This window comes from Paenibacillus sambharensis (assembly GCF_003233845.1).
Taxonomy (GTDB): domain Bacteria; phylum Bacillota; class Bacilli; order Paenibacillales; family Paenibacillaceae; genus Paenibacillus_I; species Paenibacillus_I sambharensis.
Genome location: NZ_QKRB01000048.1, coordinates 1 through 57,671 on the forward strand (window position 1 = coordinate 1; position 57,671 = coordinate 57,671).

59 protein-coding genes, 1 rRNA gene and 1 riboswitch (1 of these 61 running past the window's edge) are annotated in these 57,671 nt (G+C 53.6%); of the genes, 4 read left to right on the forward strand and 56 right to left on the reverse strand.

Annotation, left to right across the window (positions count from 1 at the left end; all coding sequences use genetic code 11):
- From DNH61_RS15710 to nadA, 17 genes are all read right to left on the reverse strand, one after another.
- Positions 1–123: ribosomal RNA gene (locus DNH61_RS15710) — 16S ribosomal RNA — on the reverse strand; the annotation flags it as partial.
- Positions 124–400: 277 nt separating this feature from the next.
- Entirely contained in the window at positions 401–1,924 is a 1,524-nt protein-coding gene (gene lysS, locus DNH61_RS15715) for a lysine--tRNA ligase (RefSeq protein WP_111147640.1), read from the reverse strand.
- Between the two features lie 134 nt (positions 1,925–2,058).
- On the reverse strand, positions 2,059–2,535 hold the full coding sequence (greA, locus tag DNH61_RS15720; protein ID WP_111147641.1) for a transcription elongation factor GreA: 477 nt from the start codon (positions 2,533–2,535) through the stop codon (positions 2,059–2,061).
- A 409-nt stretch (positions 2,536–2,944) separates the two neighbouring features.
- Positions 2,945–3,940 (reverse strand): tRNA dihydrouridine synthase DusB, encoded by a 996-nt coding sequence (gene dusB, locus DNH61_RS15725; RefSeq protein WP_111147642.1) that lies wholly within the window; start codon positions 3,938–3,940, stop codon positions 2,945–2,947.
- Positions 3,941–3,994: 54 nt separating this feature from the next.
- The gene (locus DNH61_RS15730; protein WP_111147643.1) at positions 3,995–4,201 is read right to left on the reverse strand and encodes a helix-turn-helix domain-containing protein; all 207 of its coding nucleotides are present in this window, start codon (positions 4,199–4,201) and stop codon (positions 3,995–3,997) included.
- Positions 4,153–4,740 (reverse strand): 2-amino-4-hydroxy-6-hydroxymethyldihydropteridine diphosphokinase, encoded by a 588-nt coding sequence (folK, locus tag DNH61_RS15735; RefSeq protein ID WP_111147644.1) that lies wholly within the window; start codon positions 4,738–4,740, stop codon positions 4,153–4,155. The genes DNH61_RS15730 and folK overlap by 49 nt, the downstream gene beginning before the upstream one ends.
- Positions 4,718–5,104, reverse strand: a complete 387-nt coding sequence (gene folB, locus DNH61_RS15740; RefSeq protein ID WP_111147645.1) for a dihydroneopterin aldolase — start codon at positions 5,102–5,104, stop codon at positions 4,718–4,720. Before folB ends, folK begins: the two co-directional genes overlap by 23 nt.
- A 31-nt stretch (positions 5,105–5,135) precedes the next feature.
- Positions 5,136–6,008 (reverse strand): dihydropteroate synthase, encoded by an 873-nt coding sequence (folP, locus tag DNH61_RS15745; protein WP_111147646.1) that lies wholly within the window; start codon positions 6,006–6,008, stop codon positions 5,136–5,138.
- A 76-nt stretch (positions 6,009–6,084) separates the two neighbouring features.
- Positions 6,085–6,957: an aminodeoxychorismate lyase gene (pabC, locus tag DNH61_RS15750; RefSeq protein ID WP_111147701.1), complete on the reverse strand. Its 873-nt coding sequence runs from the start codon at positions 6,955–6,957 to the stop codon at positions 6,085–6,087.
- Between the two features lie 2 nt (positions 6,958–6,959).
- Positions 6,960–7,541 carry an aminodeoxychorismate/anthranilate synthase component II gene (gene pabA, locus DNH61_RS15755; RefSeq protein WP_111147647.1) on the reverse strand — a complete coding sequence of 194 codons (582 nt, stop codon included), beginning with the start codon at positions 7,539–7,541 and terminating at the stop codon, positions 6,960–6,962.
- Between the two features lie 117 nt (positions 7,542–7,658).
- Positions 7,659–8,597 carry a cysteine synthase A gene (gene cysK / locus DNH61_RS15760; RefSeq protein WP_111147648.1) on the reverse strand — a complete coding sequence of 313 codons (939 nt, stop codon included), beginning with the start codon at positions 8,595–8,597 and terminating at the stop codon, positions 7,659–7,661.
- Positions 8,598–8,739: 142 nt separating this feature from the next.
- A complete protein-coding gene (locus DNH61_RS15765; RefSeq protein ID WP_111147649.1) occupies positions 8,740–9,663 on the reverse strand; it encodes a peptidylprolyl isomerase in 924 nt (307 codons plus the stop codon).
- Positions 9,664–9,681: 18 nt separating this feature from the next.
- Positions 9,682–10,572, reverse strand: coding sequence for an Hsp33 family molecular chaperone HslO (gene hslO, locus DNH61_RS15770; protein WP_111147650.1), 891 nt, complete (start codon positions 10,570–10,572; stop codon positions 9,682–9,684).
- Between the two features lie 33 nt (positions 10,573–10,605).
- Positions 10,606–11,373, reverse strand: coding sequence for a type III pantothenate kinase (locus tag DNH61_RS15775; protein ID WP_111147651.1), 768 nt, complete (start codon positions 11,371–11,373; stop codon positions 10,606–10,608).
- Positions 11,373–12,251 carry a carboxylating nicotinate-nucleotide diphosphorylase gene (nadC, locus tag DNH61_RS15780; RefSeq protein WP_111147652.1) on the reverse strand — a complete coding sequence of 293 codons (879 nt, stop codon included), beginning with the start codon at positions 12,249–12,251 and terminating at the stop codon, positions 11,373–11,375. Before nadC ends, DNH61_RS15775 begins: the two co-directional genes overlap by 1 nt.
- Positions 12,244–13,860 (reverse strand): L-aspartate oxidase, encoded by a 1,617-nt coding sequence (nadB, locus tag DNH61_RS15785; RefSeq protein WP_111147653.1) that lies wholly within the window; start codon positions 13,858–13,860, stop codon positions 12,244–12,246. Before nadB ends, nadC begins: the two co-directional genes overlap by 8 nt.
- Before the next feature lie 99 nt (positions 13,861–13,959).
- Positions 13,960–14,898 carry a quinolinate synthase NadA gene (nadA, locus tag DNH61_RS15790; RefSeq protein ID WP_111147654.1) on the reverse strand — a complete coding sequence of 313 codons (939 nt, stop codon included), beginning with the start codon at positions 14,896–14,898 and terminating at the stop codon, positions 13,960–13,962.
- A 365-nt stretch (positions 14,899–15,263) separates the two neighbouring features.
- Between nadA and DNH61_RS15795 the strand changes: the two genes are divergently transcribed.
- Entirely contained in the window at positions 15,264–15,728 is a 465-nt protein-coding gene (locus tag DNH61_RS15795; protein ID WP_111147655.1) for a DUF2269 family protein, read from the forward strand.
- An 82-nt stretch (positions 15,729–15,810) separates the two neighbouring features.
- Here DNH61_RS15795 and ftsH read toward each other — a convergent pair whose 3' ends face one another.
- The 13 genes from ftsH to yabN form a co-directional block, all read right to left on the reverse strand.
- Positions 15,811–17,814 (reverse strand): ATP-dependent zinc metalloprotease FtsH, encoded by a 2,004-nt coding sequence (ftsH, locus tag DNH61_RS15800; protein WP_111147656.1) that lies wholly within the window; start codon positions 17,812–17,814, stop codon positions 15,811–15,813.
- A gap of 110 nt (positions 17,815–17,924) precedes the next feature.
- Positions 17,925–18,464 (reverse strand): hypoxanthine phosphoribosyltransferase, encoded by a 540-nt coding sequence (gene hpt / locus DNH61_RS15805; protein WP_111147657.1) that lies wholly within the window; start codon positions 18,462–18,464, stop codon positions 17,925–17,927.
- Between the two features lie 33 nt (positions 18,465–18,497).
- Positions 18,498–19,961 carry a tRNA lysidine(34) synthetase TilS gene (gene tilS / locus DNH61_RS15810; protein ID WP_245948204.1) on the reverse strand — a complete coding sequence of 488 codons (1,464 nt, stop codon included), beginning with the start codon at positions 19,959–19,961 and terminating at the stop codon, positions 18,498–18,500.
- A gap of 117 nt (positions 19,962–20,078) precedes the next feature.
- Positions 20,079–21,020, reverse strand: a complete 942-nt coding sequence (locus DNH61_RS15815; protein WP_111147659.1) for a serine/threonine protein kinase — start codon at positions 21,018–21,020, stop codon at positions 20,079–20,081.
- Positions 21,004–21,732, reverse strand: coding sequence for a vWA domain-containing protein (locus DNH61_RS15820; protein WP_111147660.1), 729 nt, complete (start codon positions 21,730–21,732; stop codon positions 21,004–21,006). The genes DNH61_RS15815 and DNH61_RS15820 overlap by 17 nt, the downstream gene beginning before the upstream one ends.
- A 236-nt stretch (positions 21,733–21,968) precedes the next feature.
- On the reverse strand, positions 21,969–24,464 hold the full coding sequence (spoIIE, locus tag DNH61_RS15825; protein WP_181438738.1) for a stage II sporulation protein E: 2,496 nt from the start codon (positions 24,462–24,464) through the stop codon (positions 21,969–21,971).
- A 503-nt stretch (positions 24,465–24,967) separates the two neighbouring features.
- Positions 24,968–25,486, reverse strand: coding sequence for a S1 domain-containing RNA-binding protein (locus tag DNH61_RS15835; protein ID WP_111147662.1), 519 nt, complete (start codon positions 25,484–25,486; stop codon positions 24,968–24,970).
- A gap of 136 nt (positions 25,487–25,622) precedes the next feature.
- A complete protein-coding gene (locus tag DNH61_RS15840; RefSeq protein ID WP_245948205.1) occupies positions 25,623–25,943 on the reverse strand; it encodes a septum formation initiator family protein in 321 nt (106 codons plus the stop codon).
- Positions 25,944–25,955: 12 nt separating this feature from the next.
- Positions 25,956–26,558 carry a spore cortex biosynthesis protein YabQ gene (gene yabQ / locus DNH61_RS15845; protein WP_245948206.1) on the reverse strand — a complete coding sequence of 201 codons (603 nt, stop codon included), beginning with the start codon at positions 26,556–26,558 and terminating at the stop codon, positions 25,956–25,958.
- Positions 26,555–26,839, reverse strand: coding sequence for a sporulation protein YabP (yabP, locus tag DNH61_RS15850; RefSeq protein ID WP_111147663.1), 285 nt, complete (start codon positions 26,837–26,839; stop codon positions 26,555–26,557). The genes yabQ and yabP overlap by 4 nt, the downstream gene beginning before the upstream one ends.
- A 170-nt stretch (positions 26,840–27,009) precedes the next feature.
- Complete coding sequence (locus DNH61_RS15855) at positions 27,010–27,300, reverse strand: RNA-binding S4 domain-containing protein (RefSeq protein ID WP_111147664.1); 291 nt, start codon at positions 27,298–27,300, stop codon at positions 27,010–27,012.
- A gap of 3 nt (positions 27,301–27,303) precedes the next feature.
- Entirely contained in the window at positions 27,304–27,576 is a 273-nt protein-coding gene (locus DNH61_RS15860; RefSeq protein WP_111147665.1) for an HU family DNA-binding protein, read from the reverse strand.
- Positions 27,577–27,761: 185 nt separating this feature from the next.
- On the reverse strand, positions 27,762–29,264 hold the full coding sequence (yabN, locus tag DNH61_RS15865) for a bifunctional methyltransferase/pyrophosphohydrolase YabN (RefSeq protein ID WP_111147666.1): 1,503 nt from the start codon (positions 29,262–29,264) through the stop codon (positions 27,762–27,764).
- A gap of 191 nt (positions 29,265–29,455) precedes the next feature.
- Between yabN and DNH61_RS26110 the strand changes: the two genes are divergently transcribed.
- Positions 29,456–29,752, forward strand: a complete 297-nt coding sequence (locus tag DNH61_RS26110) for a hypothetical protein (protein WP_146241051.1) — start codon at positions 29,456–29,458, stop codon at positions 29,750–29,752.
- 252 nt (positions 29,753–30,004) lie between these two features.
- Here DNH61_RS26110 and DNH61_RS15870 read toward each other — a convergent pair whose 3' ends face one another.
- The 11 genes from DNH61_RS15870 to pth all read right to left on the reverse strand — a co-directional run bounded on the left by DNH61_RS15870 (position 30,005) and on the right by pth (position 43,890).
- Positions 30,005–31,768 (reverse strand): polysaccharide biosynthesis protein, encoded by a 1,764-nt coding sequence (locus DNH61_RS15870; protein WP_181438739.1) that lies wholly within the window; start codon positions 31,766–31,768, stop codon positions 30,005–30,007.
- Positions 31,769–31,970: 202 nt separating this feature from the next.
- Complete coding sequence (spoVT, locus tag DNH61_RS15875; RefSeq protein ID WP_111147668.1) at positions 31,971–32,513, reverse strand: stage V sporulation protein T; 543 nt, start codon at positions 32,511–32,513, stop codon at positions 31,971–31,973.
- Positions 32,514–32,908: 395 nt separating this feature from the next.
- The gene (gene urtE / locus DNH61_RS15880; RefSeq protein ID WP_111147669.1) at positions 32,909–33,604 is read right to left on the reverse strand and encodes an urea ABC transporter ATP-binding subunit UrtE; all 696 of its coding nucleotides are present in this window, start codon (positions 33,602–33,604) and stop codon (positions 32,909–32,911) included.
- Positions 33,582–34,367, reverse strand: a complete 786-nt coding sequence (urtD, locus tag DNH61_RS15885; protein WP_111147670.1) for an urea ABC transporter ATP-binding protein UrtD — start codon at positions 34,365–34,367, stop codon at positions 33,582–33,584. Before urtD ends, urtE begins: the two co-directional genes overlap by 23 nt.
- Entirely contained in the window at positions 34,315–35,421 is a 1,107-nt protein-coding gene (gene urtC, locus DNH61_RS15890) for an urea ABC transporter permease subunit UrtC (RefSeq protein WP_111147671.1), read from the reverse strand. The genes urtD and urtC overlap by 53 nt, the downstream gene beginning before the upstream one ends.
- A gap of 60 nt (positions 35,422–35,481) precedes the next feature.
- On the reverse strand, positions 35,482–36,390 hold the full coding sequence (urtB, locus tag DNH61_RS15895; protein ID WP_111147672.1) for an urea ABC transporter permease subunit UrtB: 909 nt from the start codon (positions 36,388–36,390) through the stop codon (positions 35,482–35,484).
- A gap of 118 nt (positions 36,391–36,508) precedes the next feature.
- Positions 36,509–37,786, reverse strand: a complete 1,278-nt coding sequence (gene urtA / locus DNH61_RS15900; RefSeq protein WP_111147673.1) for an urea ABC transporter substrate-binding protein — start codon at positions 37,784–37,786, stop codon at positions 36,509–36,511.
- Positions 37,787–38,197: 411 nt separating this feature from the next.
- Positions 38,198–39,367 carry a peptidylprolyl isomerase gene (locus DNH61_RS15905; protein ID WP_111147674.1) on the reverse strand — a complete coding sequence of 390 codons (1,170 nt, stop codon included), beginning with the start codon at positions 39,365–39,367 and terminating at the stop codon, positions 38,198–38,200.
- Positions 39,354–42,884, reverse strand: a complete 3,531-nt coding sequence (mfd, locus tag DNH61_RS15910) for a transcription-repair coupling factor (RefSeq protein WP_111147675.1) — start codon at positions 42,882–42,884, stop codon at positions 39,354–39,356. Before mfd ends, DNH61_RS15905 begins: the two co-directional genes overlap by 14 nt.
- Positions 42,885–43,044: 160 nt before the next feature.
- Positions 43,045–43,275: an anti-sigma-F factor Fin gene (fin, locus tag DNH61_RS15915; RefSeq protein WP_111147676.1), complete on the reverse strand. Its 231-nt coding sequence runs from the start codon at positions 43,273–43,275 to the stop codon at positions 43,045–43,047.
- Positions 43,276–43,329: 54 nt separating this feature from the next.
- The gene (pth, locus tag DNH61_RS15920) at positions 43,330–43,890 is read right to left on the reverse strand and encodes an aminoacyl-tRNA hydrolase (RefSeq protein WP_111147677.1); all 561 of its coding nucleotides are present in this window, start codon (positions 43,888–43,890) and stop codon (positions 43,330–43,332) included.
- 92 nt (positions 43,891–43,982) lie between these two features.
- Between pth and DNH61_RS15925 the strand changes: the two genes are divergently transcribed.
- Positions 43,983–44,225, forward strand: coding sequence for a hypothetical protein (locus tag DNH61_RS15925; protein WP_235289528.1), 243 nt, complete (start codon positions 43,983–43,985; stop codon positions 44,223–44,225).
- Positions 44,226–44,378: 153 nt separating this feature from the next.
- On the opposite strand, the gene DNH61_RS15930 is transcribed toward DNH61_RS15925, so the two are convergent.
- The 15 genes from DNH61_RS15930 to DNH61_RS16000 all read right to left on the reverse strand — a co-directional run bounded on the left by DNH61_RS15930 (position 44,379) and on the right by DNH61_RS16000 (position 57,211).
- A complete protein-coding gene (locus tag DNH61_RS15930) occupies positions 44,379–45,044 on the reverse strand; it encodes a 50S ribosomal protein L25 (RefSeq protein ID WP_111147678.1) in 666 nt (221 codons plus the stop codon).
- A gap of 167 nt (positions 45,045–45,211) precedes the next feature.
- Entirely contained in the window at positions 45,212–46,612 is a 1,401-nt protein-coding gene (gene glmU / locus DNH61_RS15935; protein ID WP_111147679.1) for a bifunctional UDP-N-acetylglucosamine diphosphorylase/glucosamine-1-phosphate N-acetyltransferase GlmU, read from the reverse strand.
- Positions 46,613–46,735: 123 nt separating this feature from the next.
- Positions 46,736–47,023, reverse strand: coding sequence for a septation regulator SpoVG (gene spoVG, locus DNH61_RS15940; protein ID WP_111147706.1), 288 nt, complete (start codon positions 47,021–47,023; stop codon positions 46,736–46,738).
- Positions 47,024–47,150: 127 nt separating this feature from the next.
- Entirely contained in the window at positions 47,151–47,549 is a 399-nt protein-coding gene (locus DNH61_RS15945; protein ID WP_111147680.1) for a RidA family protein, read from the reverse strand.
- A 13-nt stretch (positions 47,550–47,562) separates the two neighbouring features.
- Complete coding sequence (gene purR, locus DNH61_RS15950; RefSeq protein WP_111147681.1) at positions 47,563–48,390, reverse strand: pur operon repressor; 828 nt, start codon at positions 48,388–48,390, stop codon at positions 47,563–47,565.
- Positions 48,391–48,473: 83 nt separating this feature from the next.
- Positions 48,474–49,328: a 4-(cytidine 5'-diphospho)-2-C-methyl-D-erythritol kinase gene (ispE, locus tag DNH61_RS15955; RefSeq protein WP_111147707.1), complete on the reverse strand. Its 855-nt coding sequence runs from the start codon at positions 49,326–49,328 to the stop codon at positions 48,474–48,476.
- Between the two features lie 142 nt (positions 49,329–49,470).
- Positions 49,471–49,665, reverse strand: a complete 195-nt coding sequence (locus DNH61_RS15960) for a small, acid-soluble spore protein, alpha/beta type (protein ID WP_111147682.1) — start codon at positions 49,663–49,665, stop codon at positions 49,471–49,473.
- Between the two features lie 94 nt (positions 49,666–49,759).
- Positions 49,760–50,035, reverse strand: coding sequence for a biofilm formation stimulator Veg (gene veg, locus DNH61_RS15965; protein ID WP_111147683.1), 276 nt, complete (start codon positions 50,033–50,035; stop codon positions 49,760–49,762).
- Positions 50,036–50,189: 154 nt separating this feature from the next.
- On the reverse strand, positions 50,190–51,080 hold the full coding sequence (yabG, locus tag DNH61_RS15970; protein ID WP_111147684.1) for a sporulation peptidase YabG: 891 nt from the start codon (positions 51,078–51,080) through the stop codon (positions 50,190–50,192).
- Between the two features lie 112 nt (positions 51,081–51,192).
- Positions 51,193–51,567, reverse strand: coding sequence for a hypothetical protein (locus tag DNH61_RS15975; RefSeq protein ID WP_146241053.1), 375 nt, complete (start codon positions 51,565–51,567; stop codon positions 51,193–51,195).
- 126 nt (positions 51,568–51,693) lie between these two features.
- Positions 51,694–52,587 carry a 16S rRNA (adenine(1518)-N(6)/adenine(1519)-N(6))-dimethyltransferase RsmA gene (gene rsmA, locus DNH61_RS15980; protein WP_220036948.1) on the reverse strand — a complete coding sequence of 298 codons (894 nt, stop codon included), beginning with the start codon at positions 52,585–52,587 and terminating at the stop codon, positions 51,694–51,696.
- Positions 52,580–53,143 (reverse strand): ribonuclease M5, encoded by a 564-nt coding sequence (gene rnmV / locus DNH61_RS15985; RefSeq protein WP_111147687.1) that lies wholly within the window; start codon positions 53,141–53,143, stop codon positions 52,580–52,582. The genes rsmA and rnmV overlap by 8 nt, the downstream gene beginning before the upstream one ends.
- A gap of 203 nt (positions 53,144–53,346) precedes the next feature.
- Positions 53,347–54,498 carry a resuscitation-promoting factor gene (locus tag DNH61_RS15990; RefSeq protein WP_425452258.1) on the reverse strand — a complete coding sequence of 384 codons (1,152 nt, stop codon included), beginning with the start codon at positions 54,496–54,498 and terminating at the stop codon, positions 53,347–53,349.
- Positions 54,499–54,730: 232 nt separating this feature from the next.
- A riboswitch (cyclic di-AMP (ydaO/yuaA leader) is annotated at positions 54,731–54,937 on the reverse strand.
- A 184-nt stretch (positions 54,938–55,121) separates the two neighbouring features.
- Positions 55,122–55,886, reverse strand: a complete 765-nt coding sequence (locus tag DNH61_RS15995; RefSeq protein ID WP_111147688.1) for a TatD family hydrolase — start codon at positions 55,884–55,886, stop codon at positions 55,122–55,124.
- A gap of 35 nt (positions 55,887–55,921) precedes the next feature.
- Positions 55,922–57,211: an HD domain-containing protein gene (locus DNH61_RS16000; RefSeq protein ID WP_111147689.1), complete on the reverse strand. Its 1,290-nt coding sequence runs from the start codon at positions 57,209–57,211 to the stop codon at positions 55,922–55,924.
- Positions 57,212–57,492: 281 nt separating this feature from the next.
- Between DNH61_RS16000 and DNH61_RS16005 the strand changes: the two genes are divergently transcribed.
- Positions 57,493–57,671, forward strand: partial view of an AbrB/MazE/SpoVT family DNA-binding domain-containing protein gene (locus DNH61_RS16005; protein WP_111147690.1) — the 5' portion only. The gene runs 76 nt beyond the window's last position; the window shows 179 of its 255 coding nt (coding positions 1–179); the start codon lies at positions 57,493–57,495; its stop codon lies off the right edge, out of view.

The window sequence follows — 57,671 nt, forward strand, 5'->3', positions numbered from 1 at the left end:
GTGTTACTCACCCGTCCGCCGCTAATCTTTAAAGGTGCAAGCACCTTCAAAGATCCGCTCGACTTGCATGTATTAGGCACGCCGCCAGCGTTCGTCCTGAGCCAGGATCAAACTCTCCATTAAAGTAATGAAAGTTGACTTGCTCATTCTGTATTGCTTATCCATCATTCCATGAAGGAATGACAGGGCAGTTCGCTCGTTGTTCAGTTTTCAAAGAACAATTACGAAGGTTGTATTGTTGAATACCTTCTAATGTGCCGTCCGCCTCTCAGCGGCGACTTGAATAATATATCACAGCTGTCTAACTGAATGCAAGCTTTTTATTCAAAAAAGTTTAACCGCGGATGGACCTCTTCATTCAAAAAGAAAAGCTGCCCCTGAACGGGACAGCTCTTGTCTGCTATTCTTCCGAACGCATATGAGGGAACAGCAGAATATCACGTATCGAAGGCGCGTCTGTCAGCAGCATGACCAGCCTGTCGACACCGATGCCGAGTCCGCCTGTTGGCGGCATGCCATACTCCAGTGCGCGGATGAAATCTTCATCCATTTCATGCGCCTCATCGTTGCCATGCTCACGCTCCACAAGCTGCGCTTCGAACCGTTCACGCTGATCGATCGGGTCATTCAGCTCGGTGAAGGCATTCGCATGCTCACGCGCAACGATAAACAGCTCGAAGCGGTCCGTAAATCTAGGGTCCTCCTCATTCTTCTTCGCAAGCGGGGAGATTGCAACCGGATGTCCGGTAACGAAGGTCGGTTGAATCAACGTGTGCTCTGCGAATGTCTCGAAGAAGGCGTTCAGAATATGCCCGAATGTCATATGCGGTTCAACCGGCACCTTATGCTCTTTGGCAAGAGCATGAGCCTCTTCATCGGTCATCTGGACACTGAAATCAACACCGGTCAATTCCTTCACCAGATCCACCATCGAAACACGGCGCCATGGCGGTGCCAAATCTACCTGCTGGCCCTGATAGGTGATCGTCGTTGTCCCGAGCACTTCCTTGGCGATATGGGCGATCAGATTTTCGGTTAATGCCATGATGTCCTTGTAATCCGCATAGGCTTCATACAGCTCAATCATCGTAAATTCCGGGTTGTGCCGAGTTGAGATCCCTTCATTGCGATATACCCGTCCAATTTCGTAGACCTTCTCAAGACCACCAACAATCAACCGCTTAAGATGAAGCTCAATCGCAATCCGCATGTACAGCTGCATATCAAGCGCATTATGATGCGTTATAAACGGACGGGCTGCCGCTCCACCTGCAATTGTATGGAGGGTCGGCGTTTCCACCTCAAGGTATCCGAGCGAATCCAGGTAACGGCGCATCGACTGGATAATCCGGGAACGGGCAACAAAGGTTTGGCGCACATCCGGATTTACGATGAGGTCCACGTAACGCTGGCGGTAGCGCAGTTCTACGTCCTTCAGTCCATGGTACTTCTCAGGCAGCGGCAGAAGCGACTTCGTCATCACTTCCAGTTCCTTCACCTTAACCGACGTCTCGCCGGTCTTGGTCTTGAAGACAGTCCCCTTAACGCCTACCATATCCCCAAGATCAAGCAGATCAAATGCCTGATACTTCTTCTCGTCCACGGTATCCTGTCTGACATAAATCTGAATCTTGCCGGAGAGGTCCTGGATATGCGCGAACGATGCCTTGCCCATTCCCCGCTTCTGCATAATACGGCCGGCCAGCGATACCTCTACTGCCTGCTCTTCAAGCTGCTCCTTGCTGACGTCCTGATAAGCATCCAGTATGTCCTTCGCCTGATGGGTCCGTACGTACTTCTTCCCGAACGGGTCTACCCCGAGAGCCCGAAGCTCGTCCAATTTGTTGCGTCTGATTTGAAGCAGTTCACTTAGCTCCTGGGCTTCCTGTTCTTGTCCCTGTCCCTGATTAAGATCCACAGTCATTCATCTCCCTCTCTCTGCTACCCGTTCCCAATAACCTCATGTCCGAAAAAAAGCTTCCGCAATGGAAGCTTCTTCATCGTTCAGAACCATATCCATTTGGTGAGGCTAATAACCGTACGTCTGCGCTTTGGATGCTATTTTTTGATATCGATAATCTTATATTGAATGACGCCGGCTGGTACGTTTACTTCTACAATTGTACCCTTTTTCTTGCCCAAAATCGCTTTTCCGACCGGACTTTCATTGGAAATCTTATTCTGGAGCGGATCGGACTCAGCCGTGCCGACGATGGCGTACTCCATCGTATCCTTAAATTCCACATCTTCAACGGTTACAATGGAGCCGATGCTCACCGTATCCGTAGCGATTTCATCATTATTGATGATACGCGCGTTGCGCAGCATTTTCTCAAGGGTGATGATTCTGCCTTCAATAAAGGCCTGTTCATTCTTCGCATCCTCGTACTCGGAGTTCTCGCTGATATCCCCGTAGCCGATGGCGATTTTAATCCGTTCAGCCACTTCCCGGCGCTTGACGGACTTGAGATTCTCCAGCTCCTCTTCGAGCTTCTTCAAGCCGTCCTGCGTCAGAATGATCTCTTTATCGCTCATCTTACCGATTCTCCTGTCGTGTGCAAAATTTTCATACTCTGTATGAATTCACTGTTACTTAATATATTGACTCCAACCCGTGACATGACCTGTAAAAAAGCGTTTCCGCTGCCCCATCACCGCACCGAACGTGCAAGGCGCCTTCGGCCTGACTAACAGCCGGCAATCGAATAAAAATCCTTATGCCCCTTGCCGGGACAAATGTTATTGCATGATTATATTTCATATCCAGCCCAAATGTCAATGACAGCCAAACGCCTTCTGAAACCGCTTAAGCCCGTGCTGTAAAGCCAAAACAGGCAGCATCAGCATTCTTTCCTGGAGCCGGCAAAGCAGAGGATGATCTAGCTTCGCCATACCATTCACGCACAGCAGGAAAGCCGCGCAGCAAGCCGCGCGGCCTTATACATTATTGAACGACTGCTTCGCCGGCTTCATCAAGCGACTGGACATAATCATTCAGAATCTTCACCATCTGATCGCGGCTCGTCTCTTCCATAATGACATCCTTGACTCTTGCCGCGCCAGGCAGTCCTTTAAGATACCAGGCAAGATGCTTTCTCATTTCGCGCACAGCTGTGGATTCTCCTTTGAGCGCAACCAGGCGGTCCATGTGCAGCACAGCAATCCGCATTTTCTCCGATGGATGCGGATCAGGCAGCAGCTCGCCCTCTGTCAGGTAGTGAATAGTCCGGTACAGCATCCAAGGGTTGCCGAGTGCGCCCCGTCCAATCATGACGCCGTCGCAGCCGGTATGCTCAAGAATCCGCTTTGCATCCTCCGGAGAGAACACATCGCCGTTTCCGATCACAGGAATAGATACAGCTTCCTTAACTTCCTTAATAATATCCCAGTTAGCGGTGCCGGTATACAGCTGCTCCCTGGTACGGCCGTGAACACTGACCGCCTTGCCGCCGGCACGCTCGACTGCCTGGGCATTCTCTACGGCGAAGATATGCTCGCTGTCCCAGCCGATACGCATCTTGACCGTTACCGGCTTATCTACTGCATCCACTACTGCAGATACCATCTCGTAGATTTTATTCGGATCGAGCAGCCAGCGTGCGCCCGCATCACATTTCGTGACCTTGGGCACCGGACAGCCCATATTGATATCAATGATATCGGCATTGGTTTGTTTGTCCACAACCTTGGCAGCTTCAACAAGCGATTCCTTGTCGCCGCCGAATATCTGCAGGCTGAGAGGCTTCTCCCTCTCATCCACATACAGCATCTCCATGGTCCGTTTGTTGCCATGCAGAATGGCCTTGTCACTTACCATCTCCGCACATACCAGACCGGTTCCAAACTCCTTGGCGATCAGGCGGAAAGCCGGATTGCATACCCCGGCCATCGGCGCCAGCACCACTCGGTTCTTCATCTCGATGTCTCCAATTTTCAGCATGGTGCCCCATACTCCTTTCCCAAGCCTGCGCCTTATTCAACTTCTTCGTAACGACTAGCCGCCTGCCGTCAGCTCTTCATAGCTAACCCCGAGGGATTCGGCAATCCGCTCGATCAGCTTGGTCTCGGGCTTGCGCGTTCCCCGCTCCAGCGAACCAAGCACCGCTACCGAGACGCCAAGCCGTTCAGCCAGCTGCTGTTGGGTAAATCCCTTTAACTTTCGAAAAGCGCGGATGCGCTGTGCCAATTGATCGTATTCCATCGTGCAATGCCTTCCTTTCCCTGTCCCAATGCCTGCTGCGCAGCCGCTTCAACTTCATCGTACTGAGGCATTGTTTCATCCAGCACCTCGCAGAGCGGAACCAGAACAAAGGCTCGCTCCATCATGCGGGGATGTGGAATGGTAAGCTGTTCGGTATTCATCGTGACGCCTTCCATCATCAGTAAATCCAGGTCGATCGTACGCGGCCCCCAGCGAATATCGCGGACACGTCCGAGTTCATGCTCGATTCTAAGCAATTCCGCAAGCAGCCGGTCCGGCTCCAGGGCAGTTTGTACGGCTGCGACCATATTAAGAAAAGCAGGCTGCTCGGTATAGCCTACAGGATCAGTCTCATACACAGCGGACACACGGGTTACCCGTACATCCCGAAGCGCCGATAGCCTGTCAAGCGCTGCGCACAGCATGGCGCCCCGGTCACCTTGATTGGTGCCGAGGGCAATATAAGCTTCCCGCTCCGTGCTGTCTGCCGAGCCGCCTGCCCCGTGTTCAGGGTAATCAAGCGGGAATGATCGTACCATCTTCATCACGCCTTCTGCGAAGTTCCACCGTTACTCCGTCGAAATGGATATCGAACGGCGGGTGCGGCTTCGTCACCCTTACGGCCACTTCATTGATAATAGTATAAGTGTCCAGAACGGCTGATGCAATACGGGCAGCCACGGCTTCGATCAATTTCGACGGCGGCCCTTCGACAACAGCTTTCACCACTTCATATAACTCCGCGTAATTTACCGTTGCATCAATATCGTCGGACTCCGAGGCCTGCCCAAGATCAAGAAGAAGCTCAAGCTCTACGCCATACCGCTGCCCAAGCTTGTTTTCCTCGGGGATAACCCCGTGATAGCCAAAAAATTGCATGCCCTTCAGAATCATTTTATCCATATTCCGTCACTCCGTTCTATCCGCTGCTTCCTTATTCACCAGCCTGCTTCCGTATATCAGCAAACCGGTATACGACCGCATCCGCCATACGCGCAGCACGGACATTCGCCTGAACATCATGCACCCGTACAAGCTGGCAGCCCTGCATAATACCCATAACCGTCGTTGCAGCTGTGCCTTCCACCACATCATCCGGAGGCAGATCAAGCGTCCGCTGAATAAACCGTTTGCGCGAGGTCCCGAGCAATATCGGGTAACCGAGCTTTGACAGCTCGTCCAGCTCACCCATCAAGGACAGATTATCATCATAATCCTTGGCAAAGCCAATTCCCGGGTCCACCCAGATTTGCTCCTGCTGCACCCCCGCCTCCAGGGCGCTCCGAATACTTCGCCTCAGGTCAGCGGCTATATCGGCAGCGAGATTGGCATATCCCCCTGACTCCCGGTTATGGCCGATAATAACCGGGCAGCCGGCTGCTGCCGCAATTCGGGCCATGTCCGGGTCTGCCTGCAGGCCCCATACATCATTAATAATATGAGCCCCTGCCTCCAGTGCTTGCCTGGCCGTCTCCGCTTTATACGTATCGATAGAAATTGGAATATGCGGGAGAGCCTTGTGAACCGCTTCAATGACGGGGATGACCCGTGCGAGCTCCTCTTCCAGCGGTACAAGCGAGCTGCCCGGTCTTGTCGATTCACCGCCAATATCAATTAGATCCGCTCCTTGAGCTGCCATCTCCCTGGCATGCTCCACCGCAGCATCAATCCGGGTATAGCGCCCGCCATCAGAGAAGGAATCTGGCGTCGTATTCAAGATGCCCATTACAAGCGTCCGCTCCCCGAGCTCCAGCGAGGCTTGCCCCCAGCTGTAGCTGCGGCGGTAAAACACCGGTCTGATTGTCATCACATTTCCTCCTTGATGCATCTGTCCGCCCAAATGCTCAACCATTCAGCTAGTCTTAGCCTTTCCAGTGCCAAGCTCACCCATTAATGCTCTGGCGGTAAGCGGCGATCAGCCTTCTGGCTGCATCACCTGCATACCCTTGGCCAACAACTGCTCTTGTCCCCTGCTGGTCCACAAGCCGCGTGACCGGCATCACCTCTTGGATGGAGTTCGTGACCCATACTTCTTCGGCCTCCAGCAGATCATCCCAACGGTACAAGCCTTCCTCCGTTCTGTACCTGAGTGACGCCGCCAGCTCCAGTACCTTCTCCCTTGTAATCCCCGGTAAAATGCCGGTGTCTGTACGCGGTGTGCATACCACTCCGCCGCGCAGGAAGAAGAGATTGGACACAATGCCTTCGGCAAGCAGGCCTTCCCGGGTCAGCATAAGCCCTTCCGCACCCGGGGCGGCTTTCAGCGCCGCGAGCTCACGTTTGGCGACAATATTATTCATATAATGCAGCGACTTAAGACGAATGTCGGTTTCCGGCGTATTGCGCCGGGTATTCAGCAGCCTCAGCTCCCGTCCTTCGACATAAGCCGATTCCGGCAGAACTGGCAGCGGTTTGACAATGACCAGCACATTCGGGTCGTCATAATCCGCTGACGGCAGGCCGAGCTCACCGTTCCCAGCCGTTACGGTCAGCCGAATATAAGCATCATCAAGCTCATTGGCCTGCAGGAGCTCCGCGATCCACTCGCGGACCGTCTCCGCCGTCAACCGGCAGTCAATGAAGAGTGCTCTGCAGCCGTTCTGCAGACGCTTCATATGCATATCCAGCAGATAAGGCCTGCCGCCATAGGTCCGGAACGTTTCAAATAACCCCATACCGTATAAAAAGCCGTGATCATAAATCGAGATCACGGCTTCATGAGCATCAACGACAGACCCGTTATACATCACCTTCAAGCTCAAGACGCAGCGCCTGCCTTGGTCTGAAGAAAGTTTCTCAGGAGTGACATTCCATGGTCGGTGATAATGGACTCCGGATGAAACTGTACCCCTTCGATCGGGTATTTCTTATGGCGAAGACCCATAATTTCACCTTCTGCAGTTTCGGCCGTAATCTCCAGACAGTCCGGAAGCGTCTCTTTCTTCACGATAAGCGAATGATACCGGGTCGCCGTGAAAGGGGATGGCACGCCGGCAAATACACCTTTACCGTCATGGTGAATCTCGGATGTCTTGCCATGCATCAAGTTATCTGCCCGGACTACTTCTCCGCCGAAAGCTTGGCCGATGGATTGGTGGCCGAGGCATACACCCATAATGGGAATCTGTCCCTTGAACCGTTCAATGAGCGCAAGACTGATGCCCGCTTCATTCGGCGTACATGGCCCGGGGGAAATCAGCAGATGGTCAGGCGCCAACTCCGCCACGCCGTCCAGATCGATCTCATCATTGCGCTTGACCACAATCTCTTCGCCAAGCTCGCCCAAATACTGGACCAGGTTGTAGGTGAACGAGTCATAGTTGTCGATGACCAAAATCATGGCTTGTCCTCCTCAGGAACGGACGATTCCGTAATCATTTTCTTATAAGTATACCCTATCGCATAATATGAAGAAAAGCGCCCCCTTACCCTAAGGGGACGCTCGCACTTCTGTTCTTTAGTTCTCGAAGTTGAAGAGCGGTGTGCTCAGGTAACGCTCGCCGTTACTAGGAACTACAGCGACAACTCGCTTGCCCTTGCCAAGCTCCTTCGCTACTTTCAGCGCAGCATAGATTGCTGCACCCGAAGAAATACCGCAAAGAATGCCTTCTTCTTTGGCTGCACGGCGTGCATACTCGAATGCATCCTCGTTCTCAACGGTAATAACGCCGTCGTAGATCTCACGATTCAGGATATCCGGCACGAAGTTGGCGCCGATGCCCTGAATTTTGTGAGGGCCTGGGCTGCCGCCCGACAGCAGCGGGGAAGCTGCAGGCTCTACCGCGTAAACCTTCACGCCTTCGAAATTCTTCTTCAGCACTTCGCCAGCGCCTGTAATCGTGCCGCCAGTACCGATACCTGCGATGAAAGCATCCAGCTTGCCGTCCAGCGAATTGATCGCTTCCACGATTTCGGGACCTGTTGTCTCGCGGTGAATCTTCACGTTTGCCTGGTTCTTGAACTGCTGAGGCATGAAGTAGCTTGGGTTCTCGCGCTGAATCTCTTCCGCCTTGCGAACCGCACCATTCATTCCTTCCGCACCCGGCGTAAGGACGATCTCAGCGCCGTATGCACGAAGCAGGTTGCGGCGCTCAACGCTCATGGTTTCAGGCATTACAAGGATTGCCTTATAGCCCTTGGCTGCTGCGACCAGAGCCAGTCCGATCCCAGTGTTGCCACTGGTAGGCTCAACAATTGTATCACCAGGCTTAATGCGGCCTTCCTGCTCGGCCACCTCAATCATGCTGATTGCAATCCGGTCCTTAACGCTGGCACCCGGGTTCTGATATTCAAGCTTTACGTAAATCTCGGCACTATCTTCCGGTACAAGACGGTTAAGACGTACAAGCGGCGTATCGCCAATAAGTTCCGTTACACTGTTCACAATTCTAGCCATCCTGGAGCCCTCCCTATTTCCGACTAAATTAGTTGGTTTTCATCTTTCTTCATCTTATAACCATGGGCCCAAGTTGTCAATAGCAACTTTACCGCTAGGAATTGACCATTAGTCCATTGTCCCCATGACTGCTGGCCGCCGGCTATTTCAGTACTTCAGCGTTATATTTCTCAAGCAGCTCATTCTCCAGCTCCGGCAGCGGTGCTGCAGCATCAAGTGCCAGCTGCCTGCGTACCTCTTCTTCCACGAGGCTGCGATCCGGCTGTTCGATCAGAGTACGTTCATGCACAAGCAGCACGGCCCATCCCTGTTCAATCTGAACCGGGCCGCCGGCTTCACCGACTCCGATGGAAGGGAGTGCTTCCCGGACTCCAGGCTCCAGGTAGACGTCATCTGTCTCCACCGTCCCGATCCAGCCTCCATTATCCGCCGTAAATTCATCTATGGAATAAGCACCAGCCAGTGTCTCGAAGGACTCCCCTTCCAGCCAGCGCTGCAGTGTGTCCGATGCTTCCTGCTTCGTGTCCCTTACAATCCAGGAAATTGTAACCCGCTCCGATGGTTCCAATACTTCGGGATGCTCTGCCAGGTAAGCATCAACATCCTTCTTGGGCACCTCAACAGCTGCCGTTGCCACCTTCTCGAGAAGAAGCCTGTATTCCGCGTCCTCCCGCACAGTTTCCTCATTCATGCCAAGCTGCTCCCGCATCGCCTGATAGAAGGCTCTCTCATTATCATAGCCTTCCATCGCCTGATCCAGTGCGGAACGTACTTCGTCTTGGGTAACCGACAATTTGAGTGCCTCAGCCTCAAGCCGGACGGCTTCCCGCAGCATCAGCTGCTTGAGTACAGACTCGCCATGCTGCTTGATCAATTCGATCTGCAGGGCACCAGCCGTTATGATCTGCTTGCCCACCTTGGCAATCGGTCTATTATCCGCATCCGTGCCGCCTTCGCCAAGCGCTGCGTCAGGCCTTACCATTCTAACCATCACAACGATGGAAAACACGATCATGCACAGCGCTTGAGCAATGATCACGGCCTTTAACAGTTGAATTTTCCCCATACTTGCCCCTCCGCCGGCTTATTGCATCGGCTTCGGTTTGGCATGTTCAAGGAGCCTTTCGAGCTCCGGCTTGTCAAACTTGTACGTTTCATTGCAAAAGTGACATTCAACCTGCGCTTTGCCTTCTTCTTGGATGATCTGGCTCAGCTCAGACTCTCCCAGACTGATTAATGTCTTCTCGACACGTTCAGGCGAGCACTTGCACTGAAACCGGATCGGCATGCTGTCCATAACCTGCACATCGTCCCCCAGTGCAAACTGCAGAATGCTCTCAGGCGTTTCACCCTGGTCGAGAAGTGCTGTTACCGGCGGCATAACCGAGAGTGCCTGCTCAAGCCGTGTAATATCCGCATCGGTCAAACCTGGCAGCAGCTGAACAATGAAGCCGCCGGCCTGCAGGACTGAACCGTCCGTGTCGACAAGCACGCCCAGCCCCACAGCGGATGGGGTCTGCTCCGATGAAGCAAAATAATACGTAAAGTCCTCTCCAAGCTCACCGGATATAATCGGGATGCTGCCGCGATAAGGCTCCTTCATTCCCAAGTCCTTAATAATATGAATATGGCCAGAGCGTCCGACAGCACCGGCTACATCCAGCTTGCCCTGCGCGTTGCTCGCCAGGTGTACCTGCGGGTGATCCACATAACCCCTTACTTCCCCATGTGCATTGGCGTCCACAACGATCTGTCCGATTGGGCCGTCCCCTTTAACCTGGATGGTCAATTTCTCCTCACCCTTGAGCATCGCCCCCATAATCGCACCAGCAATAGCCGTCCGGCCAAGTGCTGCCGTGGCGGTAGGCAGTGTGCCATGGCGCCGGCGCAGCTCGTCAACCAGATGGGTAGCCCGGCAGGCAAACACACGGATCTTGCCATTCCAGGCCGTTCCGCGAATCAATATATCTTCCACCCTTGTCCACTCCTTTCGTCGTCCTCGTTATATCTATTCCATATTTCGCTCATATATAATCCGAAGTCCTTCCAGCGTAAGCAGCGGGTCAACCTCTTCTATCGTGGATGATTCCCCCGCAATGAGCTCCGCCAGTCCGCCGGTTGCAATCACACGCGGATCTGTTCCAAACTCCGCACGAATCCGGCTCACGATCCCATCCACCTGGCCGGCATAGCCAAAGATAATCCCTGCCTGCATGGACGTCACTGGATTGCGGCCGATTACACTCTTCGGCTTCACGAGCTCAATTCGCGGCAGCTTGGCGGCACGCTGGTACAGCGCTTCAGTGGAGATGCCGATCCCGGGCACGATAGCGCCGCCCAAATAATTGCCTTCTTCATCAATGTAATCGAACGTAGTCGCCGTTCCGAAATCAACCACGATCAGCGGGGTTCCGTATTTCTCAATTGCCGCCACCGCATTGACGATTCGGTCGGCTCCTACCTCACGCGGGTTCTCATACCGTATATTTAACCCTGTCTTAATGCCTGGTCCCACAATGTAAGGCGACTTGTGAAAATATTTTTGGCACAGCTGCTCCAATGTGCGCATAAGCGGCGGCACGACCGAAGAGATCATAATACCGTCAATATCCTTCATGGAGACTTCCGCAAAATGAAACAGATTATGAATCATGATGCCATATTCATCAACGGTTGCTGAACGGTTAGTGCTCAGCCGCCAATGATGCAGAAGCTCCCGGCCCCGGTAAATCCCAAGTACAATATTCGTGTTGCCTACATCCACGACTACTATCATCAGAGAGACGCCCCCGTTTTCCTCTCGTTCAGGTCCAGACTGATATCCAGTGCATCAAACGAGTAAGTTAGTGCGCCTACCGATATGACATCCACACCGGTTTCGGCAATGCCGCGGATCGTATCAAGCCGGACACCGCCGGATGCTTCGATCCGAACATGGGGGGCAGCCGCACGAATCATACGGCAGGCTTCCGCCATCCGCTCAAGCGGCATGTTATCGAGCATTATAATGTCTGCCCCGGCCTGCAGCGCTTCCTGTACCTGTTCTAAGGATTCCGCCTCCACCTCAATGGTCATCGTATGCGGAATCCGCCCGCGTGCTGCGGCAACAGCCGCCGTAATGCCGCCCGCTCCCTTGATATGGTTGTCCTTGATCATTACGGCATCGTATAGACCGAACCGGTGATTGGCTCCGCCGCCGATCCGCACCGCATACTTCTCCAGCAGCCGGTGTCCCGGTGTGGTCTTGCGGGTATCCACCAGTCGGACCGGGAGCCCCTCAATCGCTTCCACATACTTGCGTGTCTTCGTGGCAATGCCGGATAACCGCTGGAGCAGGTTAAGTGCCAGCCGCTCTCCCGTAAGTAGACTGTGCGTGCTCCCCGTCACCTCGGCAAGGACATCGCCCTTACGGATTGCTTGTCCATCCTCCTGCATTGGAGTGAAAGCAAGTGAAGGGTCCACGATATCGAATACAAGGCGTGCGATTGGAAGCCCGGCCACAATTCCGCCCTCTTTGGCATGGATAATCGCTTTGGACTGGTGACCATATGGGATTGTCGATTCGGTCGTCACATCCCCATAGCCGATATCCTCGGCCAGCCAGCTTCTAATCTGACTCCGCAGCGCGTCTTGATACCGGTCCAACTCAAACATCGTTAATCCGCTCCTCTGTCACGCCATGTTCGCGATGCAGCACAGTGTGCTTACGCCACAGCAAATCATCCCGTTCCGGGAAATCCTCCCGGTAATGCGCCCCTCTGCTCTCCTCACGGGAAAGGGCAGCCTGCGTCGTCAACAGCGCGCAGGTAAGCAGGTTGGCAAATTCATACTGCTCCCGTTTGGTCAGCAGGGTCTGAAAAATCGGCAGCTGCCGCTTCAGCTCGTCCAGCCCCTTCGACAGGCCGTTTCCATCCCGCCTAAGCCCTGAGTAGCGGACCATAATCTTTTGCAGCTTAAGCCGCTTCTCCACTACAGCCTGAATAGAGGAAGCCATCCGCACAGGTGATTCGAGCGTTGATGGCACTTCCGCACAGAAGGGTTCCAGATTGTTGATCCGGTGCACAATTCTGCGTCCGAACACAATTGCTTCCGATAAGGAGTTGCTCGCAAGACGGTTCGCCCCGTGCACGCCAGTGGAGGATACCTCGCCGCAGGCAAAGAGACGCTTAATACTGGTTTCCCCATTGAGGTCGGTCTTTACCCCGCCCATCATATAATGGGCCGCGGGCGCCACCGGAATCCAGTCCGTTGTCAGATCAAGCCCGTAATTCAGGCAGAATTCATAAATGGTCGGAAACCGGTGCTTCACAAGGTCTGCCGATTCATGCGTTATATCTATGTACACGAAGGTAGACTTGGTAATCTCCATCTCACTTACGATCGCACGTGCTACCACATCTCTCGGCGCCAGTTCAAGCTGTTCATGATATCGCTCCATGAAGCGCTCGCCCTTAATATTGCGGAGCACAGCACCCTCACCCCGAACCGCTTCCGAGATCAGGAACCGCGGCGCACCAGGATAACAAAGTGCCGTTGGATGAAACTGAATAAACTCTACATCCTGAATATTAGCGCCCGCACGGTAAGCCATCGCGATCCCGTCACCCGTCGCTACATCAGGATTGGTGGTATACCGGTAAAGCTGCCCGGCCCCGCCAGAGCATAGCACAGTTGCCTTCCCCCGCACGTATACACGGCTGCCATCCGGTTTCTGGACGAGCGCTCCGCAGCATTCCCCATCATGTGTAATCAGGTCGATAACGAAGTGGTCATCCCACACCTCAATGTTATCGTGATCCTTGGTCTTCTCCGACAAGGCACGGACGATCTCGTAGCCGGTTGCATCTCCGTTGGCATGCAGGATCCGCCGCTGGCTGTGTGCGCCTTCCTTGGTCAGCGCGTAAGCTCCATCCTCCTGATCGAACTGGGTTCCCATCTGAATGAGATCAGCAACTCCATCGGGTCCCTCGTGAACCAGCACATCAACGGCATCATGGGCACATAACCCAGCACCGGCGATGAGAGTGTCCTGCCTGTGATAGGCCGGCGAATCTTCATCCGATATAACGGCCGCGATTCCGCCCTGGGCGTACCGGGTGTTGCTGTCGAGCAGCGATTTCTTCGTAATCATCAGGACTGAATTATGTTCACTTGCCTTTATAGCCGTAAAAAGACCGGCAATGCCGGCCCCAATAACGATCACATCTTTGTCGATGACGGGCAGCTGTGACAGCTCGACGTCCACCAGATATCTAGGTATCATGACAGTCCTCCGTACAAGCGTAAACGGCTTACCCCGGCGAAGGGGTAAGCACCGTTTTGGCATAAAGTATAGACAAGCTCCGTTAAGGGAAACGGGTAACTATTTCACTTGGAGCATACGCTCCAGCGAGAGGCGGGCTTGATCTGCAATATGAGGCGGCACATAAATTTGCGGCTGCATCGTTTCCAGACATTTAACCAGCTTCTTCAAATTATTGACCTTCATATTCGGGCAAACCAGGTACTTGGTCGCAAAGTGGAATTCCTTATCCGGGCTGTCCAGACGTAGCTGGTAGCCGGTTCCATCCTCCGTACCCACGATAAACTGCTTGTGACTCGATTCCTTGCAGAATTTAAGGATAGCTGTTGTACTTCCAACAAAGTCGCCCATCTCCACAACCTCTGGGCGGCACTCCGGATGAACGACGAAGAGCGCCTCGGGATACTTGGCCTTCATCTCTTCAACATCCTTCACCGTCAACATATCATGCGTATTACAGTAGCCTTCCCAGATGATCATCTTCTTGTCTGTGTGCTGCTGCACATAATGGCCAAGGTTCTTGTCCGGAACCCAAATCACTTCGTCCGAATCCACTGAATTAACGACCTTCACAGCATTCGCCGATGTACAGCAAATGTCCGTCTCGGCTTTAATCTCAGCCGATGAGTTAATATAAGTGACAACCGTTGCGTTCGGATGCTGAGCCTTCAGCTTGCGCAGTCCATCAACATTGACCATGTCCGCCATTGGACATCCTGCACGTTCGTCAGGAATAATGACCGTCTTGTTCGGGGCCAGAATCTTCGCGCTCTCGCCCATGAAGTGGACACCGCAGAATACGATCGTCTCCGCATCGGTTTCTGCAGCCTTCTGTGCCAGAAGGAATGAATCCCCACGAAAGTCGGCTACCTCCTGTATTTCGTCACGCTGATAATAATGAGCAAGAATAATGGCGTTGCGTTCTTTCTTCAGCTGCATAAGCCGCTCGCGAAGTACACGGTTCTGTTCCGCCTTGCGCTCGAGAGCCAATGCTTCCATGGATCATCCACTCCTTAATTATGTCAAAGGGCTCATGTCCCCCATCAATAGATGCCTGATGATTCTTAGTGTGACCAATGACCGCGAAATCAATTGGTTAACAACTAATTTACACAACGCCACAGAGGCTGTCAATAAAAGGACGGGGCTGCTTGTGAAAGCAGGAACGAGCACTGCTCCCCATTTGTAGCAAAGTTCGCCCTTCTTACCCTGCCAACAGCTTTCACATCTTTACGTATGACCATCGTCACCTGCAATCCGGAGGACAGTCAGCCTGACACGTGACTTCCCTCACTTGGAGAGGATCGCACTCCATCTTACACTTAACCCACAACCTTTAAAAAAAAGGAGATGGAATACTCTTGATGAATCTCTGGCTGACCCTTCATGTACTCGGTGCTATTCTCTTCATCGGCAATATTATCATTACGGCCTTCTGGAAGGTAAGCGCAGATTGGAGCGGCAATCCGCACATCATCGTCGTTGCAGCAAGGTCCGTACTCCGTGCTGATCTGTTCTTTACTTTACCCGGCATATCGCTGCTGCTGCTCTCCGGTCATATGATGATTGAGGAGCAAGGGTACTCATTGTGGCAATGGTCCTGGCTAAGTGCATCCTACCTCATGTTCCTGATATCCGGCATCCTGTGGCTGACTATCTTGCTTCCGGCACAGCGGAAGATGCTCCAGCTTGCACAGCATTCCCGCACTTCAGGTGCTGTATGTGACGATTACCGCCGTACAAGCCGCCGCTGGAATATTGCCGGAACAATAGCGACTGTGCTGCCGCTGCTCGTTCTGCTGCTGATGGTGGTCAAGCGGCTGCCCTGAACCAGCTGAATTTCCAACCAAAAAAAGGAAAGAGCTTCTACCCTTCGGTGGAAGCTCTTCCTCTATATAGGGGACCCGCAGTTTATCGCGGATCCATACCGTCATTACCGTTATCGTCGCCGCCCGGAGTGGCATCACTGCCAGGCTCCTTCTTCTGAATCCGAACCTTAACGTTGCCAAGTGTATCAATTGACGGCTCGCCTCTGGTCTCCTCAGGAGTCTCACCAGAAGTATTATCGTCACTGCCGCCCTCAAGCGTACCGGTATCGATCAAACGCTTGATCTGTTCGAGTTCCAGTGTCTCTTCCTTAAGGAGCGTCTCGGCAATCAGGGTTACCTCACGGCTCTTCTCATTCAGGAGATCCTTCGCCCGTGTGTAGCAGTAATTGATCAGGTTCTGCATTTCCTGGTCAATCTCATAAGCAATCGCATCCGAGTAGTTCTGCTCGTGACCGATATCACGGCCGAGGAACACCTGACCTTGCGAATTGCCGAACTGCATCGGACCAAGCTTCTCACTCATACCGTACTCCATAATCATGCTGCGGACAATGCCCGTCGCCTGCTTGAAGTCACTGTATGCGCCAGTGCCAATCTCGCCGATGAAGAGTTCTTCCGCTACACGGCCGCCCAAGAGGCCCGTGACCTTATCCAGAAGCTCCTGCTTCGTAACAAGCATCCGGTCTTCCTTCGGAAGCATGATCACATATCCGCCGGCACGGCCGCGCGGGATAATCGTTACCTTGTGTACCATATCGGCATGCTCCAGGAAGTAACCGATAATGGTATGGCCCGCTTCGTGGAAAGCGACGATCCGCTTCTCCCGGTCGCTGATTACGCGGCTGCGCTTCTCCGTACCAACGATAACACGGTCAATTGCTTCATCCACTTCCTGCATGGCGATGTCCTTCTTGTTGCGGCGTGCCGCTAGCAGTGCCGCTTCGTTCAGCAGGTTCTCAAGATCCGCACCCGTAAAACCGGTCGTCCGCTTCGCAATGACTTCCAGCTTCACGTCCTTAGCGAGCGGCTTGTTGCGTGCGTGGACCTTCAGAACCGCTTCGCGGCCCTTAACATCCGGACGGTCAACCGTAATCTGACGGTCGAAACGGCCTGGACGAAGAAGTGCCGGGTCAAGAATGTCCGGACGGTTCGTTGCCGCAACGATGATGATACCTTCGTTCGCGCCAAACCCGTCCATCTCAACAAGCAATTGGTTGAGCGTCTGCTCACGCTCGTCATGACCGCCGCCAAGGCCTGCGCCCCGCTGACGTCCAACGGCGTCGATCTCATCGATGAAGATGATACATGGCGCGTTCTTCTTCGCATTCTCGAACAAGTCACGAACACGGGAAGCACCGACACCGACGAACATCTCAACGAAGTCGGAACCTGAGATGCTGAAGAACGGAACGCCCGCTTCGCCTGCAACAGCACGCGCAAGCAGCGTTTTACCGGTACCCGGAGGACCTACGAGCAGTACACCCTTCGGAATACGTGCGCCAACGGCGCTGAACTTCCGCGGATCCTTCAGGAACTCAACGACTTCGACAAGCTCCTGCTTCTCTTCGTCAGCCCCTGCCACATCCTCAAAGGTGATCCGCTTCTTCTCTTCATTATAAAGACGTGCGCGGCTCTTGCCGAAGTTCATGACTTTACCGCCGCCGCCCTGTGCTTGATTAATTAAGAAGAAGAACAGGATGAAGATGATCACAAACGGTATGATGGAGGTCAGGAATGTCAGCCAGATGCTCTGGCCTTCCATCTTCTCCATGTTAAATTTGAACCCGTTCGCAGCCGAAGCGTTCTGAACTTCTGCGGTTGCGTACTCTTCAGCAGGCATACGCGAGAAGAACTTCTTGCTCTCCGCATCACTCGGCTGTGTTCTATATTCACCAGTGACCAAATAGGTGTAGCCGTCAAACTTTAGAGTAACTTCCTCGACGTTGTTATCAGCAAGCACCTGACGGAACTTATCATAGGAAAGCTCCTGTGTTGTATCGTTCTGGCCGCTGATAAACTGGACGATCCCGACGGTCACCAAAAAAATAAGTAAATAAAATCCGGTATTTCGGATGATCCGATTCATCCCCTACCTCCTCTCAAGGCGCTTAAAATATTTTACCATAGCAGGTCTCCCATTCTCAACAGAACCGGATTTAGACCCGATAAGGGTGATCCCTGGTACGATGATTGCTGTTATTTGCTGTACACTTCCGGCTTCAGAATGCCGATGAGAGGCAGGTTGCGGTACCGCTCGGCATAGTCAAGGCCATATCCGACAACAAAAGCATCCGGTAGGGTGAAACCGGTATAATCAGCCTCCAGATCCACTGTCCGGCCGGCCGGCTTGTCAAAGAGCGTTGCAACAGTTACCGACTTAGCATTACGGCGCTCCAGCACATCAATCAGGTAGCTGAGCGTCAGGCCGCTGTCGATGATATCCTCAACAATCAGCACGTCGCGCCCTTCAACCGGCGTGTCCAGATCCTTAATAATCTTGACGACTCCGGATGATTTCGTCGATGCCCCGTAGCTGGATATTGCCATGAAGTCAAGCTCAAGCGGGATATCCATATTCTTAACCAGGTCGGCCATGAAGATAAAAGCGCCCTTAAGAATACAGATAACAAGCGGATTCCGGTCGTTAAAATCACGGCTCAGCTGTTCCCCCAGCTCCTTCACCTTCTGCTGGATTTGTTCGGCGTCGTACAGTACTTCTTGAATGTCGTTCAGCAACTTCGGAACCCCCAATGTCTTATCTACTTATGTTTATGAATCCATGCTTCCATCCATGCGGCCTTCGGCCTCGCCAATGTCCGCATCTCCCGACCATACGATCCGCAGAAGCCGCTCGGTCCCAGCCCCAATCGGGGCAACTGACGACCTGCGAACGCCCGGTATCCAGAGCAGCCGTCCCTCGGCGTCCCATACAAGCGGTATCCGGTCTCTCCGTGACGGCGGAATCTTACTGTCAACGAACATATCTTGCACTTTTTTGGTGCCGTTTAAACCGAAAACGCTCATCCGGTCTCCCGGCCTTCTGCTGCGGACGGTTAAAGGAAAACGGACGGCTTCGGCATCAAAGTACACTTCACTGCCGCTCCCGCCATATGTACGGCTGTCATTCTTCCCAGGCTCTGTTCTGCCGGTGCCGAACAACAGCTCTTCCCCTGTCTCGGCGATCAGCAGCCGCTTATGCTCTGGCGTAACGGAATACTCAAACTCCGCCGACGTTTCCGTACCGCCGCTATCCCTGATGAAACGCAGTGTATCATATTCACGAACACACCGCACCCCGCCGCCTGCATCCAGGCTCCAGGACGTACGTAACTCGTCAGTAGCGGACAGACGGATTTCCTCAATACGTTCGAAGGAAGTCGTTTCCGTTTCCAGAGTGAGATAGTTTAATATTAGTTTAATCAATCTCCTTTGTAAAGCGACGTGGATGCCGGCCAGCTGACTGCATTTCAGCTTCCATCCTCTGCCGGTCTGCACGGCCTGCTCCTGGAATACGGCTTCCGCCTGACGTTGCATGTAATCATGCTCTCCGCTGCTGACTTCCGCCAGCCGGACAAGTGATTCACGCACACCGGGATTCATTGTCTCAAGATAAGGGAGAACGTCAAGCCGCAGCTTGTTGCGCATATAATACCGCTGGCTGTTGCTGCTGTCTTCGCAATAGGCCACATCTGCCTGCCGGCAGTAAGCCAGAATATCCGTCTTGTTCATACGCAGGAAAGGCCGGATAAGTTCCACGTTTTTTTCGCGGCGGATGGGCGCCATCCCTGAGAGCCCTCCAAGGCCTGTCCCGCGAAGCAGCCTCATCAGCACGGTTTCCGCCTGATCGTCCGCATGATGGGCAAGCGCGATTTTGGAAGCTCCGTACTTCTCCGCAATCCTGTGCAGGAACGCATAGCGCCGCCGGCGGGAGGCCAGCTGCGGGTTCTCGCTGACAGCCGCCAGCTCGGCAGGCATATCGAGCTCCGTTATCTCGCATGGGATATGCAGACGACGGCATAAACGCTTAACAAAATCAGCCTCCGCGCTGGACTCTTCCTTCCGGAAGCCATGGTTGACATGCGCCGCAACCAACCGGATATCCTCCTCTTCAGCCAGCCGGTGGAGCACATGGAGCAATGCCGTCGAATCCGGCCCGCCTGATACCGCTACTACAATCGTGTCCCCCCGGCTCCAGAGACCCTCCTGCAGTGCCGCCTGTTTCGTACGTTTCACCAGTTCCTCCATGACTCCACATCTCACCCCGGTAACTCTATTGTAAATTTACACCAACCCGCTGGCGGTCAAACAATCCGCCCCCACTTCCCTAAGGCGCCTCGCGCGCCGCCAAAGTCACCACAGCCCGTCAGGTATAGCGCCTTCCGCGAACATCCAGACTACCGTCGCAGCCAGTACAACCATCGAAGCGGCGAACAGCCCTTTGACCCAACCGCTGCCCTTCTGCCTCCGCATCCTTACACCCGGCCCGTACATGAGCCGCTGCCACGCAGCCGCTCCTTCACGGGCGTTGGCAAAGCCGCCATTCAGCGCCTTAGTAAGCCAGCCGTTGAAGGGCTTCAAGGCAGAATTGCCCGCCGCCAGCTTCAGCAGTTCCTCCGTGTTCCGGTTCTGAGGCAGCAGAGTCTGTGTTACCTGTATCAGCCGCTTTCCTTCAAACAGCTGAATGCAGAGCACAGCAAACGAGAAGAGATCATAGCTGCCCTCAGCCGTCCGAGTGCCGGCATTCCAGTAGCCTCTGTCATAGATCTCCGTAAACTGCTTGACGCTCTTGCCTGCTGCAGTTACACCGCCATAATCGACAAGCTCGACGCGGCCGAATTCGCCTGCCATCACATTCTCCTGCTTCAAGTCGCCAAAAGCCCAGCCCGCTTCGTGAAGCGCCGCAAGCCTGCCCAGCAGGTGGAAGCCTATAAGCGGGAACCAATCCGCCCCTTCCCTGTGCAGGAACTCATTCAGCGTGCTGCCTTTGACATAACGCATGACGTAGAACGGATATTCTCTTCCATCCTCATGGCGAAAGTCATCCACGGCGACCAGGAAGGGCTCGGCCCCCTTCTTCTGGACGGCAAGGCTCTGAAGCACATTGATTTCCGACTGCAGGTCAACGGCATCTCCGCCGATCTTCAGCGCAAACTGCCGTCCCAGGTGCTCAACCAGATAAACCTTGCCGTTAGCCCCTTCACCCAGCAGCCGGTCCACCCGGTACTGGTCCCTCTTCCACTTGCCGGTCAGCACCGACCCGCGCGCCAGCCGGATATCAAACGACGTAGTCACCGCTTATCCCATCCGTTTCTCTTCTAGTAGTTCTACCATAGCCGCCTTTACCGTAAAAATCAATCACCTGCATCAGCGCAGGCCCGGTTGGCGTCGTCCCCCGCATCTGCAGCTTCGGTATAATGCTGCGCATGCCGGTCAGATTATCGGTCCAGTCCAGGTCGCACATGCAGTCATCACCGCTGCTGGAATGCGGAAAATGGAACACAGCGATTTCACTGCGTCCTGAGCGCGCCTGAAGACTGAGCATCAGGTCGCGGATTGCCTCTTCCACCGCCGCAAGCTTCGGTTTCATGCTTGCGCTCGCATCGATCAGCAGTGCCACCTTCAAATCCGATGTCTCACCCAAATCATCAATGACTCTAACGACCTGCCCCCGCTTCTCCGGCGGCAGCTCTTCTATTGCATCTGTGCCAAACACCTGCTTCAGCTCCCGGTTGACCGCCTGCTGAATCGTAGTAACAACCGTCTTGCGGGTCATCAGCTGAACCGTCTGCGACAGCTGCCGTTCATGCACGATCCGGCTCAGACCACCGCCCGCTCTAGCTATATCGGCAATTTCCTCTCTGCCCGCCATAGATGCTTCTTCATTATTATCGAGTACCCCGACTACATTAACAGTAATCCCTTCAGATCTGGCATGTGCGGCCGCAACGACCGGACTCATGCCGACATTGGAGCAGCCGTCTGTTATAAGCAAAATCTGCCTCACGCGCATACGCCTCCCTATTTTCCGTAACTAGTAATTGAACTGCCTATCAATCAGCATTCCCGGAAATAGAGGGCTTATACCAGTCTACTGCTGCTATTCTAGCATCCTTCCTAAAGGGACCTTAAGCAGCAGTAAGCTCCAACTGCAAAGAGACTGCACCAGAAGGCCCGGCACAGTCTCTTCTCTTAAATCATAAAGAAGGTTAAGACACCCGCTTATTCCGCTCCGGCTTGCCGTTAACTCACCGTACGCGGACGCTCAAACTTGGACATGCCGGGCCAGCGGAAGGTTGCCCACTCCGGCTGATGCTTGCTCACCTTCGCGACAACAACGGTCATGTCATCCACAATCTGGCCTTCGTGGTGGCGCACTACATGCTCCAGCAGCTCATCTGCCATATCCTGAGGATCTTCCGAATGCAGCTCCTGAATGACGCGTTTCATCCACATTTCCTTGTTCACGGCATGTCCCGGCGCATCGTAAATGCCGTCTGTCATCATGATCAGGGTATCTCCCGGCTGCAGCTGGATGCGAATCAGATCGACGTCGATGTCCTGCAGAATGCCAATCGGCAGATTATTCGCGGAGATCGGGATTACCTCGCTGCCGCGACGGATGAAGCTTGGCGTCGAGCCGATCTTCATGAAGGTCGTCTTCGCTGTATACATATCGATCAGGGCCACATCCACCGTGGCGAATACCTCATCAGAGGACCGAAGCAGAAGCACCGAGTTGACCGACTTAATAGCCAGCTTCTCATCCATCCCGGATTTCAGCAGCTGCTGCAGGATCGTAAGCGCCGTGCTGCTCTCCAGCCGCGCACGTTCACCGTTCCCCATACCGTCGCTAACGGCTACCGCAAACTTGCCGTTGCCAAGCTCGACGGTGCTGAAGCTGTCGCCTGAGAGCAGGTCTCCGCCCTTGGCAGCTCCCGCCACCCCGGTCTCCACTTCGAATTCCTTCGCTGAACCGAAGGTAACGGAGGCTGGCTCTCCGCTGGCATCCGGATAACGCTCGGTCTTGACGGCAATATGCTCACCAAGGATATCGGACAGCAGCGGCGCAACAATTTTGCGGCATTCATCATACCCCCTGCCGAAGGTATGGGTCACCTCGATGTCTACGTTGCCCTCCTCCAGGCTGATAATATCCACACTCTGGATGGACAGTCCAAGCCCCTCCAGCGCTTCCCGGATCTGCTCCTCCTGCAGATGCAGCTCCTGGCCTTCGCGGCGGATTTCTTTGGCCAGATCCTCCATGATTTGGGAGACCCCAAAGAGCTGATCCGCGACCAGCTGCCGCGACTCCTGAATCTGCTTGCGCCAGTGCTGGTCATGCTCGAACAGGTCGTACTGCTGCCGCATCGTCGCCAATACCTGCTGCGGCCGGACACAGTGGGTTGTCCACTCCTTCGGCAGCTCCTTCGTGACGACGCGGCGGTTGGCCTCAACCGAGGACATCATGTCCGTCATCACCTTATAGGTCTGATAAAATTTGCCGTCCCAGCACATGTCCTTCCGGAAGCAAGTCGCACAGGTTCGCTCGGCTACCGCATTCATGAAATGGGTCTTGTCATCCTCGCTCTTCTGCCAGGCATCCGTCTCCTGCATCTGCCCGAAGCTGCGGGACAGCTGCCGGAAGACCTCGGAGAACTGCGTAACCCGCTGAGCCGTTACATCTCTTACCCTTCGCGCATACTCATGCTGCGTCTTGGCATGCTCGCTTGTCCCCGGCACATAACGGGCGATTGTCCGAAGCAGGCTTCTCGGTGTCAACAGGAAGAGTGCGGCTGCGGCCACCGATTCCCAGGTCGAGGTCAGCACATCCGTCTGGCCGCCTACATAGATAGAGAGGATCGACGTGCCGAGCAGCATTCCGAAGGCTACAGCTGCCTTGCCGCCCTCCCGAAGAAGACCGGCAAGCAGGCCAGAGAAGGCGAGCAGGCTCATCTGCACAATCGCTTCAAAATCGGCAAGGCTGAGAATTAATCCGCCCACTACGCCTACCGATGCCCCCAGCGGAGCGCCACCCACAAGCGCGAACATCAGCAGCAGGTAGCGGGACATGACATGCTCGGCCGACATCCCGTACACCACCCAGCCGACCGCACCGGTCATAATGGAGGCCAGCAGAATCATCAGGCAGATGATCTCCTCGTTCTTCAGTGCGGAGGTCTTCTTCGTCATCGTCAGTACCGGTACCGCCTGGATGAAGACGAGCGTGAGGACAAAGGCGAGACTCGCCTCCACCGCCACCATCATCAGATGGTACCAATCCAGTGAGGAGGTTAAGACGACGCCGAACAATTTTACAAGCATCGTGGATATAAAGACAATGAGCGGCGCATAGGATAATTCAGAGCGCTCATAAGCTTCCATTCCTTTCACAAGCAGATAGAAGGCGGACAGCTCCATGGCAATCCATAGGGTGGATGGCGTAGCAGCGAACCAGCTGCCGAGAACAAGCGAAGCGGCAACAATCAGATGGACATCCCGTCTCAGAAAATAAATAACGGCGAAGTAAGCAATGGCAAAGGGTGCAAGCGACTCCAAAATCATAGCCCTGCCCAGCAGAAAAGCGACCACTGCAAGCAGCACTGTCCACTTCTTGGACGCTATGGTCTGTACCATCCGCTTCATCCCCGCAGAATTCCAGCCTTTACGAACCGTCTCCTGAACGACACCTGTTTGCTTTGCACCCGGAAACATAATCAGGTTGCGTTTGTTCATCATTATTCTGGCACCACCATTCCGAATTTTAGAACTTCCACCATCCCTGATGGATGGACGGGCCTTCAGACTTTCGCTGCAGCCCTTACCGCTCTGAGTGTTACTCATTATAAAATTGGGAATGGGGGATGTTTGTCATAACCCGTAGGGAAGAGGAAAGTTTTTTCCGACAAAAGCTCCTCGGCCCGGCAGGCGTGTCAAACGGTAGGCGAGCCCAGTGGCTGTGCATGTTTGGAGGCTGCATTCTGGAACTCAGGCAGGCGGCTTGTTCAACAAAAACCGGGGTAACCGTTCATATGTTCGCGGGTGCAAGCCGTCCGAACCTGTCGGAGATGATGGAGATATACGGGAAAGTATTTGGTCTGTACCAAAAGAAAGAATATTGGCGCCTTCAAGCAAACGAAGAAGGGCTGTACTGCAGCAATCGCCGCCGTACAGCCCTTCCGCAAGTACGCCGTCCCTGCTTGTGAGGGACGGCGTACTTCATACGATTCTATAAAGATTGGTTACACTCGCTTCGCGCCACGGCCTCCACGCTTGGACTCCGTGTTTTTCTTGAGGGAAGAAATACGTTCTTCACTGTCTTTCAAGAAGCGGGAGACTTTATCCTCGAAGGATGGTTTGCCAGGGGCAGCCTTGAAGGGACGTCCTCCACGGTCGCCTCCTCCAGGACGCGGTCCAGCTCCGGGACGGGGTCCGCCGCCTGGACGGGGTCCAGCTCCGGGACGAGGTCCGCTGAATCCTGGGCCACGGTCACCACCACGCTGCGGTGGTACATAACCTTCCGGCCGATCGATTGCCTGTTTAATAGAAAGTCCGATTTTTCCGTCCTTGTCCACATTGATCACTTTCACTTTGACAACATCGTCAATCTTCAGGTGATCTTTGACGTCTTTGACGTAATTATCGGCAATTTCCGAAATGTGAACGAGCCCCGTGACACCCCCCGACAAATCGACGAATGCTCCGAAATGCGTTATGCCTGTCACTTTGCCCTCTAATTTGGCTCCCACTTCAATTGCCATAGAATAAAATGTTCCTCCCTAAGATTTTTGCAAAGCAAATGAACCATACCATAATCGGATTGATTCTTACTTCTTGGTATATCTACCGTGATTATACCCGAACGCCGGAACTAAGGTCAACAGACGGTTGCCCGTATTACTCTCCAGCTTCGGTGACCTGGATCGGCTGTTCACCCGGCAGAATATAGCCATGCTTGCGAGCGAGCTCCCGAATATATTCGGAATCGTTCAGCCGCTCAACCTGCTTCTGCAGCCTCGCACTCTCCGCCTCTGCTTCCGCAAGGGTCTCCTGAAGCGCAAGCCGCTTCATCTCGGTCTCGCCGCGCTGCTCCATCTGACTGAAGAGGGTATAGAGAGCCCATGCCATAAACAGCACAACAAAGGCAAACCAGATCTTCAGACGACGCTTGGAACCAGGGTGTGTGGTTGTCCGATTGGATGTTTGGGCTTTGGCCACGCTATGTACCTCCTAGGACTTATGGTTTCGTATCCGTTCGATGAACGCCTTGATACGGGCGATCAGCCCGGGCAGTCCCAGCTTTCCCCCTGCCTGCTTCATCCAGTCCCATAAAGGCCGGACCAAGGGCTTAAAAATCCAGGATAGGAAAAGCCAAAACGGACGTAACAATTGTACCACAATACGGAAGAGGAACATAGTGCAAACAATCAGAAATCCCGCTGTTATCTTCAGGAGCCGGTAGGCGAGTATCACCGGCTTGATGATCAGCAGCTCAAAGGTTCGGACAGCCGCCGTCCATAAACGGCGCAGCGCCTCCATGAGCCATTCGACAATCCGGATCATCGTCCGGCTAAGCAGCCAGAAGTAAAAGCTGATGCCAATAAACAAACCAAGAAACACATAGAATCTGACTTCTCCGTCATTGCTTGCGATCAGCATGCGGAATACGATCAGTGTTGCCGCTGTCCAATAGAGCAAATCCAGAACCGGAACCCATATACGGCCAATCCGCAGCTGATTCGATACGACGCGGTAGCCGTCAAAAGCCGCCCCCATTCCAATCCCGGACAGCATCATTACAGCCAGCGACAAGAATTGGATCTCTAGGTTCACTTAAACAGCTTGCCCAGAAAGCCCTTGGATTTGTCTGCGGCTGTCCCGTCCAGGTAGGCGATGGAATGGACGAGTCCCTCGATCGCAACGAGGCCCTGCTCCAGGCTGAGATGCTTCATGTGGAGGTTCTGTCCGCGTACGGTCACAAACCCGCACTCGGTCTCCAGCAAAAATTCCTCGCTGTCAAAGCTCTCGACATTACTGACGCCGGTCAGCTCCAGGACCTTACGGTTCAGCATCTTGACTTCCTGGCGCTTGGCGGATTTTCCATGTTCATTCATAGCTCGGCCCCTCCTTCATTACTACATGCATATGGAGGAGGGACAAGATTTAGAACCGGGTGACGGCATAGGTGCATTACCCGATTTGAACAGGGGTGAAACACCTGCGTGAATAAAAAAGAAAGTCCCGCGTTAACGGGACTTTCACGCTTGCCTGACACGAAGCCAGACTAGAACAGGCTGCCGCCCTCCGGACTGTTATCCGGCTTGCGGGCTTCCTCTTTCAACAAGGTATAGAGCTCGGCTGCTTCGTCCTTACGGGTCGTATCGGCAATCCGGTCCACTCGGACCGTCACGATCTTCTGCCCGAACTGGATGGCGAGCTCGTCGCCGGCTTTGACGGTGCTGCTCGCCTTCGCTTCCCGACCATTGATCCATACGCGGCCCTGCTCGGATACATCCTTTGCTACAGTGCGGCGTTTGATCAGTCTCGATACCTTGAGGAATTTATCCAGTCGCATTCCTTACTTAACAGCTTCCTTCAGTTTGTTGCCGGCTTTGAATGCTGGAACGTTGGATTCCGGAATTTCGATTGTCTTGCCTGTTTGCGGGTTGCGGCCTGTACGACCGGAACGCTTGCGGGTTTCGAATGTACCGAAGCCGATCAGCTGTACTTTGTCGCCGTTTTGGAGCGCTTCTGTAATTTCGCCGAGGAAACCGTTCAGTACCGCTTCCACGTCACGCTTAGTCAATCCGCTTTTGTCCGAAATGTTGTTGATCAGATCTGTTTTGTTCATTATGAGTTGCCTCCCAGCAATAAAATTAAGTAAGGCCAGACGCGCTTGCAGCGCCTTGTTCCTTATGTATGGCCCTTCATAGGGTACTTCAAGGTGTAGTATTCTTCCCGATCCTGGAAAACTCCTGCTGCTCCGAGAAGTTTTTTTCGATTTTTGGTGAAAAAAGACGATTTTTGACGAAATAATTAGGATTCACGCTTCGCTTCTTCCCACCAGCGGTCCATTTCCTGTAAATCAGTCTCGTCAAATGTGCGGCCGCTTATACGGAGCTGCTCTTCAATATAAGCGAAGCGGCGCATAAATTTCAAGTTCGTACCGGCGAGCGCTTCCTCGGGATCGGCATCGATGAACCGGGCAGCATTCACGGCAGCAAACAGCAAGTCACCCAGCTCACGGGCCTGCTCCTCTTTGTCTCCGTCCCGAATCGCCTGCCGCAGCTCAGCGGTTTCTTCCTCAATCTTCGCCAGTACAGGCTCCAGATCATCCCAGTCGAAGCCTACCTTCGCAGCCTTCTTCTGCAGCTTATACGCCTTCATAATCGCCGGCAGGTCCTTCGGTATACCGGCCAGCAGCGACTGCCCTTCCCGGCTGATGCCCTTGCGCTTCTTCTCCTCGGCCTTCATCTCTTCCCAGTTCTGCAGCGCTTCCTCCGCGTTGTCCGCTCCGCTCTTGCCAAATACATGCGGATGCCGGAAGATCAGCTTCTCATTCAGCGACTGGATCACGTCATAGGCACTGAATACACCCTGCTCCTCCTCCATCTGGCTGTGCAGCATGACCTGCAGGATCACATCGCCAAACTCCTCCTGCATGCCGGACGGGTCATCGTTGTCGATGGCTTCAAGCGCTTCATACGTTTCCTCAATGAAGTTCTTCCGTATGGACTGGTGGGTCTGCTCGCGGTCCCACGGACATCCCTCCGGACTGCGCAGGATCGAGACGATCTCATGCAGACGGTCGAAGGACCTGTTCAGCAGGCGGTCGTCCTCCGAACGGGGTATCCAGATCAGCGACAGGTTGCCATAGCCCTCCAGCCGGTCCAGCTCATACAGCGGCACGGTTTCAATCTTCTCCTCGCCGGTAACACCAAGCGCATGCCCGACAGTCACGGGATGATCATCGGGATACCGCTCCATCAAGGTAAGCTTCACATCTGAGGCCGTAAACTGGTCATAGACCTGTCCAATTACCGTGTGAAGCTTGGGCTGCAGGAGGGATTGGTGCAGTTCCCCCGCGTCCAGCAGCTGGAAGCCCTCAATCGGGTCAAAGCCGAGCCGGACGAAGGCCTGATCGAGAAAGCTTTCTCCGCCGAGGATGTTCAGGGAGATGCCTGCCTCCGGGCAGCGTTCCCGCAGCAGCTGCACGGTGCGCTCGGCGACCATCGGATGGCCGGGAACCGCATAGAAGACGGACCCGCTGTCATCGCTTATGGCCGGGTCACCCGACTTAGCGGCCTCTATAAGAGCCGATGCGATCGCCTCGTATACATCGGGGAAGGAATCCATCTGTTCATACATCGAGTCAAAGGATGTATAGGACAGCCCGTGTTTAGCGAACAGGCTCATCATCGGATGCTTGTCCGTACGAACGTAGCGCACCTTCGCTTCCTGCAGCCTGCGCCAGACACCAAGCGTCAGCTGCTCTTCATCGCCGGACCCTAGCCCGGCAACCGTTATGGTTGGTTGCATGCCAATCCTCCTCATGAATCATGCCGCTTCCAGTATGTTCCTACATAGAAGCTGTGCGTTTATATTATAGCCCTCCGGCGTGTTGGTTGAAACCCCGGTATTCAGCCGTACAGATGGACAGGCTGCCTTGTATTGTTGTAGAGGCGGTGGTTTTAAATGGTATATAATCCAATAAAAGAGGAGGATAACACATGTTGAAATACGGTTTATCTGGCCAATCAGCCAGCAGAGTTTCAGTACCCGGATTAATTCCCTTTCGTCAATCGCTTGTCTTGCTGCTGATTATTGCAATTTCTGGAGTACTGGGTTGTACGAATAATAGCCAGTCATCAGACCTGCAACAGCCAAATGAGAACACTCCTGAAATAGAGGAATTCTCCTACCGGGAGACGTCGAGTGTCAACCTGCACAACTGGTCTGTCTTTCTTGATGGAGTCTCAAGAAACCCCGATACCTACGACTGGGAAGTAGATAGATCTAAATGTTAAGTACCAAGGTTCTAAGGGTGTTACTGACGTTTCAGCTGCCGCCGCTTTTGGCATATTGGAGTCCCCCCAGATTGATCCCGGTGAGGGGTTCCAGTTTCTAAACATTGCATTAAACAAGGAAATCCCTGCACTGGAATTCAAGATCAAGTGGACCGATTCCAGCGGCGAGCAAGAGGGAAGCGTGACATACGAGCTGCTATGGAAGGAGAAGTGATCCTTTAGGCGGCAGCTCGTGGAAGGTCTGCGGCCATGTCAGCGGCCGCGGCGCTGCCGGGCGGCCAGCTTCGAGCCGCCCGGCAGCGCGCGCAGTTCGCGCGCGCCGATGCCGCCGCCCAGCACCAGCGCGGCGGCGAACACCACCGCGCCGACGGCTGTGCCCGTCAGCGCGTGGACAGCCGCTGCCGCCCGCAGGGGCAGCGGCCAGAGCCCGAGCAGCGCCGGCAGGCCGCGCTCGGTGAGAAGCAGCGCCGCGGCCATGCACGCGAGCGCAAGGGCCGTGCCCGCAGCAGCGCGGGGCACGGCAGGGCCGCCGCCGGCGGCGCGGCGCACAGCGCCCGCGCCAAGCAGCGCGGCGGCCGAAAGCGCCGCAAAGCCTGCCCAGGCGGCGCCTTCGATGCCGAACGCGGGCACCAGCACCGCGTTCAGGCCTGCCTTGCAAGCCGCGCTGCCCAGAATCAGCAGCGCCGGCAGCTTGATGCGGCCGAGGGCAGGCAGCATCGCCGCCGTCACCGCGCTGAGCGTCCCCGCAAGAGCTGTGGCGCTCACCCAGGCGAACGTCCGCCCCGCTTCATTGTCCGTGTACAGCATGATGTTGATGGATGGCGCCAGCAGTACAAGCCCCAAGGCTGCCGCCGCCCCAACCTGCCAGGCGAGGCCAAGCGCCAGACCTGCCTGCCCCTTCACCGCTTCCCGATCTCCCCGCAGCCTGGCTGCCGCCAGTGCCGGCACCAGTGCGCCTGCCATCGTACCAGCCACCATGACCACAAGCTGAACCAGTGTCTGGCCCCTGCTGTACAGGCCGAACTGCCGCATCGCCTCCATGGCGATCATGCCCTCTCCGCTGAGCAATCTGGGGACCGTGAACGCATCGACTATCCCTGCTACCGGAACCGCAGCCGCACCGAAGGCTGCCGGCAGGCCGACCCGCAGCAGCAGTCCCATGTCCGGCCCGAGACCGTTCTTCTTCGCCTGCTGCACTGGGAAGGCTTCCCTCTTGTGAAACCTTCCCGCCTTGTCATCAAGCTCTGCATCTCTTCTTACATTCACCGCTGCCGCCGCGCCGCTCCCCAAGCCCAGCAGTCCGCTTCTCCGCTCTGCCAGCCAGAAGAGCAGCATGACCGCAAGGCCAGCCGCTCCTCCTACTGCGGAGCCTGCCGTGGCGCCAGCAGCCAGCATGGCATCACTCCAGCCCCAGCTCCATCCGAGCAGCAGCAGGGTCAGCATGGCGGCCACCCGGAAGCTCTGTTCGGTTACCTGTGAGACCGCGGAGGGCAGCATTCGCTGCCGGCCCTGAAAATATCCCCGTAATGCCGCCACGAACGGCATGCTGAACAGCGCAAGCGCAGATGCCCTGATTGCCGGCTGTGCCAATTCGTCGCCCACCATCCGGGCTACTGCGCCCGCTCCGAACCACATCAGGACAAATCCCGCCGCCGCGCTGATTGCCAGCCAGACCATGGCCGCCCGGACCAGGCCCTGTCCGCTGTCTCCGTTCTCTACCCGCTCGGCAACCAGCAGTGACAAGGCCGCCGGTATTCCCGCCGCGGTCAGGAACAGCAGCAGCTGGTAGAACGGGTATACCGCATTATAGAGACCAAACACACGGTCTCCCGCGATATTTTGCAGCGGGACCTTCTGAATCGTGCCCAGCAGCTTCGAGAGTGCCGCCGCAGCTCCCAGCACGGCTGCCCCCTGCAACCACGAATTGCGGGCAGCATCCCTTTCCGTCTGTCCTGTATCCCCCGTCCGCATCCCCCCTGTCCCCTCTGCCTTCGGCTGCTTGCCCATCTGCTCCATTGCCGCTCTCCACCGCCTGTCCATTCGCCCTAGTATAATTGAGACCATTATACTCCAATTATACGGCCCGGTCAGGGCCGGTGCGAACACATATCCATGAAGAGCCCGGCATTCCTCCAATTAACACAAAGAAGCTTCCGCTGCGGAACGCCATCTGCTGGCGTGATTACAGGGAAGCTTCATCTTTTTATAAGTAAACGGTTTATTGCTCCATCTGCTTAGCCAGAAATCCGGCTGCCGTCTCGGCCATCTTGATTTCCATATTTGCCATCTTCACATTCTCTTCCTTACTGAGCAGCGCCACGGCCCCAATCGGATCGCCGCCCGCGATAATCGGCGCCACGACGAGCGAGCTGTATTCATCACTAGTATCCTTGACAATCTCGAAGGAACCGCCATCTTCCTCTGCTACCGCCTTGCGGCTTTCCATGCACTGCTCCAGTGTGGAACCGATGGATTTCTCCAGAAATTCCTTCTTCGATGCACCGGCAACAGCAATGATGGTGTCGCGGTCACAGATGATCGTGGTATGGTTGGTGCTTTCGTACAGCGACTCCGCGTATTCCTTGGCAAAATCTCCAAGCTCACCGATCGGCGAGTATTTCTTGAGGATGACTTCCCCGTCGCGGTCAACAAAAATTTCGAGCGGATCTCCTTCACGAATGCGAAGCGTGCGGCGGATTTCCTTAGGGATAACCACACGTCCGAGATCATCGATACGGCGAACAATTCCAGTTGCTTTCATATCTAGATGCCCCACTTTCCTTGAAGATTTAGAATTGACTGGAGGATACGGTCTGCCTTATTGGAATAAGGGAATACCATGCGGCGAAAGGTGCTTGCGAATCTGACCATAGTATTCATCCCCTCCCATTTTCTTATACACGCTCATCTGCCCTTCCCGATTCCGCGCTCGGCCTTGATGCTGCACCTGCCAACAGGCATGGGCATACCAGCTCTGACTCTAGGCACTTCGGCTGCGGAGACTGCAGCATTCTCGCCATTACAGTTATAGATTGTTACCGGAGGGCATGAACTATACCTTCGTCCAATTTCGCTCCAGGAAACCCAGGATCTCGCCCGAACACAAACAAACAGACATCCGCCGCAGCCACGCTGCAGAATGTCTGTTTCTGAAGATCATACCGTCAAATACCGCATAATAACCTCATCGCTTAAAGCTTCCAGGCCGCCCTCCCAGGCAATGGCGCCCTTCTCCAGGATATAGAAGTAATCCCCTACACTCTTCACAAAATCAAGACTCTGCTCCGCCAGCAAAATCGCTGTCTGGCCCTCCTCCTTAATGGAGCGGATCACGTCCCGTATGTCGTCCACGATAGAGGGCTGAATGCCTTCGCAAGGCTCATCCAGCAGCAGAACCTCCGGCCGGGAAGCAAGTGCCCTGGCGAAGGCCAGCTGCTGCTGCTGACCGCCGCTTAAGTCGCCGCCGCGCCGCTCATACATGGCCGGAAGCACCGGGAATTTGGCAATGGCATCTGCCGGAATCTCCTTGATTTTACCTGAGCTTGCCTCCAGGCCGAGCAGAATATTCTCATAGACCGTCAGCTGCGGGAAGACCTCTCTGCCCTGCGGCACGTAGCCGATTCCAGACTTTGCCCGGAAACCCGGCGATTTCTTCGTCAGGTTCTTCCCATTGTACGATACCAACCCCTTGCGTGCCTTCAGCACGCCCATGATGCTGCGCATCAGTGTCGTCTTGCCGACACCGTTGCGTCCAAGCAGACAGACCACCTGGCCAGGCTGCACCTTCAGCGATACATCCCTCAAAATGATGCTTTCCCCGTATCCTGATTCAAGCTGTTGAACGGCTAACATCGGCATCCCGCCTTTTTCCAAGATACACTTCCGCGACCCGGTCGTCTCCCTGTACCTCTTCCATGGAGCCTTCCTTCAGCAGCTTTCCTTCATGCATGACCGTTACCTTGCTCGCAAAATTCCGCACGAATTCCATGTCATGCTCCACGACAACGACCGATCGGGACTTGGCGATTTCGTGCAGCAGCTCGCCTGTCTTATCCGTCTCCTTATCCGTCATCCCGGCCACCGGCTCATCCAGCAGCAGGATCTCCGGCTCTTGAAGCAGCATCATCCCGATCTCCAGCCACTGCTTCTCCCCGTGAGAGAGCAGGCCTGCCCGCCAGTCCGCCTTGCGCTCCAGGCCGATCATCACCATCTGGGCGATAATCCGCTCCCGGTCTGCCTGTGTCATCTTCGCTCTCAGCGCAGCAAAGACCCCACGGTTCTGGCTCATCGCGATCTCAAGGTTCTCGAACACCGTCATCGTCGGGAAAATGGACGGCGTTTGAAACTTACGGCCGATGCCAAGCTCCGCGATCTGGTGCTCCTTCTTCCTCGTAATATCAACCTCACCCTTGAAGACCACCTTGCCGGAGGCTGGCTTCACCTTGCCGCAGATCACATCCAGAATCGTTGTCTTGCCTGCGCCGTTAGGACCGATCAGAAACCGCAGCTCCCCCTGCTCCAGATGCAGGTTCATGCCCTGAACGGCCTTAAATCCGTCAAATTCAACCGTTACCTGCTCGCACTGCAGGATGGCTGATTGCTGCCGCTGCTTCATGCTCCTCAGACTCCTCTCGCTTGCGGAATGTAATGCGTGAGAACAATCCGACTAGGCCCTTGGGCAGGAAGACGACCACGATGACGAACAGCAGGCCAAGGAAGAACAGCCAGGCATCTGGATAATTCTCACTGAATACACTCTTCGCAGCATTCATCAGGATCGCGCCTAGCGCAGCCCCCACCAATGTTCCTCTGCCGCCGATAGCTACCCACAGCACCATCTCGATAGACGGCACGATGCCCATCATGGAAGGGGAGATGATTCCCACATGCAGAACGAACAGCATGCCCGCAAGTCCTGCCAGCGCGCCGGATATACTGAATACAACCATCTGGTATACTGCCGGATTATAGCCGATGAACCGCGCCCGGTTCTCCCCGTCACGAACGGCCCGCAGCACCTTGCCGAAGCGGCTCTTCACAATGAAACGGCAGAGGACGAAAGCCGCGATCAGGAGAACTGCTGTTACATAGTACAGCGTGTGCTTCATTCCTTCACCCGCCAGCGGCGTGCCGAACAAGGTAGAGAAGCCGGTCAGGCCGTTCGTTCCGCCCGTTAAGGCCTGCTGGCCGATAAACAGGGTTGTTGTGATGATGACCAGCGCCTGGGTCAGGATCGTAAAGTATACTCCCTTAATCCGGTTACGGAAGGTAAAATAACCAAGAAACAGGGCTAGCAGGGCGGGTATGAGCAGCCCGGCCGCCACAGCAAAGCCAAAGCTCTCGAACGGCTTCCAGAACAGAGGAAGCGAAGCCAACCCGCTCCACTCCATGAAATCCGGCAGCCGCCCGCCGCTTGCTTCAAGCTTCAGATACATAGCCATCGCATAGGCGCCAAGTCCGAAGAATACGCCATGGCCAAGACTGAGAATACCCGTGTAGCCCCATATGAGGTCAAGGCCGAGCGCCACGATGGCGAATGCCAAGAATTTGGCCAGCAAATTCAGGCGGAAGTCGTTTAGATATAGCGGCGCGCAGAACAGCGCAGTTGCCGCCACCGCATAGCCGATCAGAATATAGATCCGCTGCGGTGTTAATGTTCGCAGTTGCACACTGCATCACACCTCTCATCGTTTCTTGTCAGAGCCATGTACGGATACACTCGCCAACTGCTAGGAATCCAGTTGACGGGTCCGCATTGCCACGAGCCCTCTCGGCCGCCACTGCAGGAAAGCCACGATACAGACGAAGACGAGCACCTTGCCAAGCGATGCCGTTGTCCAGAATTCGAACACTGTGCTGGTGACGCCAATCCCCAGCGCGCCGAATACCGTTCCGATGAGCTTGCCCACACCGCCCAGCACAACTACCATAAACGCATCTACAATATAATAAGTGCCAAGCGAAGGCCCAATGGGCCCCAGCAGGGTCAGGGCACAGCCGGCGATTCCCGCTATACCTGAACCGATCGCGAAGGTAAGCGCGTCTACCCGGCGTGTTGAAACACCCAGACAAGCTGCCATATCACGGTTCTGCATAACCGCTCTCATCCTGCGACCTGCATTGGAGCGATAGATGTACAGATACATAATGAACAAGGTGACCGCCACAAGTGCGATGATGAACAGCCGCTTATACGGGAACACAACACCGTCCAGAACCGTTAAGCCGCCGTTCAGCCAGGAGGGGCTTGTGACACCGACGTTCGGTGCTCCAAAGATTGTACGGGCCAGCTGCTGAAGCACAAGCGCTACACCCCAAGTCGCCAGCAGGCTGTCGAGCGGCCGGCCATAGAGGAAGCGGATTAGCGTAAACTCCAGAATAAGACCGATCACGAATGCGATAAGGAAGCTGACCGGTATAGCCAGCACGAAGTACCAGCCGAACATGGACTCAGGAAACAGGTCCATAAATATATTTTGTGTAACATAGGTGGAGTAAGCTCCAATCATAATCAGCTCGCCATGCGCCATGTTGATCACATTCATTAAGCCGAACGTAATGGCCAGCCCGAGGGCGATGAGCAGCAGAATGGAGCTTACGCTGATTCCGTTAAACAGCTGAAGGAACAAGACCTCCATACATTCACCCCTTCTCTTCCTGGTCCCCAAGTACTAGGGTATGAGGGAAGGGAAGCATCCCGCCTAGCTTCCGGCCGGACACTCCCCCTCCATGAAAGCTATAACAGCCTGCCCCCGTTTAACGGCCGGAGCTTAAGCTTGCCGCCCAGTCATAGCCCTTCAGGTAAGGGTCCGGCTTAACGGCCTCCCCTGTACTCCACAGTTCCTTGAACTGTCCGTCCGCCTGCACCTCGCCGATCCGGACCGGCTTGTAAATATGCTGGTTCTCGCCGTCAATCGTGACCTTGCCTTCCGGCGCGCTCCATTCCAGTCCCTTCGCCGCTTCCTTCACAGCTGCTATATCGGTCGAACCTGCTTTCTCAACGGCAGCAGCCCACAGATACACGGCTGTATATCCGGCTTCAATCGGGTCAGCCGTAACACGGTCCGCTCCATATTTGGCTTTATAATTCTCAACGAATGTCTTGTTCTCCGGTGTATCCGTTGTCTGGTAGTAGTTCCATGCCGCCAGATGGCCCTCCAGCACATCAGCTCCAATACCCCGGATCTCTTCCTCTGCAACGCTCACAGACAGCGTCGTCATGTCCTGTGCCGTGATGCCCGCATCCCTCAGCTGCTTGAAGAATGCCACGTTGCTGTCACCATTTAGTGTGTTAAAGACAACATCCGGATCAGCCTGCTGGATCTTGCTGATGATCGTACTGTAATCGGTATGGCCAAGCGGGGTATACTCCTCGCCTGCCAGCTCTCCGCCTTCTGCCTTCAGCTGTTCTTTAATAATTTTGTTGGCGGTACGCGGGAATACATAATCAGAGCCCAGCAGATAACATTTCTTGCCCCGGTTCTCCAGCAGCCAGGTCACAGCCGGCACGATCTGCTGGTTCGTTGTTGCGCCAGTGTAGAAGATGTTGGGCGATGATTCGAGCCCTTCATACTGTACCGGATACCAGAGCAGGCCGTTCATCTCTTCGAAGACCGGAAGCATCGCCTTACGGCTTGCCGATGTCCAGCCGCCGAACACGGTGGCCACTTTATCCTCGGAGATCAGCTTGCGTGCCTTCTCAGCGAAGGTCGGCCAATCCGAGGCGCCATCCTCAATGACCGGAACCAGCTTCTTGCCGAGCACGCCGCCCTTGGCATTGATCTCTTCAATCGCCATGAGCTCAGCATCATGTACGGATTTCTCACTGATCGCCATCGTTCCGCTGAGTGAGTGAAGGATACCGACCTTGATTTCACTGCCATTATCTGATGAACCGCTGCTGCTGGTGCCTGAAGCCGTCTCGGCACCGCTGCTGGCAGGGGCCGTACCTCCATTGTTTGAACCGCAGCCAGCCAGTATCAGGCTCAGCGACAATACCAACAGCAAGACCGAAGACCATACTCTTTTTCTCATGCTCCCACTCCCCATAATCGTTTGTATGTAGTTTCCGAACGTTCGATCGTCTCGCCAGGTGTTTTGTTCGTGGGTTTATTATAGACGCGGCCTTGCTTATATGTCAACATATCTTACATAAAAATATGCCATTACACAATAAATATGCTCAGGGAACTACAGACTGTCGGCGATTAAGCGAAATTACGTAAAAATACCTATCATATTGATTTAAAGTATGTCACTTTCTACTCCGGATTCCCGAAAACATTACACGTAGTTTACATTTAATTTTTACTTAAACAATGCTCCCTTTGTTCGTCTTTATCCTGTTACTGGAAAACCCCTCATCTGGATACTTGCCTTTGGAATAATACAAAAAAACCCTTGGCATAATGCCAAGGGCTCTCTCTTTAGAGTAAGCAGCCACAATTACTCGGCTGTATTACCTTCTGTCGCTGCGTTGCCTTCTGTTGCCTGCTCGCCTTCAGCACCGGCATTACCGGATGCATCAGTGCCTGCATTACCTTCCGTTGCCGCATTACCGGCATCAGCTGGGGCAGGCTCTTCCTGCGGAAGCGTAACCTTGATCTCCAGCTGCTCCTGCTCCTGCGTCATGAACTCATTGAGCTTCTCAACCGCGATCGATTCGCGAAGCTGGTCTTTCTGTTCCTGCGTCAGCTTATCGAAGGTAACCTCTTCGCGCTTCTCTACCTTCATGACATGGTAACCGTACGTCGTCTTAACCGGATCGCCGATTACGCCAATCTCCTGAGTAATAGCAGCATTCTTGAATTCCTCTACCCAAGAATTAACCTGCTGTTCCTCATACAGGCCGCCATTTTCTTTGGAGCCCGTATCGTCGGAGTAGACCTTGGCAAGCTCGCCCCAGTCGCCGCCCTTCTCAAGCTTCTCCTTCACTTCAATGGCTCTGGAGAGTGCTTCTTCCTCTGTACGGCTCTGTTCGCCTGTGGCCGGGTCCATTGTGCCCACCAGGATGTGGCGGACAGTCGCGACCGTGTAGTCAGCCTGCTTTTCTTTGAACGCAGCTTCCAGGTCTTCCTCTGTAATACCTTCGGCAAACTCCACTCTCTTCGCTTCAATTACTGCGCTTGCCGCCAGCATCGTCTTGGCGACGTTTACTGCCTCATCAACCGTCAAACCGCTGTCTGACATGGTTTTCTTCAACTCTTCATTTTCCTTGAGAGCATCCTCAATATTCTTGCGGAAGGTTCCAGCCTGTTCCTCCGCCGTCTTAAGCTGTTCTTCGGTTGCCTTCTTCTCATATTCCTTGTACACGATATAACGCTTAAGCTCTTGCTCCTTGTATTGCGGGATCATCAGATACATCGCATTCTGAGGATCTGTCATCTGCTGCAGGGCGATGTACTTGTTAAATTCTGTTTCGGTAACTTGTCCACCATCTTTATAAGTGGCCACAATCGTAGCGTCGGTCTCTTCTGCTGCCGGAGTGTTACCGCCACCTGTTGTATTCGTATTATCCTTCTTGCCGCAGCCTGCCGCCATCGTCAGGACCAGGAGTGCCGCCACAACAAGCAGCAAGCCTTGCCGCCATGACGATTTGCGTTTATTGAAGAGCATTTTGTAGTTCCCCTTTCGGTTTTAGCGCTTCCCTGTATTGTAACAGAAAACGTTCAAGCATTTCCAATTTCTCATGGTCAGCCAGTCCTTTGCCAAGCAGCTGAATGATCGGCTGCTCGCCTTCAGCTGTGCCAGAGCGCATGAACCGGTTCTCAAAAGCCAGGCAAAGCTTGTCAATTTTCTTGTTGTCCATCCGCTGTCTCTCGAAGACAGCGAATTTCAGAATAAGGTCCTCGCCGCGCTGGGTGATCTGCTCAATTCCATATTCTCTTCCGTATACCTTAAGCCGGGCGACTGACAACAGGTTGTCGACAGCCTCGGGCAGGTCTCCGAAGCGGTCCACGAGTTCTTCGCGCAGATCCTCCGTCTCCTCCACACTGCGTATGACTGCAACCTTCTTGTAGATCTCAATCTTCTGAATGCTGTCGTAGATATAATCCGAAGGCAGATAAGCATCCATGCTGAGGTCAATCTGGGTATTCACTTCCTTCACCGTCTCAGCGCCCTCGCCATACATCTCCGCTTTCCGCTTGGCGATCTCGTCGGCCAGCATTTGGGAGTAAAGGTCAAAGCCGACCGAAGCGATAAATCCGTGCTGCTCCGCGCCGAGCAGGTTGCCCGCACCCCGGATGGACAAATCGCGCATGGCGATTTTGAAGCCGGAGCCAAGCTCGGTGAATTCCTTGATCGACTGCAGACGCTTCTCCGCCACCTCTGTCAGCACCTTGTCACGCTGGTAGGTGAAATAGGCGTATGCAATCCGGTTGGAACGCCCGACACGGCCGCGCAGCTGATACAGCTGGGAGAGGCCCATTTTGTCTGCATCATGCACAATCAGCGTATTAACGTTCGGGATATCGACCCCGGTCTCAATAATGCTGGTGCTTACCAGCACGTCCGATTCCCCATCCAGAAAATCAAGAATGGTCTTCTCCAGCTCCTGCTCCGTCATCTGACCGTGGCCCACCGCCACCTTGGCATCCGGAACAAGCGCTGTAATCTGCTCGGCCATCTGGTGGATTCCCTGAACCCGGTTGTACAGGTAATATACCTGTCCGCCGCGGGCAAGCTCTCGCTCAATCGCCTCCCGCACAAGGGAGGTATTATACTCAACTACATAGGTCTGCACAGGAAAACGATTCTCAGGCGGCGTCTCGATAACAGACAAATCCCGCACGCCAAGCATCGACATGTGAAGCGTTCTCGGGATCGGCGTCGCTGTCAGCGTCAGCACGTCCACGTTCGTCTTCAGCTTCTTCAGCTTCTCCTTGTGGGACACGCCGAAGCGCTGCTCCTCATCCACAATAAGCAGCCCCAGGTCCTTGAAGATTACGTCCTGCGAGAGCAGACGATGCGTACCAATAACGACATCCACCGTACCGGCCTTAATGCCCTTCATTGTATCGTTCTGTTCTTTACGGGAGCGAAAACGGCTCAGCACCTGGATATTAAACGGATAGCCGGAGAAGCGCTCCTTAAAGGTTTCGTAATGCTGCTGGGCCAGAATCGTGGTTGGAACCAGTACCGCAACCTGCTTGCCCTCAATGGCTGCCTTGAAAGCCGCACGTACCGCAACCTCCGTCTTGCCGTAGCCCACGTCACCGCACAGCAGCCGGTCCATTGGACGCGGTGTCTCCATATCCTTCTTGATTTCCTCAATGGCTCTCAGCTGGTCCCTTGTTTCATCATAGGGGAACATCTCTTCGAATTCCTTCTGGTAAGGTGTGTCCTGCTGAAAGCCAAATCCTTCGGATGCCTGCCGCTGGGCATAGAGCTTGATCAGGTCATCCGCGATATCCTTGACAGATGACTGAACTTTGTTCTTGACCCGAGTCCATTCATTGCCGCCAAGCTTATAGATCTTCGGCTCTTTGTCCTCATTACCCACGTACTTCTGGATCAGATCGATCTGTTCGATCGGCACGGACAGCTTATCGCCGCCCGCGTACAGGATATGGAGATAATCCTTATGAATGCCGCCGATCTCCAGTGTTCCGATCCCAACGTATTTGCCAATTCCGTGATTCTGATGGACAACGTAATCGCCCACCTTCAGCTCGGTATAGCTCTTGATCCGTTCCGCGTTGTCAATCTTCTTGTCCACGCGGCGCGCCTTGCGCTGCTTCTGCGAGAACATCTCGCCTTCCGTGATGACAACCAGATGGGAAGACGGCAGCTCAAATCCGCTCTGCAGGTTGCCCTCCACCATCGTCGGCAGATCGATGCTGTAATCCATCAGTACCCGCTTCATCCGATCCATCCGCTCTGGTGTACCCGACAGCATCAGGATATTCGCCCCCGCCTTGCGCCAGCGTTCCATCTCGGCCTTGAGCACATTCATCTGGCCATGGAAGTCCTGCATCGCCCGGCTGACGATGTTCAGAATGTTCTGCGGCTGGGTATGCGGAATCTGCCTCAAGAACAAAGACAGGAACAGCGTCGGGAAAGGCCTCTGATACAGAATAGGCTCCGTCTCTCTTGCCAGTACAAAGCCCGGCAGCGATTTGCCATTCTGCAGAAGATGAGTCGCCCACTCCGCCTCATCCCGCTCCAGCTGCTTCGCTGTCTCAATCAGTCTGGTCGGTTCATCCATAACCAGCATCGTGTCCTGCGGCATATAGTCGTACAAGGTTTCCCGTTCGGGGTAGAGCAGGGAGATGTACTTGTACATCTCAGGGAACTGAATCTGCTGGCGGAGCTTCTCTAGCTCGGAGCCAATCTCCTCGCGCAGCCTCTCCTTGGCCAGCCGGTCCGTCATCTTCTCCAGCTGCCGCTCCAGCAGCTCGCCCGCATGCTGCGCGGCATTCTGCATCCGCCGCTCATCTGCAATTACTTCCCTGCATGGCGGGACGGTATACGATTCTACCTTGTCAATCGACCGTTGATCGGCCGGATCAAAGGTACGGATGGAATCAATCTCGTCATCGAACCACTCCACCCGGTAAGCAGCAGGGGCCGTCAGCGGATAGAAGTCGACGATACCGCCGCGCACGCTGATCTCTCCCTTGTTCTCCACCCGGTCTACCCGTTCATAACCCAACTCTACCATCCGCCGCAAAAACGCTTCCATAGCCATCGTCTCGCCGACCTTAATCGGGATTTGAGCTTGCGCGATTACCTCGCGAATCGGGAGGTACCTGCGGACGCCGGAGAAGGGAACAACAACAACGCCCCGAAACCCTTGCGACAACCGGATCAGAACCTCCATCCGCTGGGCAAGTGTTTCCGGACTCGATATGGCGGCCTCGGCCGCAACCAGCTCATTGGCCGGATAGAGCAGTACCTGCTCCTGAGACAAGCATTCAACCAGATCTTCCGCAACCTTCTGCGCTGCAAACATATTGTGTGTCACAACCAGCATCGGCCGGTCCATCTTCTGCTGCAGCGCCGCCATCCACAGCTGGCGGGAGGAACCGGCCAGACCAGATACCATCTGCTCACGCATACCGCTCTCAAAACCCGCTAACACGTTCTGGAAATCCGGATCAGCAGCTACTGCTTTTATTAATGTTTCCAACGTACAAGGCACCTCGCTTCTATAAAAAAGGACAACATGCAACTAAACGCCCCTAAACCATCAGAGAGATTAGGCGCGTTTACGAGAGTCCGGTTCAAACAGGAAAAAGAAGCCTCGGCATCCGGGCCGAGGCCGTACATCAGCCGGCGAAGGGCCCCTCCTATTGAAGGGGGCTCTCCACCAGCAGCAGTTCGGGATTAGCTTCAAGCGCTTCACGGCAGTATTCGCAGACCACCTTAACGGTCACATCGCCGCTTGCGTTATACGCTATTATATCGCTGCGCTCCTCGGGGGTCAAGAAATGGAAACCCAGTCTGGCTTCTGTCAGTTCCTCATTGTCTAACGTTCCAACTTCGGTCCGGCAGTGCCGGCAGATATAATTCACAGCCATTGTATGCCTCCTGAGGGTACAGTATACCCCCAGTATGCCCCATTTCGGCAAAAACTAACGGTTATATCTCGCCATGGTTTGCTCATATGGATGTGAAAGTGCATACTCAAGCGCATCAGCAGCCGACTCAATCATCCCGGCAAGCTGGTCGTGCTCACTCTTGGCAAAGGGGGATAATACATAATCCGCAATATTGACGCCCGGAGCAGGTCGCGATATGCCCATACGGACCCGGTTAAAGCTCTGGGTACCGGTATGCTGGATAATCGACTTGATTCCGTTATGTCCGCCGGCGCTGCCTTGATAGCGCAGCCTTATTTTCCCGATCTCCGTATCGAGATCATCATAAACCACAATGAAATCGTCCAGCTCCGCCTTATAGAAATCCATGAATGCCCGGACCGTTTCACCCGATAAATTCATATACGTCATGGGCTTGATCAGGTAGACCTTCTCGCCCTGCACATGTCCTTCACCGACAAGCGCCTTAAATTTGCTCTGCGTAACGGAAATGCCCCAACGCTTCGCCAGCGTGTCCACAACCATAAAGCCCACATTGTGCCGCGTCGATTGATAGGTGCTTCCCGGATTGCCTAATCCGACAATCCATTTCATATTTCATTTCCCCGCTTCCAACAGAATAATATTTTTTTCGCACATGCAACGTTCTATTCTTCTAAATTGTCATTATAAGTAGAGGTGATATCATGGTCAATGAAATCATGCATCTGTTCGATTTAGAGATACCGATGTATATTAACGGTCAAATCCTAACCTCCGACCAGCAGCTTCTGGATCACATCGAGCATGAAGTCCCGATACAGGTCTATTGGGGGAAGGAACACCGGGATATCGGTTTTATCGAACAGTTCTGCCCTGATTATGTCAAGGTTAATAATGTATTCTATAACCGCCGCCAGTTTACCTTCAAGTCAAGGCCCGGCTACTAGATTTCCTTAACGTCTGCCTGACGGTTCATTGCCTGTGAACTTTCATGTCCGGTCTTATCTTCGCTATGCCTCTCCACGATCCCAAATGGAGTAGGCCCATGTCCATGCGACACGGGCCTACTCCATTTTGTGCGAAGAGCTTGTCCAGGCGTCTTACGCCTTGGACGCCTCTTCCTCTCTGACTTCCTCGGCACCGGCTTCTTCCGCGCGGGACGCTGCTTCGGCTTCCTCAACCGCCGCATCTTCCGCTTCTTCAGCGGTAAGGTCCTTCTGCGGCGCAAGAACGGTCACGACGACCATTTCCGGATCTGCCTTCAGCTCTACGCCTTCAGGAAGCTTCAATTCGCCTACTAATATATTCTCACCCACCTGCAGGGAGGAGATATCGACAGCCACGGAATCGGGGATTCGGCTTGGCAGACACTGAATTTCGAGCTCATGAAGCATGGTCTGGACAATGCCGCCTTCCTTCTCGCCAGCGGACACACCTGTCGTCTCTACTCTCACCTGTGTGCGAACTGCTTGATTCATATCAATCTGGTGGAAGTCAATATGCAGCAGATTGCGGTTCAGCGGATCGCGCTGCACATCCGACAGCATAACCGACTGCTTGCCTTCTGCCGGAACCTCCAGCTCCAGAATCGCATGCGGGTTAGAGCGAATAAGAGCCATCAGCTCTTTTTCCTCCACGGCAATTGCCGTCGCTTTGCCGATATTTTTGCCGTATACGACACCCGGGACTTTACCCTGTTCACGCAGCTGTCTCAGGTCTGCTTTGGTTTGTACGAGCCGCTCTTCGGCTTTCATGGTTATCGTCATATGGAAACCTCCTCTAATCGTGCATGTGCGTTTCCATATATTCTTACCCATTACCCTGGCTGTTTAACCGTTCCCGAGCTTAATTGCCAGCGTCTCACAGAGAATGCCGGCTAACCCTTCGGTCTGCCGGCATTCATTCATTCTATATACTTGACCGTTCAGAGTCGTTAGCTCTCACTGCCGCGTTCCTTCTTCAGCTTCGCTCTTGCGCGGATTCGATCCGCATACCCTTCCTTGTTAACCTGACGTTCTCTGGCAATGGCCAGATCGCCTGCCGGCACATCATGCGTAACCGTAGAGCCGGCAACCACATAAGCGCCCTCACCGATCTTAACAGGGGCAATCAGGTTACAGTTGCTGCCGACGAATGCGCCGTCACCAATTTCCGTTACGGATTTATTGATGCCATCGTAGTTCACCGTAATCGCGCCGCAGCCTATATTGACATCCCTGCCTACTATCGCATCTCCCACATAGCTTAGATGAGAAACCTTACTGCCTTCACCAAGCGATGCATTCTTCAGCTCGACGAAGTCGCCGATCTTACAGTCGCGGTCAAGCCTAGAGCCTGGACGCAGATTCGCATAAGGTCCGATCGCACAGTTATCCCCAACTTCAGCTTCCAGCAGGACGGAATATTTAACCTGCACGCCGCTATTCAGCACCGAATCCGTAATATCGGCCTGCGGACCAATGTGGCAATCCTCGCCGATAACCGTGCGCCCGCGCAGCACCGTACCCGGATACAGGACCGTATCCGCCCCGATCGTCACACTATCCTCAATATACGTATTGGTCGTATCCATAATCGTTACACCGCCCAGCAGGTGGCGCTTGATAATACGCTCGCGCATCAGCTTCTCGGCTTCAGCCAGAGCAACACGGTCATTGACACCGATTGCTTCCGCAAGGTCGGATGTGCAGTAGGCCTGCACGACATCGCCCGCCTCTTTCATAAGGCCAATGACATCAGTTAAGTAAAACTCACCCTGTGCATTATCGTTACGTATGTTAGCGAGCGCTTCGAACAGCTTCTTGTTATCAAAACAATATGTACCGGTATTAATCTCCCGGACTTCCCGCTCCTCCGCTGAGCAATCCTTATGTTCAACGATTCGTTCGACAGCACCGCCGGCACTGCGGACAACCCGGCCGTACCCGGTCGGATCATCAAGCTCTGCCGTCAGGACAGTTGCCGATGCACCGGAAGAAGCGTGAAGGGCCAGCATGGACTGAATGGTAGCCGCAGTGACGAGCGGAGTATCGCCGCATATCACAATGGTCGTACCCTCTTCACTGCCCAGCAGGCTCTCGGCCTGGCGGACGGCATGTCCGGTTCCCAGCTGCTCGGCCTGCAGCACAAACTCAGCACGGTCACCTACGTAACCCTGAACTGCCTCCGCCCCATGTCCGACGATGACCACTACGCGTTCACAGGACGCATCGCGCACCGTATCCAGCACATGCCCCACCATCGGCTTACCGCATACCGGATGCAGCACTTTATACAATTTGGACTTCATCCGCTTGCCTTGACCCGCTGCAAGCACAATCGCCATTTTCTTCATAACTACTCTTCTCCTCCCCGCTTCCTGCCCACCCGGGGGCGACTATAATCATTACTGACTATATCATTACTTCATGCCAAAAGAAAAGAGAGCCTAAGGGCCCTCTTCTCTCACGACACGAATTCACGCACCTTCTTCAATTGCGGTTTCTTCCTCAGTCGCTGCACGTTCATATTCAGCCAGGACAGCGGCTTGGATTTTCTCCCGAGTAGTGGAGGAAATCGGATGAGCGATATCCCGGAATTCTCCATCCGGAGTACGCTTGCTCGGCATAGCCACGAACATACCATTGTTACCGTCGATCACGCGAATGTCATGAACAACAAATTCATTGTCAATGGTGATGGAGGCGATAGCCTTCATTCTTCCTTCGGAATTTACACGGCGGAGTCTAACATCGGTTATTTGCACTTTGTGTTCACCACCTTTGCCTTTCGAAGACTTGGTGTATAATTCCACATTTCTTCCCCAAATCCTTCTTAAATTTGGAAAATTTACACCACTTTAAAAAGTTTTTTTTGGAGTGAAAAATAGTTCGCTATTGTTCGACAGCTATCGATGCGATAAATTCAATTTCGACAAGAACATCCTTCGGAAGCCGTGCCACTTCTACCGTTGAACGCGCCGGCTTATGCGCCCCAAAGTATTCCGCATAGATCGCGTTCAGCTCTGTAAACTGATTCATATCCTTAATGAATACGGTAGCCTTCACCACATCATTCAGTCCGGCTCCCGCAGCGGCCAGAACCGCCTGCAGGTTGCGGAACACCTGATGCGTCTGTTCCCCAATTCCGCCTTCCACAAGCGTGCCGTCCGGCTTAAGCGGAATCTGCCCGGAGGTGAAGAGCAGCCCCCCCACCTTCACCGCTTGGGAATATGGACCAATCGCCGCCGGCGCATCCGCCGTTGTCAATGGAATTGGCTGTTGCTTGGACATCATCTATTCCTCCTTACTCATAAAAATAATTACCCGGCACTACAGTCGTGTGCTTGGTCTTCATATCAACCGCTGTCAGCTTGGCAAGAGACACGTAATCTTCAAGCAGACGCTCTTCAATCTCAACTTCTCCCGACTCCACGAACACACCCACGCCAGCAACGGTTGCATTAAATTCCGTCAGCAGATCAATCATGCCCTGCACCGTCCCGCCAGCCTTCATAAAGTCGTCAATGATCAGCACTCTGGACTGTTCTTTAAGCGCCCGCCTTGCCAGCGACATCGTCTGAATACGCTTATTCGAACCGGATACATAGTTAATGCTGACAGCCGACCCCTCCGTCACCTTATTGTCACGACGCACAATAACTACAGGCAAATTGAGGAAGGTCGCAGTCGAGTATGCAAGCGGAATGCCCTTGGTCTCCACCGTCATGATCACGTCAATGTCACGGTTGGCAAACGCCGTAGCGAATATCCGGCCCACATCGCTCATAACCGACGGCTGGCCAATCATATCCGTCATATACAGATAGCCGCCTGCCAGTACCCTCTCCGGCTGCTCCAGCTGCTTGCAGATGTCCTGAATCGTGGACAGGGCCGCCTGCTTATCTGTCTTCGGAATGTATCTCACTCCACCAGCCGCACCGGCCAGCGTATGCAGTTCGCCAAGTCCTTCGCCTTCAAACACTTCCTTAATAATCGCCAGATCCTCACTGATTGAGGATTTTGCAGACTGATAACGGTCCGCAAAGGCTGTCAGCGAAATTAACGTGTGCGGCCTGGATAACAGGTATTGTGTCATCTCTACCAGCCTTGCGCTGCGCTTTAATTTCTTCATGGGCCCATCTCCCTGATAAAAACCGAATGTTATAATGTCAATATAACATTTTTATACGGTTTTTTACAAGAAGAACGTAACTTTCATGTCAGCATTCTTACCACGTAGACTTCTTTACAGAAGCCTCTCAGTCCATTGTAGATTCTGGCCACCTTGGATTCCTTGGATACCAGTCCGAATACCGTAGGTCCGCTGCCCGACATCAGCACGCCGTCTGCACCCAGCCGGAGCATGCTTTCCTTCAGCTGTGCGACCTCCGGGTAGAGACGGAGTGTGACCGTTTCCAATACATTTCCAAGCCTGTCACAGACCTCAGTGAAGGACCCGTGGCGAATGGCTTCTACCATTCCTGCCGCCGAAGGGTGGCTCTTCAGCTCGTCAACCCGGAAGCGCCCATACACATCAGCGGTTGATACGTTGATCGGGGGCTTCGCAAGGATCACCCAGCACTGCGGCGGGTTATCAATTGGCTCCAGCTTCTCTCCGCGTCCAGTAGCTATTGCTGTTCCGCCAGTCACACAGAAGGGCACGTCAGAGCCAAGCTCCGCTCCAAGCTCGCACAGCTCCTTCTCGGGGATGTGAAGACCCCACAGACGGTTAAGCCCGCGCAGAGCGGCAGCCGCATCGCTGCTGCCCCCTGCTAGCCCTGCAGCAACCGGAATATGCTTGTCCAGATGAATATAGACGCCTTTGCGCACCTGGTAACGTTCTTTAATCAGCTTGGCAGCCTGAAAGGCCAAATTCTTCTCATCGAGCGGGATGTAACCCGCCTGACTTGATATAATAATCGTATCCCGCGGCAGTTCCTCCATCTCCAGGCGGTCTGCCAGATCGACCATGGTCATGATCATCTCGACCTCATGAAATCCGTCATTCCGCTTGCCCAGCACATCCAGCAGAAGGTTGATTTTGGCCGGCGCTTTCTCATAGATCTTCATCTTATTCACCCGCTCGCCTTATCTCCACTAAAACGATCTTGTACTTCATGCTATTATAACAAATGACGTATGTAAAAGCGAAAGAACGGCCTTTACGCAGATAACGCGCAGAGGCCGTTCATTCATGAGACGGATATCGAAGCTACTGACGATTCGGATTGCTGCTCCCTTGAGCGGACTGTTCAGCCAGCTGAATAGCCCGCTTGATCATGTTTCCCGCATCTTTAGCACGGATCCCGCCCCAGCCTTCCTTCTGGACGGTATCGTAGAAGCCAAGATCCTTGGCGAGCTCATACTTAAGCTGCTCGGACATTACACTTCGTCTTCTGCGGCTCATTCTATGTGGGCCTCCTTCTCTGCATTGTCATGCTGAAAGCTGTACCCTCCATAATATGCGCCGCAGGCATGCCGAACATGCGGGAGCAATCCTGTCAGTGCTGAATATAGGTGATCCGAACCTGCCCTTCGTCATTAACCACCGTTACTTCAACCGATTCCGTTAATATGTCAGCATAACTGTAAGAAACACGCTTGAAGGCGTGCTGGTCTTGATCGAGTTTGACGATGAAAACAGATGGGTAGATTTCTTCCAACACACCGGTACGTTCAATGGTCTTCCGTCGGCCGCCATTGGCCCGAAGACAGATTTTGGAACCCACATGTGCTTCTAAGTTTCGTTTAATTTCCAACAGCGCATTTTTTGCCATTGTCCACTACCACCTCTTTCCTTGTCCATTATACCGGACAAAAGGGGTAGTGTCAAATGAGGCAAATAATTATAACAACCAACCAAATAATCTGTCAACGGGCATTTTGTCTTTTTTAACGTAAATTATGCATCGAGAGCTTATAATGGTCTCATTATCGTCCCTGCGCTATAGCCTGCGCTTGTTTAGGTCTTGGCATACCCACCCGATACGTCCCCGTCGTCTCAATACCACCTACTCCTGCGGCGCCGCTGATCGTACCATAGATCGCATCATTCAAGCTAATCGTCTCGCGTATTGGCGTTTGGCTTGCCTTGACCGCAATATACACGGGGTCCAGCGCATGAATCAGAATCCGGTCCGGCGAGCTTGCAAAATTAGCGCCTGCCTGCAGCAGCGCTTCAAAATGGGACTGGCATGCTCCGGCTATAATAATCAGACTGTCCCGGTTACGGTCATAATTCCTCGCAACCTGCACAGCATTGACAAAATTCTGAGAGTTCTTGTAGCTGCTGAGCTGCTGTATATTGGGCTCCGGCCGATTCTTTAGAAGACCATCATGACCTGTAATCACAATGATATCCGGCTGCAGACGAGGCAGCAGCTGCTGCAGCAGAGCGGGCATCTGCGACTCGTGTGCATGGAGGCCCTGCGCGGGAACCCGCATGTGATTATAGAGCTGCATGCTTTTTCTGAGATAGCTCCCGTCCCCATCGAGATGAAGCACCTTGCCGGGCACTTCAAAATATGGGCCCGAACCCTTGGGCATCCCCGGCCGCGGCCCATAATGCATGCTGCGCTGCTCTTCCAGCCTGGCGGTCTGCTGCTGAAACCGGCGCATCGTCTCGTTTACTTTAATCTTCACTTCCTGTGAAGCCCCCGTCTGCTCCGGGTTATCAACCACATCCAAATCCCCGAACGGGGCATCTGCCAACAGCCTGTAATCGATTCCTTTCAGTATAGCGGAATGCTGCCGGAATGATTCGATACGGAACAGCACATCGCCGCCGTACGATCTGCGCACGACATAATCCCCTTGCTTCATGAGCCTATCACCTCTTCGTCTATCCTATGGGATAACAGCCCGTTTGGTGTGCAGGCACAATAAAAGCCCCATTATCCTTCTCACAGGATCTGGGGCTCTTGAGCAGCCACTCTTAGCGCCTTACGGAGAACGGCTGATGAGGCTGAGGATGCATGCCCGGATAGGCTCCGGCGGCAGCCTGACTCTGACGGTTTATGTATTCTGCTTGATGCAGGGAATCAAACAAGGTCACGACATAGATGACCGGGATCAGAAGGGACAGGAACACAATGGCCAGTACTTTAAGCGGGATGTCGTTCATTCCGGCAAAGACAAGCATAACAATATTACTGATGAGCAGTACCATAAAGGCAAGCCCTCTTGGCAGCTCCCCTAGATAGAGATGGCCTGTTCCAGGCAGTATTAGAGACAGCAATACCGCAGCGGCCTTACTTCTCTTGCGTATCATGACTGGCGCTGGTTCTCCCGCATGTATATAAGAATCCACTTGATCTCACCCCCATTCGTCTATGACCCTTATTACAGAAGTCTTTCCCTTAATTTAGCATACCCCATATTACTGCTCCATTGCTCAGCCTGAGGTTCAGTCTTAAACTGGACTTTAGTCGGGCTCTTACAGCCAGCCCTTATCGACAACTGCATTGCTCAGCCGTGCAAACTCCTGCAGGGACAAGGTCTCGCCGCGGCGTGAAGGCTCTATCTCACAGTCCGTCAGGAGGGTATTGATTTCCTCACGCCGATCCTTGCCAAGCAGCGCAGAGAGATTGTTGGCAAGCGTCTTGCGCCGCTGTGCGAAGGAGCCCTGCACAATACGGAAGAACTGTTCCTCATCCTTTAGTTCAACAGGCGGCGTCTTACGCACGGCAAGCCGGATAACAGCCGAGTCCACATTCGGCTGAGGGATAAATACCGTATGCGGCACAATGCATACCATGCGGGGCTCACAGTAGTACTGGGCAGCCACACTCAGACTCCCGTACGCCTTGGACCCTGGCGCTGCCGCGATCCGCTCCGCCACTTCCTTCTGAATCATGACAACGATATGCTCCAGAGGCAGGCGTTCCTCCAGCAGCTTCATCAAGATAGGTGTTGTCACGTAGTAGGGCAGGTTGGCAACTACGCTAACGCCCTCCATATCGCCGAATCGTTCCCGAAACAAGGCTTGGAGGTCAAGCTTAAGCACATCTCCATGCACGACTTCCGTATTCTCATAGCCTTCCAGCACTTCCGCCAGAATAGGAATCAGCCGCTGATCAATTTCAACCGCCGTCACTTTGCCCGCTGTCCTGGCCAGCTGCTCGGTAAGCGCGCCGATTCCCGGTCCGATCTCCAGTGCTCCCTTGTGCTCATTAAGCTCGGCAGCGTCTACAATCTTGTTCAGGATATTATGATCAATCAGAAAATTTTGCCCCAGACTTTTCTTGAATGAGAACCCGTGCCTTGCTATGATCTCCTTCGTCCGCTTCGGCGATGAAACAACCGGCCTGCTTCCTGTCTCTTCAGGCATCGGATTCACCTCTTCCCTTATCATTATCCAGCAGCTGGACAGCCTGCTCGAATTCTGCTCTTGTGATCTGAAACATCGTGCACCGCTTGAAGAACTGCTTGCCGTTCGCATAGCCGATGCCGAGCGCATTGCCTGCAATAAGCCGGCGCGAAGCTGCCTCCGGGTGCACAATGAGCCCTGCTCCGATCAGATCGTCCCAGGTAATCTCCGCCTCTATTCCAGCCGTCTCCGTACGCAGCGTCGCCAGAGCCCGCCTTATCGCCTCCGGCTTTGCATTCTCAATGCCGATATCCCCCTTATACTCTGCTTCCTCTTGGGGGAGAAATGCATGCTTGCATCCCGGCACACGGCGGGAGACAATCTTGCGTATCCGTTCACCGGCATGGTCGGGATCCGTAAAGATAATGACCCCCCTCCGCTCCGCCGCCAGTTCAATCCTCCGTAGTACCGCCTCACCGATCGCCGACCCGTTGGTCTCGATTGTCTCTGCTTCGACCGCACGGCGGATCGCAGCCGTATCGGACTTGCCTTCCACTACAATGATTTCTTTTATCATGAACCAATAATCCTTTCAAAAAAACCTGCTCTTATGCAACCTAAGGGTGGCCTGGATCGTCTAATGATATACATGAAGTTAACCCTAAGCCGCTACTGGCTAGTATACAGGTTTGGTTGTCTAAATCACAGAAAAACCTCCAGCACAGTCCTATCCCCTGCCGGAGGATAAGCTGCACATAGAGGTTTATGGATGATACCGGTCTAGCTTGCCGATGGTTTGTTCGGTCCAAGGACATACACGGTGTAACCCTTTTTCCTGCCGAACTTCAGAGCATAAGATTCACTGTCGAAATAGACATCAATCTTATTACCTTTGATGGCACTTCCAGTGTCTTCCGCACGGCGGAAGCCAATGCCTTCAATGTAGACCCACCAGCCGATCGGGATAACCTTCGGATCAACTGCTATCGTGCGTCCTTCCTTTACGCGGGCTCCGGAAGCCGTAATGCCATACTGAGGATGGCTTTCGTCTTTGCCGGTTGAAGCCACGCCGGCCGAATAGGCCGTTAAGGTGACGTTCTTAATCACCTTCTTGGATTTAAACGATACGCCCTGCTTCGTTACAGTAGCACCAGCGCTTGATGATTGCGCCGACAGGATTCCAACTTCGGGCTCCGGCTTCTTCGTACCGACTGCCACAATGTGATCCCGCTTGGACGTCTCCATATATTTGGTGACGAGCCGGTTTTCGACCAGCTGTCCGTCCTCGTATACTTTTTCGAATTGTTTGACGATAAGCCCTTCCTGACCCTCTTGAACGACCTTCTGCTTGCCGACTTCAAGACTAGGATCTTTGCGCTTCACCACAGTGAAGGGCATCGTATGTTCGGTTTCGGTCAACTTCGTGTCGACGCGGGTAACCGATACAGCCATATGGGCTTTAAGCTCAGCATTCAAGGCCGGGAAAACCTTATCCTGCTCGCGAATCGCAATATCAGATTGCTCGATCGCTGCCCCAACTGTTTTTCCTGTCGTGTAGAACGTTTTTGATTTCCCGTCAGCCTTTACGGTTACCTGTACAGCCTGGTCGATGACAACCTGGTCTCCATCCTTCACTGGAGCATCCAGCGGATGGGAAACCTTATCATGCGGACCAACCGTAATGGCCTGTTCATCCAGTAGGCGTTGAAGGACCCATTGCTTCGTAGAAACAACAGTTTCTTGTCCATTCACTACTACGGAGACGCTCTTATCAGCCGTTCCGTACAACAACACCAAAAACATGAAAGTCATAGCGATTGAGATAATTCCGCTTAAAAGAATCAAACGCAAGTTTTCATGCTTCCATCGCAATGCGAAAGTCATGCTGGATGATCGTTTACCATGGGATTCCTTAACTTGGAAAGCGCCCACTTCTTCGGTCCTCCTTCATAGCCCCGCCGCCCTAGAGTGACATGAGTATAAATGACGCGACTATTGGTAGTATGCGTGCGAGCACGCTGTTCCAGTTACACCGCAAAGCCCCACCCCCATGATGAAAACCTATGACGTCCTTTTACGTATTATTCAAAAAATAAAAGAAGCCGACGTCAGAGGATCCTTCGTGGCTTCCGGCAGGAATGGATTCATAGGCTAGTGGATGCACGAGATCTCTCTATGAACGCTTACGAGGTTAGCTGTCGGGTTCGGGCGAGAGAGCCGCCCTAATGGTCGATGCCCAGCCAGTATAATGGCCAGACAATCTATCAAATTCACCCCTAGAAGAATTCAAATACATTCCTTGCCCGTGGGTTAGGCAGAAGGATGTATCGGTTCCCCCGCTCTCCATATGGAGATTAAGCGCAACTGGAAATGGATACAAACTCAAAAGCTCTGAGAAGAATCATACCGCCTTTGGACCAGCATTGTAAAGAACGCGAAAAAAGCGATTTACAGCTTATTTCAGGAAAATCACGCAAAAAAGTCGCGATACGGCGAAGTAAAATCACTTTTTTCACCGTAAAGGTCGCTTTTCCTAATCTTTTTGCAAGATTTCGCTAGAGACCAAACAATTTTTTGGCATTCTCCATCGTGATTTTTTCTATTTCTCCCCTGTTTTTACCTAAGATTGCCGCTGCTGCGTCCGCTACATAAGCCACGTAAGATGACTCATTTCGTTTGCCGCGATAAGGCTCAGGGGTCAGGTATGGGGAGTCGGTTTCGATCAGCAGCCGGTCTTCCGGCACCTTGGCAAGCACCTCCTTGGGCACTCTGGCATTCTTGAACGTAACAGGTCCCCCGAAGGAGATATAGAAGTTCATGTCCAGACATTGCTTGGCCGTTTCCCAGCTTCCCGAGAAACAGTGCATGACCCCTCCCACCTCTTCAGCCTCTTCCTCCTGCAGGATGCGAACCACATCTTCATGAGCATCCCGGTTATGGATGACAACCGGTTTACCCACCCGCTTGGCCAGCCGGATCTGCTTGCGAAATACCTCATGCTGGACATTCTTGGGTGACGTATCCCAGTGGTAATCCAGTCCGATCTCACCAATTGCCACTACCTTGGGGTGGGCGGTTAACCGCTCAATCCAGTCCAAGTCCTCTTCCCTCATATGTATGCTCTCGACGGGGTGCCAGCCGACAACCGCGTATATAAATTCATACTTCTCTGCCAGCTCTATTGTGGTGGGAATGGTCTCTCTGTCGAAGCCGACATTGACCATAATTTCGACACCAGCTTCCCTTGCGCGCTGAATAACAGCTTCCCGGTCATGGTCAAATTTCTTGGAATCCAGATGGGTATGTGTGTCGATTAACATAGGTTTTTGGCTCCTTTTCTCTGTCGGATTAGCAGCTACACGCCAAAAAGTTGTCGAATTTCATCATCTAATTGATTATTATGTTTCAAGAGTTCTTCTTCGGGGTAATAAAGGTGATACTTGCCTCTATGAAGCCCGGCAATCGACCGGATGATATCCGACTTATCGGATATATCCTCCAGTTGTTCTTTGCTGCCGAGCAGTAGAATAGGCGCTTTTTCTTCGCCTTCAGAGTTGCCCGGACGGTATACATGATACGGAAGATCAAACGGATAATCAATTTCCAGATGATAGTCCGGGTGAAGACCGATTTTCTCGAAATTGGCGCGTATCTGTGCATTAAGGGTCTCGTCCATTTGTTCCACCGTTACATATTTATACAATGCCCGATCAATGAACCGCTCACACAGATTGGCCAGAAGCTGATCCTGCTCATTCATCCATTGGCTGAAGACGGTTTGCACCAGTGCTTCATCCAGCTGAAGATACGCTGCGACGTCCAAATCGTTGCTAAGCAGCTTCTCCAGCGGCTCCATCATGAATTGAAATGTGTAGGTACCCGCATAAAGCTCCTTCGCTCTGCGAAATATTTGTCTGAGGATTATTTCGGAGCTGCGGGTGACTGGGTGGAAGTAAACCTGCCAGTACATCTGGTAACGGGACATCAAGTAGTCCTCCACGGCATGCATGCCGCTTTCCTTGACGACAATCTTGTCGCGGTACGGACGAAGCACACGCAGAATCCGATCCAGATCGAAGGTGCCATAATTAACGCCGGTGTAATAAGCATCCCTTAACAGGTAGTCCATACGGTCAGCGTCCATCTGGCTTGATACGAGACTGATGACAATTGGTTGAGGGTAAGTTTTGCAGATAACGGATGCCACTTTGGCCGGAAAATCTTCCGATACTGAACGAAGCACTCGATTAATCTCTGTATCTTCCATTATAATGCGGCAGGTCCACTCCTCATGATGGGTGTCAAACACATCCTCAATGGAGTGGGAGAAGGGTCCATGTCCCACATCATGAAGCAGAGAGGCGCATAACGAAACCAGGCGTTCTTCCTCGGGCCAGTCAGGATATTTATTTCGTTCGAATTGCGATATAATCTTGCGTGTGATTTCATATACACCGAGCGAATGGGAGAACCGGCTGTGCTCCGCTCCATGGAAGGTTAAATAAGAAGTTCCTAGCTGTCTGATTCGCCGTAAACGCTGGAATTCTTTCGTATTAATAAGATTCCAGATGGTCTGGTCTTGCACGTAGATATACTTATGTACCGGATCTTTGAATACTTTCTCTTCGGCCAAGTCATGCCGCATACTTCTCACCCCGCATATAATGGATACTATTATTTCGACAAAAATTCTGTCGACTGCAGTCTTTTGTCGAATAATGTCGATCTATCATTTCCAACCTCCTCCCTCCCGAATTATGGAAATCATGGACGTTTTGTTGAGCACGCCGCACTTTTTACGAAATGTGCATAAAATATCTCATTTTCCTGTTGACTATTATGGGAATGGTTGGTACTATAGATATTGAGAAAAAAGTAAAACGATGTCGAATAATGTTGAACTCATTGAGAGGGGAAAAGATAAATATGATGAAATCTACAGGTATTGTACGTAAAGTTGATGAACTGGGACGGGTTGTTATCCCGATTGAGCTTCGCCGCACACTTGGCATTGGTGAGAAGGATGCTTTGGAGATTTACGTGGACGGCGAGCGGATCATGCTCAAAAAATATGAGCCTGCTTGTATCTTCTGCGGTAATGCAGA

Coding starts and splice junctions, on each gene's coding strand:
- ftsH (WP_111147656.1), bottom strand. CDS start 17,814: ATGAATCGGATCATCCGAAATACCGGATTTTATTTACTTATTTTTTTG.
- rnmV (WP_111147687.1), bottom strand. CDS start 53,143: ATGATAAAAGAAATCATTGTAGTGGAAGGCAAGTCCGATACGGCTGCG.
- glmU (WP_111147679.1), bottom strand. CDS start 46,612: ATGAAGAAAATGGCGATTGTGCTTGCAGCGGGTCAAGGCAAGCGGATG.
- DNH61_RS15860 (WP_111147665.1), bottom strand. CDS start 27,576: ATGAACAAAACAGATCTGATCAACAACATTTCGGACAAAAGCGGATTG.
- folK (WP_111147644.1), bottom strand. CDS start 4,740: ATGGTACGATCATTCCCGCTTGATTACCCTGAACACGGGGCAGGCGGC.
- spoIIE (WP_181438738.1), bottom strand. CDS start 24,464: ATGATGAACAAACGCAACCTGATTATGTTTCCGGGTGCAAAGCAAACA.
- DNH61_RS15960 (WP_111147682.1), bottom strand. CDS start 49,665: ATGAGCCGCAGAAGACGAAGTGTAATGTCCGAGCAGCTTAAGTATGAG.
- DNH61_RS15765 (WP_111147649.1), bottom strand. CDS start 9,663: ATGGGGAAAATTCAACTGTTAAAGGCCGTGATCATTGCTCAAGCGCTG.
- DNH61_RS16000 (WP_111147689.1), bottom strand. CDS start 57,211: ATGCGGCATGACTTGGCCGAAGAGAAAGTATTCAAAGATCCGGTACAT.
- nadB (WP_111147653.1), bottom strand. CDS start 13,860: ATGATACCTAGATATCTGGTGGACGTCGAGCTGTCACAGCTGCCCGTC.
- DNH61_RS15730 (WP_111147643.1), bottom strand. CDS start 4,201: ATGGAATACGATCAATTGGCACAGCGCATCCGCGCTTTTCGAAAGTTA.
- DNH61_RS15795 (WP_111147655.1), top strand. CDS start 15,264: ATGAATCTCTGGCTGACCCTTCATGTACTCGGTGCTATTCTCTTCATC.
- spoVT (WP_111147668.1), bottom strand. CDS start 32,513: ATGAAAGCAACTGGAATTGTTCGCCGTATCGATGATCTCGGACGTGTG.
- yabP (WP_111147663.1), bottom strand. CDS start 26,839: ATGAATGAACATGGAAAATCCGCCAAGCGCCAGGAAGTCAAGATGCTG.
- rsmA (WP_220036948.1), bottom strand. CDS start 52,587: ATGCCTGAAGAGACAGGAAGCAGGCCGGTTGTTTCATCGCCGAAGCGG.
- cysK (WP_111147648.1), bottom strand. CDS start 8,597: ATGGCTAGAATTGTGAACAGTGTAACGGAACTTATTGGCGATACGCCG.
- DNH61_RS15835 (WP_111147662.1), bottom strand. CDS start 25,486: ATGGCAATTGAAGTGGGAGCCAAATTAGAGGGCAAAGTGACAGGCATA.
- urtD (WP_111147670.1), bottom strand. CDS start 34,367: ATGAAGCAGCGGCAGCAATCAGCCATCCTGCAGTGCGAGCAGGTAACG.
- DNH61_RS15925 (WP_235289528.1), top strand. CDS start 43,983: ATGGTCAATGAAATCATGCATCTGTTCGATTTAGAGATACCGATGTAT.
- nadA (WP_111147654.1), bottom strand. CDS start 14,898: ATGGAAGCATTGGCTCTCGAGCGCAAGGCGGAACAGAACCGTGTACTT.
- yabG (WP_111147684.1), bottom strand. CDS start 51,080: ATGAAGCAAGGGGATTATGTCGTGCGCAGATCGTACGGCGGCGATGTG.
- urtE (WP_111147669.1), bottom strand. CDS start 33,604: ATGTTAGCCGTTCAACAGCTTGAATCAGGATACGGGGAAAGCATCATT.
- purR (WP_111147681.1), bottom strand. CDS start 48,390: ATGAAGAAATTAAAGCGCAGCGCAAGGCTGGTAGAGATGACACAATAC.
- folB (WP_111147645.1), bottom strand. CDS start 5,104: ATGGATAAAATGATTCTGAAGGGCATGCAATTTTTTGGCTATCACGGG.
- fin (WP_111147676.1), bottom strand. CDS start 43,275: ATGGCTGTGAATTATATCTGCCGGCACTGCCGGACCGAAGTTGGAACG.
- folP (WP_111147646.1), bottom strand. CDS start 6,008: ATGACAATCAGACCGGTGTTTTACCGCCGCAGCTACAGCTGGGGGCAA.
- veg (WP_111147683.1), bottom strand. CDS start 50,035: ATGGCAAAAAATGCGCTGTTGGAAATTAAACGAAACTTAGAAGCACAT.
- DNH61_RS26110 (WP_146241051.1), top strand. CDS start 29,456: ATGTTGAAATACGGTTTATCTGGCCAATCAGCCAGCAGAGTTTCAGTA.
- dusB (WP_111147642.1), bottom strand. CDS start 3,940: ATGCTGAAAATTGGAGACATCGAGATGAAGAACCGAGTGGTGCTGGCG.
- DNH61_RS15870 (WP_181438739.1), bottom strand. CDS start 31,768: ATGGAGCAGATGGGCAAGCAGCCGAAGGCAGAGGGGACAGGGGGGATG.
- nadC (WP_111147652.1), bottom strand. CDS start 12,251: ATGTTTGAGTTGGACCGGTATCAAGACGCGCTGCGGAGTCAGATTAGA.
- DNH61_RS15930 (WP_111147678.1), bottom strand. CDS start 45,044: ATGACGATAACCATGAAAGCCGAAGAGCGGCTCGTACAAACCAAAGCA.
- DNH61_RS15775 (WP_111147651.1), bottom strand. CDS start 11,373: ATGATAGTAGTCGTGGATGTAGGCAACACGAATATTGTACTTGGGATT.
- greA (WP_111147641.1), bottom strand. CDS start 2,535: ATGAGCGATAAAGAGATCATTCTGACGCAGGACGGCTTGAAGAAGCTC.
- yabN (WP_111147666.1), bottom strand. CDS start 29,264: ATGCAACCAACCATAACGGTTGCCGGGCTAGGGTCCGGCGATGAAGAG.
- pabA (WP_111147647.1), bottom strand. CDS start 7,541: ATGATTTTGGTCATCGACAACTATGACTCGTTCACCTACAACCTGGTC.
- lysS (WP_111147640.1), bottom strand. CDS start 1,924: ATGACTGTGGATCTTAATCAGGGACAGGGACAAGAACAGGAAGCCCAG.
- pth (WP_111147677.1), bottom strand. CDS start 43,890: ATGAAATGGATTGTCGGATTAGGCAATCCGGGAAGCACCTATCAATCG.
- DNH61_RS15995 (WP_111147688.1), bottom strand. CDS start 55,886: ATGTTAATCGACACACATACCCATCTGGATTCCAAGAAATTTGACCAT.
- DNH61_RS15945 (WP_111147680.1), bottom strand. CDS start 47,549: ATGTCCAAGCAACAGCCAATTCCATTGACAACGGCGGATGCGCCGGCG.
- DNH61_RS15855 (WP_111147664.1), bottom strand. CDS start 27,300: ATGCGACTGGATAAATTCCTCAAGGTATCGAGACTGATCAAACGCCGC.
- urtB (WP_111147672.1), bottom strand. CDS start 36,390: ATGGAGGTCTTGTTCCTTCAGCTGTTTAACGGAATCAGCGTAAGCTCC.
- ispE (WP_111147707.1), bottom strand. CDS start 49,328: ATGAAGATCTATGAGAAAGCGCCGGCCAAAATCAACCTTCTGCTGGAT.
- urtA (WP_111147673.1), bottom strand. CDS start 37,786: ATGAGAAAAAGAGTATGGTCTTCGGTCTTGCTGTTGGTATTGTCGCTG.
- DNH61_RS15905 (WP_111147674.1), bottom strand. CDS start 39,367: ATGCTCTTCAATAAACGCAAATCGTCATGGCGGCAAGGCTTGCTGCTT.